This window comes from Pseudomonas fluorescens group sp. PF-1 (assembly GCF_054481335.1).
This window is the reverse complement of record NZ_JBTMNG010000002.1, coordinates 679,713-737,383: the sequence shown is the minus strand read 5'-3', so window position 1 is coordinate 737,383 and position 57,671 is coordinate 679,713. Positions and strand designations below refer to the sequence as shown.

The following is a 57,671-nucleotide window of genomic DNA, read 5'->3' as shown; positions in this document are numbered from 1 at the left end:
CGCGCCCGAAGACGCCCTGCGCACGGCTGCCATCAAGGGCAGGTACGGGAATACCTGCCTATCAGGAGCGCTAATGCGCTTACTTCGGAACGGGCTACTAAACCCGATCACTGACCATCAGTGACGCCGATCAAGTTAATGATGCCCCCCGAAGCGCACAAGCCGGCGGATTCTGGGGTAGTTGCAGGCAACGTCGCAAGGCGCTGTAGCCTATTCTGGGTAGTTCAGAAATGTCCCACGGGCAGCGGCGAAAAATCTGATCTGTAGGAGCGAGCTTGCTCGCGATGGTCCTTAACGATGACACGTGCTTCCTGGATGCACGCGGTGTTCTTTAGTCCATCGCGAGCAAGCTCGCTCCTACAGGGAATATTGTGTTCACACCGTCACGATTTCAACGGCTCAACCTTCCTCGTCAACAACTCCACAAACGCCCTCGCCATCGGCGATTTCTGATCCTTGCGCTGCACCAGCCACACCGCCGATACCGCCGCCGGGTCGAGCAACGGTCGATAGACCACGCCATCGATGCGCATTCGCTGGTAGGACGCCGGCAACACCGACACGCCCAAACCAGCCGCCACCAAGCCGATGATGGTCATCGCCTCGCCGGCCTCTTGGGCGAAGTGCGGGCTGAAGCCGGCGTCGCGGGCCAGGCTGAGAAGTTGTGCGTACAGGCCACTGCCGTAACTGCGCGGGAAAAATACGAAAGGCTCCAGAGCCAGGGCTGACAGGAACAAACCTTCTTCACTGTCCTTGACCAACGGGTGCTTGGCGCTGAGCACCGCCACCAGTGGCTCGCGCATCAACTCCACCACGCTGAGGGAGTCCGGCAGGCCCAATGGCCGCATGATGCCGACCTCGATCGATTCGTCCACCAGCGCATCGGCCACTTGGGTGCTGCTCATTTCCCGCAGGTTCAGGTGCACCGCTGGGAAACGCTGGCGAAACGAGAAAATCGCCTGGGGAATGGTCGAGTTGAACGGTGCCGACGAGGTGAAACCGATCTTCAATTCACCCAACTCACCCAACTGGGCCCGGCGGGCGACATCTGCCGCTTTGTCGACCTGGGCCAGCACCAGCCGCGCCTCTTCGAGAAACAGTCGACCGGCCTCGCTCAGCTCGACCCGACGATTGGTACGTTCGAATAGCCGCGCTCCGACCTCCTGTTCCAGCGCCTGAATCTGCTGGCTCAGCGGTGGCTGCGAGATGCCCAGCACTTGGGCGGCGCGGCCAAAATGCAGTTCTTCGGCGACGGCGATGAAGTAGCGTAGATGACGCAATTCCATGGGGTTTCCATTAGGTCGTAAAAGCTATCAAACAGGTCGAACAATATATTGGATTGAATCATTAGCCAGCTATATGCTTTTTTCATTGCCTGACCGGCTGCGCCCCTGCGAGGTCCAACGTGAAAACTGCTGTCGCCCCTCTTGCCCATGAGGTTCCACCTGCCGTACAGGACGATGTCGTCGCTGAACTCAAGGAGATCTACATCGAAAAAGGCACGCCGGCATTCATGCGCACGGTGCTGGCGCTGTTCTGCGGCGGCTTCGCGACCTTTGCCCTGCTGTACTGCGTGCAGCCGATGATGCCGCTGTTGTCCCACGAGTACTCGATCAACGCGGCGCAGAGCAGCCTGATCCTGTCGGTGGCCACTGGCATGCTCGCCATCGGCCTGCTGATCACCGGCCCCCTGTCAGACCGCGTCGGGCGTAAACCGGTAATGGTGGCGGCGTTGTTCGCCGCCGCGCTGTGCACCATTGCCAGTTCGATGATGCCGAGCTGGCACGGCGTGTTGCTGATGCGCGCGTTGATCGGCTTGTCGCTGAGTGGTTTGGCGGCGGTGGCCATGACCTACCTGAGCGAAGAAATTCACCCGCATCACATCGGCCTGGCGATGGGCCTGTACATCGGCGGCAACGCCATCGGCGGGATGAGCGGGCGACTGATTACCGGGGTGTTGATCGACTTCGTCAGTTGGCACACGGCCATGCTGGTGATCGGCGGCCTGGCACTGATTGCGGCGGCGGTGTTCTGGAAAATCCTCCCGGAATCGCGCAACTTCCGCGCCCGCTCGTTGCACCCGCGCAGCCTGCTCGATGGCTTCACCATGCACTTTCGCGACGCTGGCCTGCCGCTGCTGTTTCTCGAAGCCTTCGTGTTGATGGGCGCGTTCGTCACGCTGTTCAACTACATCGGCTATCGGCTGCTGGCCGAGCCGTACCACATGGAGCAAGCCTTCGTCGGGCTGCTGTCGGTGGTGTACCTGTCGGGTATCTACAGTTCGGCGAAAATCGGCTCGCTGGCCGACAAACTCGGCCGGCGCAAGGTGCTCTGGAGCACCATCGTGCTGATGCTCGCCGGTCTTGCCCTGACGATGTTCACCGCGCTGCCGCTGGTGATCTTCGGCATGCTGGTGTTCACTTTCGGTTTCTTCGCCGCCCACTCCGTGGCCAGCAGCTGGATCGGCCGCCGCGCCACCAAGGCCAAGGGCCAGGCATCGTCGTTGTACCTGTTCAGCTACTACGCCGGATCGAGCATTGCCGGCACGGCGGGCGGGGTGTTTTGGCACCTGGGCGGCTGGAACGGTATCGGTTTGTTCATCGGCGGGCTGCTGTTGGTGGCGCTGCTGGTCGCGCTGAAGCTGGCGAAGTTGCCGCCGTTGCCGGGCACCGGCGCGACTATCTGAGCACCATTCGCGCCTCCAGCACGGCGTCGCGCTTTTCCAGGGTCAGCGATTGCAGCGCAATACCGTCACGTTCGATGCGGTCCAGCCATGGCAGCAATGTCATGGCGTCGCCGCTGACGGTCAGGCGCAGCAGGTCGTTGTCGCTGTCCATCCGTTGCAACTCAAGCCCCGCCGTGGCCGCGCTTTCGCTGATGCGCAACGACAGGGGCTGATCGACCGGTGTTGGCCGATGGCTGGAAGGTCGCGCCTGTTGCAGTCGGGCCGCCAGCGCCAGCTGTTGTTGATACTGACGCTCGGCCGTCATCAGTCGTTGTTGCGTCGGCTGCCAGAGCAGACTGAACGCCGCGACACTCAGGACAAACACACCCAGCCCCCCAAGCAGCCGCTGCTCTCGAATGGACAGACGCGCCCAGCGTCGTAACGTCGCTGCTTTAAGCTCGTGTGGCTTCATGCCTCTTGCTCCACGGTCAGGGTTGCCTGGACACCGTTTTGGTTCTTGCTCGCGTTGTCGATGCGCACGGGCGTTCCCTGTTGCCGCCCACGCTCGCGCAGCAACTCCAGCTCGGCAAAGCTGTTGGCGGTCAGCTGGATTTTCCAGCCGTCACCCTGGCGAAACTCGATGCGCTGGACTTCGACCGGACTGGCGCCAATGACTTGCTCGACCAGATTGACCAGGCCGGCGATACGGCTGACCTGTGGCTTCGTGCCCTGGTTTTGCAGGGCACCGAGCTGGGCCGCCAGGTCGACGATGCGTGTCTGTTCCGGGTACAGCGCCTTGAACTGCTGTTCGTTGCGGCCGTGGAGCTCACGACCCTGGCTTTCGAGAAAGTGGATTCGCGCTTCGCTGGCGACCCAGTTCAGCGCCAACAGCAGCGCCAACGCCAACCCACCCAGGCGCCAAGGCAGACGTTTGCGCTGCCGGGCAAAATCACCGTGCAGCAGATTGATCGCCTGTGGCGATGCCTGGGTTAGCCATTGATCCGCATCGGCCATCTCCTGTCGCTCGTCACGCCACTGGATATCAAGGGGCAGCCCCGGTTTGAGCAGTGTCAGTCCATCCTCCGCCAACGTCAGACGAGCGGACAAACCGCCGCCGAGCATCCAGCGACCGAACCACCAGACGCCGAGCGCCTGGTCTTGCGGCAACCAGTCCGCATCGACGAAGACCGAACGCACTTCGATGCCCGCCTCCTTCAACAGCTGAAGCACGGCGGTGAAGCGTTCGCGGTTAATCACCATCACCGGATAACGCCCTTGCGGGTCGCGAGCGCCGATGCTCAGGTGCAGCTTTTCCAGGGATTCACCCAACTGCTCTTCAACGGCGAAGGCGATGGCTTGGGCGGCAGGTCGACGCCTGGAGGGCCAGGGCTCGCTGCGCACCCAGCTGCAGAGTTCCATGGGCAACAACAGGTCGACGGCTTGCCCCTTCAGTTCCGGCGCCGCCTGGTTCAGCGGCATGATCTGTCGTTGGCCGGTCGACGACCACACACAACTGGGCCAGTCGTGCGACGGCGCGGCCAGGCCTTCGGCCGTCAGGTAGAGCCAGGTTTTCATGGAATTCTCTCGTGGGGATTCGACGGCAGCACACGCCGTTGCAGGATCTTCAGTTGGCGTGTTTTAGGATCGCGTTCGACATCGGTGGCCAGGCGCAAACGGCTTTGCCCCTGGGTCACCTGGACCGTGATCCGGTACCAGCGGCTATCAATGCCCAGGCCATGGCTGCTCAAGCCCAAACCTTCAAGCATCGGGTCTTGGGTGAAGGCCTGAACGCTCGGCCAAGGCGTTATCGAGCGCTGGCGCAGCAACGCGGTTACCGTTGCCGCGTCGAGGCCGTCGATTGAACGCAAGACTACTTCCGGGGCCGTATTGATGTTCAGCGCGGCGTCTTTGGGCAACGTCGCGACCCAAGGTTCCAGCCGACGCAGCCGTTCACCGTCGACACCCGGCAACAGGCGCAGTTGACTCGTTTCTCGCAACGCGCCCACCTGCGCCAATGGCAGTGCGGGCAATTCGAGCAATTCCAGCAGGCGATGCCAGCGATTGAGCGTGACCTGATCAATCTGACCCTGAATCAACAGGGCATTGACGTTGAAACGCCCGGCCAGGTCCTCGACCGCTACCCGTACTTGCGTGTCTTCAACCTCGTAACCACGGACTGTTGCCCAATCCTGAGTCAGATCGACCGGGCTCCCTGCCGTTTGCCCGGCGTCCTGCAACCGCAGTAACGTCCAGGTTTCATTGGCCAGTGCGAGTTGCTTCAAGTGCATCTGCTGCAACTGCTGAGCGCTGCTTTGCAGCAACAGCCGATGGCTGCGCAGCACCCCGCCGATGATCAACAGGGCCAGGCTCATGACCAGCAAGACACTGATCAAGGCCATGCCACGCTGGCTCGTCTTCATGGCCAGGCCCCCGGCAACAACACCACCCGCCGAATCGACTCGAAACGACCTGTCGACAGTTGCACTTCCAGCGCCAGCGGGGTATCGGCCGCCTGGCCGGTCGGCCAATCGCTGCGCCAACCGGCCTGGCGATCGAACAGGCGCCAGCTCAAGTGCCGGACATCATCGAGCAGTTTTTGCCGCTGCTCGATCGGCGTGCCTTCGGCTCGACTGTCACGCCACAACACGCCGTTGTCGAGGCGATAGGTCAGCGTTTGTCGTTCGCTGCGCGCTTGATCCAGCGGGTTGCGCCAGTTGCCGCGCTGCCATTGCAGCTGTGTTTGCTCGAGCATGATCGGCTGTTCGGTGACGTGCAGCAGATCGCGCTCGATCACCGCCACGGCGCGTTGCAGACGCCTGAATTCACCTTCGTGGGTCATGGTGCTGCACTGAACACGCACCACTGCGTCGAACAGCGTCCAGCTGGCCAACCCCAACAGGGCGAAGATCGCCAAGGCGATCACCAACTCCAGCAAGGTGAACCCGGCCTGCCTATTCATGGCGATTGAGTATCCAGCCACTGGCGCGGTGCAGCACCTGCTCGCGACCGGCAAGGCTGACCTCGACATCGACTTCGAGCAGACGCGGGTCGCTGCCGTTGCGGGCGCGCTGACGCACGACCCAGTCACGCCGATCCATGTGCACAAGCCGCTGTTGCGGCCCTATGGCCGGCGTGGATTGCAGGTGCCATTCGGTCAACGCGTTGTCCGCCACCCACGCCGCGATCAGGCGCTCTTCCACCACTGCAGCCTGCTTCACGACGTATTGGCTCGCTGACAGAACGGCCGTCGCCAGGGTGGCGAATATCGCCAGGGCCACCATGATTTCCAGCAGGGTGAATCCTTCCATGCGAGGCAGGATCGACGGTCTAGCCATCGATCACCACCTCACTGATACCGTCGCTGGACAGGCTCAACCAGTCCCTGCCCCGGGTCTCGAACGTCAGGGTGAAGGTGCTGGTTTCATCGCTGCTGAGCATCAGCAATTGCGGAGGGCCTTCGTCGGCGCCGAGGCTCACGGAATAACCATCGTGTTTCAGGCGCAGGCGCAGATGGTCGGGCCATCGATGAAACGACGACACGGGTTCCCAGCCGCGCACACCGAGCCGCATCGCCCGGTAGCCGTCGGTACTCAGACGCACACCATGCTCCTGGCTTTCGAGCACCGCCTGCTGGCGTAGCTGTCCAATCATGCCCGCGAGCGCATCCGCTTCCTGCCTGGCCTGACGCGCCGGGTTCATGCCGGTGGCGAAACTCACCATGCCCACCAGCACGCCGATTAACACGATCACGATCATTAATTCCAGCAAGGTAAACCCCCTGCAGCGACGTGGCATGGTTCAACCACCCCAGTTGCCGATGTCTGCCCCATGCCCTTCGCCACCGACCACGCCGTCGGAACCCAGGGAGTACAAGTCATAGCCGCCATTGGCCGATTTCACGCCGGGGTTGAGGTACTGATAGGGCGTGTTCCACGGATCGACAGGCAGACTTTTCAAGTAGCCCTGAGGGTTCCAGTTGCGCGCCGCCGGGAGCCCGGACGGACGTTTGACCAAGGCCTCCAGGCCCTGCTGGGTCGAGGGATACTGGAAGTTGTCGAGGCGATACATTTCCAGGGCCGTGGCAATGGCCTGGATATCGACTTTGGCGGCGGTGACTTTGGCCTGGTCGGGGCGGCTCATGAACTGCGGCACCACGATGGCCCCGAGTATGCCGATGATGACCACCACCACCATGATTTCGATCAGGGTAAAACCGCGCTGGGATGTTCTGCGATGTAGGGCGTTCAAGGTCAATTCACCAATTGGTTGAGGCTGAGAATCGGGAGCAGGATGGCCAGCACAATGAGCAGCACGACGCCACCCATCAGCACGAGCATGGCCGGTTCGAACAGGCTCACCACCAGGGCGATGCGCGCTTCCAGGCTGCTTTCCTGTTGTTCGGCGGCGCGGGCCAGCATGCGGTCGAGTTCGCCGGCTCGTTCGCCACTGGCGATCATGTGCAGCATCATCGGCGGGATGTCACCGCTCAGTTCCAGGCCACGGGTCAGAGTCCCGCCTTCGCGGACCGAGCGGGCCACGTCGGCCATGCGTGCGCGGATGGTCAGGTTGCCGATGACGGCGGCGGCGATTTCCAGGGCGTCGACCAGCGGCACCGCACTTTTGCCGAGGATGGCCAGGGTGCTGGCGAACCGCGCGGCCTCCATCGCCCGCAGCACTTCGCCGATCACCGGCAGGTTCAGCATCAGGCGATGCCAGCGCAGCTGCCAGGTCGGCTGACGCAGGCTCCAGCGCCAGACACCCACCACCATCGCGATCACGCCGAGCAACATCAGGCCATGGCTGCGCAGCCCCTCGCTGGCACTGATCAGCGCTCGGGTCAGCCACGGCAGTGCCTGACCGCTGTCGACAAAAATCTTCACCACGTCCGGCACCACGTAACCGAGCAGAAAACCGACGATCACCACGCTGGCCAGCATCAGAATCGCCGGGTACACCAAGGCCATCTGGATCTTTTGCCGCGAGGCCTGACGCGCCTGGGTATAGGCGGCCAGTTGCTCCAGCACATGGCCCAAATGACCGGAGCGCTCCCCCGCGGCGACGGTGGCGCGGAACAGTTCGGGGAAGTCCTTGGGGAACCGGGCCAAGGCCATGGCCAGCGCATGGCCCTCCATCACTCGGCTCCGGACGGCCGACAACAGGCCGGCCACCCGACGTTTGGCACTCTGTTTGGCCACCGCATCGAGGGCTTCCTCCAGCGGCAGACCGGCCTGGACCAAGGTAGACAGTTGCAGTGTCAGCAACGCCAGGTCGGCGGCACTCAAACGACCGGTGCCAAACGAGGTCTTGGTGCCGGCAGTCACCCGGATCTCGCTCACGTCACGGGGCCACAAGCCGCGCTCGCGTAACAGCTGCCGGGCATGTCGAGGGCTGTCAGCCTCAAGCCGCCCCTTGCAGCGGCGGCCCTGGGCGTCGTCGGCGCGGTAGTCGAATGTCGGCATGCCTTAGTCCTCCCGAGTCACACGCAGTAACTCGTCGAGGCTGGTCAAGCCGTCGATCACCCGTTGCCGACCGTCCTGAAACAGGCTGTGCGATGCCTTGCGCGCCTCGCCGAGCAACGCCTGTTCGCTGCCCCCCTGATGAATCAGCGCAGAAATGGCCGGCGTCACACTGATCAATTCGTAGATGCCGATGCGCCCGCGATAACCGTGCTGGCACTGGTCACAACCCATGGCCCGGAACAGTTGTAAAGGCGCCGTCGCGTCATGCCCCAACCGCTGGCGGGTGGCTGTATCTGCGCTGTAAGGCGCCTTGCAATGTGGACACAGGGTGCGCAGCAGGCGTTGGGCCAGAATGCCCACCAGCGAAGAAGCCAGCAGGTAGGCGTCAACGCCCATGTCCACCAGCCGCGTGACCGCGCCGACCGCGCTGTTGGTGTGCAAGGTCGAGAGCACAAGATGACCGGTGAGCGAGGCCTGCACGGCGATTTCCGCCGTCTCGCGATCACGGATTTCGCCGACCATCACCACGTCCGGGTCCTGGCGCAGGATCGCCCGCAAACCACGGGCAAAGGTCATGTCCACCTTCGGATTGACCGGCATCTGGCCGACTCCCGGCAGGTGATATTCGATGGGGTCTTCGACGGTGAGGATGTTGCGCGTCTGGTCGTTCAGGCTGCTCAACGCGGCGTACAGACTGGTGGTCTTGCCGGAGCCCGTCGGCCCGGTGACCAGCAGGATGCCGTGGGGTTTGCCGAGCAGTTCGCGCAGGTCCGCCAGGGTCCCTTCCGGCATGCCCAGACGCTGCAATTCGAGGCGCCCGGCCTGCTTGTCGAGCAGGCGCAATACCACTCGTTCACCGTGCGCCGATGGCAGGGTCGAGACCCGCACGTCCACTTCATGCCCGGCCAGCCGCAGGGCCATGCGGCCATCCTGGGGTACGCGCTTTTCAGCGATATCCAGCCGCGCCATGACCTTGATCCGCGACACCAGCAGGGTCGCCAGTTCACGCCGTGGCCGGAGCATTTCGCGCAATTGCCCATCGACGCGCATGCGCACCGACAGGTACTGCTCGAAGGTTTCCAGGTGCACATCCGAGGCCTGTTCGCGTACCGCTTCGCTGAGCAGCGCGTTGATCAGGCGAATGATCGGCGCATCGCCCTGCTGTTCCAGCAAGTCGGCGGTTTGCGGCACCTGATCCACCAGACTGAGCAAGTCCAGGTCCTCATCCAGCCCTTGAGCGACCTGCTCTGCCGCGCTCTGACCTTCGCGGTACGCCGCTGCCAGACGTGCGGCAAATACCGGCGCTGGCAACAGCCGCAGCGGCAGTTCCCGACCGCATAGCCGCTGTGCTTCGGCCAGCGCGGTGAGCGGCGTATCGGCACGCAGCGCCAGCCCCCACTGGTCACCGTCACGCTCCAGCAAGACACCGAAACGCCGGGCGAACCCGAACGGCAGCAGCTCGCAGACATCGCTCACGCCGGTCATGGCGCACTCGTCGCTGGCTTGCGCAGATCGAACAGTGGCGCGTCGGAACCCGGCTCGAACAACTGACGCGCATCGGCCGGCAGCAGCAATGAGTTGTTGCCCTGCGCCCCTCGCTGACTCAAGTCATGCAGCGCGTTGTAACGCTGCTGGCTGACCTGGACCAGGTCCTCCTTGCTGCGCACGATGGTCGGTCGCAAAAACACCATCAGGTTGCTTTTGGTCTGGGTTTCCCGGTTCCAGCGGAACAGTGCGCCGAGATAGGGAATGTCGCGCAGCAGCGGCACACCGCTTTTCTGGGTGCGCACGCTGTCGCGGATCAGGCCGCCAATCACGATGATTTCGCCGTCGTCGGCGAGGATGGTGCTCTTGAGCGCTCGTTTGTTGGTGATCAGGTCCGAAGAGTCGATGCCCGATACCGAGGGCGCGATGTCCGAGACTTCCTGCTCGACCTCCAGGCGCAAGGTCGAGCCTTCATTGATGTACGGCTTGATCTTCAGGCTGATGCCCACATCCTTGCGTTCGACCGTGGTGAACGGGTTATCCGCGCCGCTGCTGTTGGTGGCGTAGGAACCGGTTTTGAACGGTACGTTCTGGCCGACGATGATTTCCGCTTCCTGGTTGTCCAGGGTCAACAGGCTCGGCGTGGACAAGAGGTTACTGCGGGTGTTGCTGGCCAGCGCCGAAATCAATGCGCCGAAACGGTCGCCTCCCAGACGCAACAGCGCACCTTCGGGTGCCGATTTTTTCTCGTCGAACGTCAGGCCGCCGACAATGGGAATGTCGGTGCCGGGGAAGTTGATGAAGCCTTTGGCGTCATCGGTGTTCAGGCCCCACTGCACACCCACGGCTTCGGCGATGTCGCCGGAAATTTCGACGATGGCCGCATGGATCAACACCTGCGCTCGCGGCTGATCCAACTGGCGCACGATGCTTTCGATGGTCCTGACCTGCGCCGGCTCGGCGATCAACACCAGCGCGTTCTGGCTTTCATCGGCCTTGATCATGAATGTCGCACTGGCGGCCGTTTCCTTGCTGCCGCTCAGGGTCGGTGCAGCTTTGCGGCCCTGGCCCATGGTTTCCAGAATCTCCGCCAATTGCCTGGCATCGCTGTGGCGCAGGCGGATCACCCGGGCGTTGTCAGGCAACTCGGTGGCAGGGATGTCGAGACGACGGGCCAGGCCCGCCAAGCGTTGGCGGACGGCAGCCGGGCCAATGAGAATCAGACGATTGGTTCGGGTATCCGCCAGCACCTGGATCGGCGTATCGGCAGTCCGTTTGCCCAGAGAGGCCTCCATCACCGGAGCCACGTCGCTGGCCTGGGCATGACGCAGTTGAACCACCGCATGCAGGCTGTTCTTTCCGGCATCCAGTTGCCGCACCACTTGGGTAATTCGTTGCACATTGGCGGTCGTGTCCGTGATCACCAGCGCATTGGCAGACGCCGAAGGCCCGACATAGCCGTTGGCCGACACCAAAGGCCGGACCAGACCGGCAATATCGTTGGCGCTGCTGGTGTTCAGCTCGATGACCCGGGTGACGAATTGCGAGGCCGTGGCATTTTTCGCCGAGCCGCTGGCGCGGGTCTTGGCGTCGGTCACTGGCGTGATCAGGATCCGGTCACCCTCGTCGATCACCGTGAAGTTGTGGGCGTCCAACACCGAGTAGAACAACCGGCGAACGCCCTCACGGTCGAGGGCCTGCCGGGACATCACGGTGATACGCCCGGAAACCCTGGGATCAAGCACCACGGTGGTGCCGAGAATGGAGGAGATCTCTTCGACAATGTCGCGCAGCTCGGCGTTGTTCATCGCCAGCTGCCACTTTTCTTCCGCGGCCGGAAGTGCGCCGGGAAGAGGCACGATCGCCAAAGCGACAAAGAGAAACATGGAGCGCAAGGCTTGCGCGCCAGTGAAACTGTTCATGGGTTTGATCACTCTGACGGCCCGATAATCGGGCGTAGATAACGCGTAGAAATAACGGGAGGTCGTGCATCGACAGGGGATTCGACTGGGCGCAGGAAATGCGCGACAGGTGGTTGCAGCGTCAATCGCTCCTCTCGTCCCTTGTTCCACAACACCACTTGATTGGCCTCGACGCGGCGCAGAACACTGCCACCGGGCAAGCGTTCGCCCACTTGATACATGCGTGGGCCTTGGGCATCGGTCAGCAAGGCACGGGATAAACCGCTGCTGACGACAAAGCTCGCTTGCAAGGTCAGCGGTTCGGCACTGGCAAGCAGCGCGGTTTGTGTCGTCAGGCCAAGCACGGTGGCCACTGCCGTGGCATCGAGAGTGTCACGCAGGGTGGCGGGGGCAGCCGTTACAGTGGTCACTGTCAGGGGGGGACGAACGAAGAATTCACGAAAGCGCCACTCCTGCCACGCCAGAAACACGCTGTAGCCCAGCGGCAAAATCAGCAGGCCAACGTTGCGCAGGCGTAAGCCGAAACGGGTAACCGTCATCAGTGAAAACGTCACGACTGGTTCACTTGATTATCCAACAGAAGAGTTCGCCTTCAGACGACCCTCAAGAGGTCGCCTGAAGTACTGCGGCGGGACTTAGAGCTTGTTCCACGCCATGTGCCAGTGCGCACCGACACCCGGCTCATAGCCGTTGGCGGTCGGGCTGTATTGCTTGCAGTAGCCCGATTCCGGGAACGGCTTGCATTCAAAGACTTCGTTGGTCTTTGGCTGCAGCACTTTGGTGCCGGCGGTGTAGTCGCTGATGCCTTCCGGGAACACGAAGTCATAGTCGGCACCGGCGCCATCACCGGTCAGTTGGGTGGCCTGGGTGTCCTGGCGAGTGGTGCGGCCATCCAGGGTGGTGCCGACCAGCGTCAGGGTGTGTTTGCCCGGGTTGCTGCGCACATCCAGGGTCAGCGATGTCGAGCCGCTGTCGACCTGTGCCGAGGTGGATCCGACCAGCTTGTTGTGCTCGTCGTGCAGGGTCGCCTCGACGTTCATCTTGCGGTTGGCAATCATGCTGAACTCGACCTTGGCCTGGCCTTTGTCCAGAACGTATTCCGGTTGCTGGGCCGCCACCGCCATGCGCGCGGCAGCGTCTTCCCTCATGTCCAGCTGCACTTCGTAGCGGATTACGCCACTTTCTTTCTGCGCATACAGGCTGTTGTTGCCCTTGACCGGCTCAATGGTTCCGTTTTCATCGCGAACGCCAGCCCGGACCAGGGTGTGAGCCTTGTTGATGGCTTCGGCCAGCTTGAACGACCAATTGTTTGGCGAACCTTCTTCGGCGTTATCGATGGAGATTTCAACGCTGTAGTTCGAGCTCTCGCCGTTGGCGGAGAAGGCACGGGCCTTGACCTTGTCACCCGCCAGCAACTGGGTCGAAGGCGCGATGCCGCCCACGGAAGACCAGCCGCCCGGCAACTCAGGCTCGGCAATGATGTTCACGTCCGCCGCGTTGTAAAACGCCGCATCGGTATCACCGACGGTCCAGATCGCCAGAATTACGTGGTGACCGTTTTTGTCCGCGGGGATGTTGCAGTTGTGCTTGGCGCCGGACTCCGGCTTCTGATTGCCGCCGTCGATGGTGCAGAACGGCGTGCTTTCGAAGGTGGCGCGTTTGAGCGCTTCGTTCGGGTTCCAGTTGTTGCGGGTAATGAAGTATTCATGCTTGGTGGCCGGGTGCACAGCCGTGTAGCGCCACTGGAAATCGATGTTGCGGTCCTTGATTTCCGTCAGGTGCCAACGCGTGGCGGACTGAGCGTCCAGGGCGGAGAACAGCGAGTGGCCACCACTCGGGATCTTGCCGTCGACCGGTCCTTGCAAAGGCGCACCACCGACACCGGCCGGAAAGCCCTTGAAGGTTTCGCCGACGCTTTGTGGTTCGTATTGCGCGCCGCCACAGTTGGTGTTCAAGCCTTTCTGGCAAGCCAGTGCGCGCGAAGGCGGTACTTCCAGATAACCGTGAGCGGAAGCACTTTGGGATGCCAACATTGCCGATAACAGGATCATTGAGGAGGTGCAGGCAGCGAACGCACTTCCCTTATAAGACGTATTTTTCATCAAATGAATTCCAGACTACTTATCGAAGATCAAGACGCGCAGAACGGGCGCCGATTTTTGCGACATTGCTCAGCGAGGGGCTGCGCAAGGGTCCGAAACCTTACTTGGATAAATTCGTTTTCTATGTAGGGAAAATCTCTGCTTACCGCAGGATCAGTCTCTATGCGCCTACATCCGACAAGAAATGAAAAACTTCTTACAAGAAGCTCCCCCTCGACTAAACACGAAGTTGAAAGACATAAAAAAAGCCTGTCCGGCACCAGGCCGGACAGGCTTCTGATCATTGCAGAATCAGTTACTCGTGATACTGCGCCGACAACTCATGCACCGCGCGCAGGAAGGCACCCGCGTGTTCCGGGTCGACTTCCGGCGTGATGCCGTGACCGAGGTTGAACACGTGACCACTGCCTTTGCCGTAGCTGGCGAGAATGCGCCCGACTTCAGTGCGGATCGCTTCTGGCTTGGCGTAAAGCACGGTCGGGTCCATGTTGCCCTGCAGCGCGACTTTGCTGCCGACACGCTCACGGGCGTTGCCGATGTCGCATGTCCAGTCCAGGCCCAGTGCATCAGCACCGGCGTCGGCGATGCTTTCCAGCCACAGGCCGCCGTTCTTGGTGAACAGGATCACCGGCACCTTGCGACCTTCGTGCTCGCGGATCAGTCCGCTGACGATTTTGCGCATGTAGGCCAGGGAGAACTCCTGATAGGCCGCCGCAGAGAGGTTGCCGCCCCAGGTGTCGAAGATCTGCACCGCTTGCGCACCGGCCATGATCTGGCCGTTGAGGTAGCTGGTGACCGACTGCGCGAGCTTGTCCAGCAGCAGGTGCATGGCTTGCGGGTTGTCGTAGAGCATGGCTTTGGTCTTGCGGAAGTCTTTCGACGAGCCGCCTTCGACCATGTAGGTGGCCAGGGTCCACGGGCTGCCGGAGAAGCCGATCAGCGGCACCCGGCCGTTCAGTTCGCGGCGGATGGTGCTGACCGCGTCCATTACGTAGCCAAGGTCTTTCTGCGGATCGGGAATCGGCAAGGCTTCGATGTCGGCCAGGGTGCTGACAACTTTTTTGAAACGTGGACCTTCGCCGGTTTCAAAGTACAGGCCTTGGCCCATGGCATCGGGGATGGTCAGGATGTCGGAAAAGAGGATCGCCGCATCCAGTTGTGGATAACGATCAAGCGGCTGCATCGTGACTTCACAAGCGAACGACGGGTTCATGCACAGGCTCATGAAATCGCCGGCCTTGGCTCGGCTGGCGCGGTATTCCGGCAGGTAGCGACCGGCCTGACGCATCATCCACACGGGAGTGACGTCTACGGGTTGCTTGAGCAGGGCGCGGAGGAAACGGTCGTTCTTCAGGGCAGTCATGTCGGCATCCGGAAAAAAAGTGCGGGCATTTTCTCAGAGCCGGGCGCAAAAGGCACGGATGCAGGTCAGCCTTTTGTCTATCGGGTCAATTTGTCGCGGTGAAATGCAGGTTTTGCAGCAGCACAAAACACTGTGGGAGCTGGCTTGCCGGCGATGCAGACACCTCGGTTTGTCAGGTAGACCGAGGTGCTGCTATCGCTGGCAAGCCAGCTCCCACAGGTATTGCGTTGCAGCCAGTTGGACGCGGGTTAGACGCCCAGGTAATCCAGGATCCCTTCAGCCGCATTACGGCCTTCGAAGATCGCCGTCACCACCAGGTCGGAACCGCGGACCATGTCGCCACCGGCGAAGATCTTCGGGTTGCTGGTCTGGTGCTTGTACTGACCCTGCTCAGGCGCGACAACGCGGCCCTGGCTGTCGGTCTGGATGCTGAACTGTTCGAACCACGGCGCCGGGCTCGGACGGAAACCGAAGGCGATGACCACGGCATCGGCCGGGATGATCTCTTCGGAACCCGGGATCGGCTCAGGGCTGCGACGGCCGCGGGCGTCCGGTTCGCCGAGACGGGTCTCGACCACTTTCACGCCTTCGACCTTGTCTTCGCCGACGATGGCGATCGGCTGGCGGTTGTAGAGGAATTTCACGCCTTCTTCCTTGGCGTTCTTCACCTCTTTGCGCGAGCCCGGCATGTTGGCTTCGTCGCGGCGATAAGCACAGGTCACCGACTTGGCGCCCTGGCGGATCGACGTACGGTTGCAGTCCATCGCCGTGTCACCACCACCCAGTACCACGACCTTCTTGCCTTTCATGTCGACGAAATCTTCCGGCGACTTTTCAAAGCCCAGGTTGCGGTTGACGTTGGCGATCAGGAAGTCCAGTGCGTCGTACACACCCGGCAGGTCCTCACCGGCAAAGCCGCCCTTCATGTAGGTGTAGGTGCCCATGCCCATGAAGACCGCATCGTATTCTTCGAGCAGTTGCTCCATGGTGATGTCCTTGCCCACCTCGGTGTTGAGGCGGAACTGGATACCCATGCCGGTGAAGACTTCGCGGCGATTGCTCAACACGGTCTTTTCCAGCTTGAACTCGGGGATGCCGAAGGTCAGCAGACCGCCGATTTCCGGGTTCTTGTCGAACACCACCGGGGTCACGCCACCGCGCACCAGCACGTCGGCACAACCCAGGCCCGCCGGGCCCGCACCGATGATCGCGACGCGCTTGCCGGTCGGCTTGACCTTGGACATGTCCGGACGCCAGCCCATGGCGAACGCGGTGTCGGTGATGTACTTCTCCACCGAACCGATGGTGACCGCGCCGAAACCGTCGTTAAGGGTGCAGGCACCCTCGCACAGACGATCCTGCGGGCACACCCGGCCGCAGACTTCCGGCAGGGTGTTGGTCTGGTGCGACAGCTCGGCGGCCTGGAGGATGTTGCCCTCGGCCACCAGTTTCAGCCAGTTGGGAATGAAGTTGTGCACCGGGCACTTCCATTCGCAATACGGGTTACCGCAACCCAGGCAGCGGTGGGCCTGGTCGGCCGACTGCTGGGGTTTGAACGGTTCGTAGATTTCCACGAACTCTTTCTTGCGTTGACGCAACAGTTTCTTCTTCGGATCCTTGCGCCCGACCTCGATGAACTGGAAGTCATTATTCAGACGTTCAGCCATTGTTAAAACCTCATCAAACTCTTCAGGCGCATATCACTGCGGGTTGGCACGGGTGCTGGAAAGCAACGATTTCAGGGAGGCAGCCTTGGGCTTGACCAGCCAGAAACGGCGCACGTAATCGTCGAGGTTTTCGGCGAGCTCACGACCCCACTCGCTGTCGGTTTCCTCGACGTACTCGTTCAGCACGCGCTGCAAGTGGCTACGGTAGGCTTCCATCGCCTCGCCGCTGATCCGCTGGATTTCCACCAGTTCGTGGTTGACCCGGTCAACGAAGGTGTTGTCCTGGTCGAGCACGTAGGCGAAACCACCGGTCATGCCTGAGCCGAAGTTGTAACCGGTCTTGCCCAGAACACAGACGAAACCACCGGTCATGTACTCGCAGCAGTGATCGCCAGTGCCTTCCACGACGGTGTGGGCACCGGAGTTACGCACGGCGAAACGCTCACCCGCGGTGCCGGCGGCGAACAGCTTGCCGCCCGTGGCGCCGTACAGGCAGGTGTTGCCGATGATGGCACTGTCCTGAGTCTTGTAGACGCTGCCCTTCGGCGGAACGATGACCAGCTTGCCACCGGTCATGCCCTTGCCGACGTAGTCGTTGGCATCGCCTTCCAGGTACATGTTCAGACCACCGGCGTTCCACACGCCGAAGCTCTGACCGGCAGTCCCTTTGAAACGGAACGTGATCGGCGCATTCGCCATGCCTTGGTTGCCGTGCTTGCGGGCGATTTCGCCGGAGATCCGCGCGCCGATGGAACGGTCGCAGTTGCAGATATCCAGGGCGAATTCGGCGCCGCTCAGGTCGTTGATCGCCGAGGTGGCCATGTCGACCATTTTCTCGGCCAGCAGGCCCTTGTCGAACGGCGGGTTACGGTCCACGCCGCAGAACTGTGGCTTGTCCGCCGGCACGTGATCGCTGCCCAGCAACGGGGTCAGGTCCAGGTGATGCTGCTTGGCGGTCTGTCCTTCGATGATTTCCAGCAGATCGGTACGGCCGATCAGCTCTTCGAGGGAGCGCACACCCAGCTTGGCCAGCCACTCACGGGTTTCTTCGGCGACGTAGGTGAAGAAGTTCACCACCATGTCGACGGTGCCGATGTAGTGATCCTTGCGCAGCTTCTCGTTCTGGGTCGCAACGCCGGTAGCGCAGTTGTTCAAGTGGCAGATGCGCAGGTATTTGCAGCCCAGGGCGATCATCGGCGCGGTGCCGAAGCCGAAGCTTTCAGCGCCGAGGATGGCAGCCTTGATCACGTCGAGGCCGGTTTTCAGGCCGCCGTCGGTCTGTACCCGAACTTTGCCGCGCAGATCGTTGCCACGCAGGGTCTGGTGGGTTTCGGCCAGGCCGAGTTCCCACGGGGCGCCCGCGTATTTGATCGAAGTCAGCGGCGACGCACCGGTCCCGCCGTCGTAGCCGGAGATGGTGATCAAGTCCGCGTAGGCCTTGGCCACACCGGCAGCGATGGTGCCGACGCCCGCTTCTGCTACCAGCTTCACCGAGACCAGCGCTTTCGGGTTGACTTGTTTCAGGTCGAAAATCAGCTGCGACAAGTCTTCGATCGAGTAGATGTCGTGGTGCGGCGGCGGCGAAATCAGGGTCACGCCCGGCACTGCATAACGCAGCTTGGCGATCAGACCGTTGACCTTGCCGCCTGGCAGTTGACCGCCCTCGCCCGGCTTGGCGCCCTGGGCGACCTTGATCTGCAGCACTTCGGCATTGACCAGGTATTCCGGGGTCACGCCAAAACGGCCAGTGGCAACCTGCTTGATTTTCGAGCTCTTGATGGTGCCGTAGCGCGCCGGGTCTTCGCCGCCTTCACCGGAGTTGGAACGCGCACCGAGGCGGTTCATGGCTTCGGCCAGGGCTTCGTGAGCTTCCGGCGACAGGGCGCCCAGGGAGATACCGGCGGAGTCAAAGCGCTTGAGCACCGATTCCAGCGGTTCGATCTCGCTGATGTCCAGCGGCGTGTCGAGGGTTTTGACTTTCAGCAGGTCGCGGATCATCGACACCGGGCGGTTGTCCACCAGCGACGTGTATTCCTTGAACTTGCTGTAGTCACCCTGTTGCACGGCGGCTTGCAGGGTGTTGACCACGTCCGGGTTGTACGCGTGATATTCGCCACCGTGGACGAACTTCAGCAGGCCGCCTTGCTGGATCGGCTTGCGCGGGCTCCAGGCTTCGGTGGCCAGGGCTTTCTGCTCGGCTTCGATGTCGACGAAACGCGCACCCTTGATGCGGCTTGGCACGCCACGGAAGCTCAGGTTGCAGACTTCCTCGGACAGGCCGATGGCTTCGAACAACTGCGCGCCACGGTACGACGTGATGGTCGAGATACCCATCTTCGAGAGGATCTTGAGCAAGCCCTTGGTGATGCCTTTACGGTAGTTCTTGAACACCTCGTAGAGGTCGCCCAGCACTTCACCGGTACGGATCAGGTCACCCAGCACTTCGTAAGCCAGGAACGGATAAACGGCAGAGGCACCGAAACCGATCAACACGGCGAAGTGATGCGGGTCACGCGCTGTCGCGGTTTCCACCAGGATGTTGGAGTCGCAACGCAGGCCTTTTTCGGTCAGGCGATGGTGCACCGCGCCGGTGGCCAGGGAAGCGTGGATCGGCAGTTTGCCCGGGGCGATGTGACGGTCACTCAGCACGACCTGGGTACGACCGGCGCGCACGGCTTCTTCAGCCTGATCGGCAACGTTGCGGATCGCCGCTTCGAGGCCGACGCTTTCGTCGTAGTTCAGATCGATGATCGCGCGCTCGAAGCCCGGACGATCGAGGTTCATCAGCGAACGCCACTTGGCCGGGGAAATGACCGGCGAGCTGAGGATCACGCGCGAGGCGTGTTCCGGCGACTCCTGGAAAATGTTGCGCTCGGCACCGAGGCAGATTTCCAGCGACATGACGATGGCTTCACGCAACGGGTCGATCGGCGGGTTGGTCACCTGCGCGAACTGCTGGCGGAAATAGTCGTACGGCGTGCGCACGCGCTGGGACAGCACGGCCATCGGCGTATCGTCGCCCATGGAGCCCACGGCTTCGTAGCCTTGCTCGCCGAGCGGACGCAGCACCTGGTCGCGCTCTTCGAACGTGACCTGGTACATCTTCATGTATTGCTTGAGCTGGTCGACGTCGTAGAACGCCGAACCGTGGTCGTTGTCTTCCATGGTCGCCTGGATGCGCAGGGCGTTCTTGCGCAGCCATTGCTTGTACGGATGACGAGACTTCAGGCGGTTGTCGATGGCATCGGTGTCGAGGATCTGACCGGTTTCGGTGTCCACGGCAAAGATCTGGCCAGGGCCCACACGGCCCTTGGCGATCACGTCTTCAGGCTGGTAGTTCCAGACGCCGATTTCCGAAGCCAGGGTGATGAAGCCGTTCTTGGTGGTGACCCAACGCGCCGGACGCAGACCGTTACGGTCGAGCAGGCACACCGCGTAGCGACCATCGGTCATGACCACGCCGGCCGGGCCGTCCCACGGCTCCATGTGCATCGAGTTGTACTCATAGAACGCACGCAGATCCGGGTCCATGGTCTCGACGTTCTGCCACGCAGGCGGAATGATCATCCGCACGCCACGGAACAGGTCGATGCCACCGGTGACCATCAGCTCGAGCATGTTGTCCATGCTGGAGGAGTCGGAACCGACGCGGTTGACCAGCGGGCCGAGCTCTTCCAGGTCCATCAAATCGTTGGTGAACTTGGTGCGACGGGCCACGGCCCAGTTGCGGTTGCCGGTGATGGTGTTGATCTCGCCGTTGTGCGCCAGGAAGCGGAACGGTTGAGCCAGCGGCCATTTCGGCAGGGTGTTGGTGGAGAAGCGCTGGTGGAACACGCAAATCGAGGTTTGCAGGCGCTCATCGCTCAGGTCTGGATAGAAGGCGGTCAAGTCCGCCGGCATCATCAGGCCTTTATAAATGATGGTCTTGTGGGAAAAGCTGCAGACGTAGTGATCGACGTCGGCGGCGTTGGCCACGGACGAGCGACGACGGGAAGTGAACAGCTTGACGGCCATGTCCTGGTCGCTCAGGCCTTCACCGCCGATGTACACCTGCTCGATCTGCGGCAGGCGCTCAAGGGCCAGGCGGCCGAGGACGCTGGTATCAATCGGCACTTTGCGCCAGCCGACCAACTGCAGGCCGGCGGCCAGGATCTCGCGGTTCATGTTCTCGCGAGCGGCTTCGGCTTTGACCGGGTCCTGGTTGAAGAAGACCATGCCCACGGCATATTGCTTGGGCAGTTCGACGCCGAACGTTTCCTGGGCGATGGCTCGCAGGAACACGTCCGGCTTTTGAATCAGCAGACCGCAACCGTCACCGGTCTTGCCGTCGGCATTAATCCCACCGCGGTGGGTCATGCAGGTCAGGGCCTCGATGGCCGTTTGCAAAAGGGTATGACTGGGCTCGCCCTGCATATGAGCTATCAGGCCGAAACCGCAGTTATCCTTGAATTCATCTGGTTGGTACAGACCTGCTTTCATAGACACTTTCTCACCAGGCTGCCTCTTATCGAGGCAAATTTCTTTTTAATTCAACCACTTACCATCCACGCCGAACGTACGCCGGCTTTGCGGGGGCAAAAGGGAGGTCATTGTACACACCGTCACTTGGCCTCACAAATTTGACGACGAAATGTCGCAAATTCATGTCGCATTTGTGAAAGGTTTAAAGCGATCTGCTGTGCTAGTCAAAACTTTTTTTAATCTTGACCGCAACGACTCAAAGACTACTGTGACGCAGACACCACAAGGCACGCGGTCTGTAGAGACGGCGCGCTTGTAGAAATTTTGAGGTGCTTGGAGAGGCGGCCTGGGTAAGGCCGCCGAATCTTCAGCGAGTTGTTGCCAGTTCCTGTTGGACGCTGGCGACAGTGCGAGGCCAAGGTTTACCAGCCTGAACCTTCGCTGGCAAGGCCTTGATGGCGGAAACGGCTGCATCACGATTGGCGAAACTGCCGTAGGTGATCACATAGAGTGGCTTGCCGTTGAGGACTTTCTTGAAGTAGCGGTACTCGCCGCCCTGCTCCTTGACGAAGTTTTGCGCGGCCGCTTCAGAGCTGGTGCCGAGGATCTGTACCACGTAGTTGCCCGGAGCCTGACCTGCGTACCAGGTGCCGCCCGCGGCCTTGGCCACGGCGGCTGGTTTCTCGACTGGCTTCTCGACCGGTTTGGCCGCTGGTGCGGCTTTAGCCACGGGCGCGGGTGCAGGCTTGGCCGCTGGAACCGGCGCTGGCTTGGCGGTAGCGACTTGAGTCGGAGCAGGCGTCGGCTTGGCTGCGGGTGTCGGCGCAGGACCGGCAGGCACGCCCACAGGCGGCGCAGTCGTGGTCACGGTCGGCGGCGTGGCGCTGGAGCCTTCGACCGGCACGCCATCATCTCCCTCGGAAATGCCACCCGCAGCTTCAGCCAGCGGACCACGCATGACCGGTTGCGAATTACCGACCAACGGCAATGGCATCGGCTGCGTATTGCCGGCGAATTCGACAGACGGCGCACCACCATTGGCTTGCGGTTTGCCCTGGCCAAGCGGCAGTTGCGCCTGTTCGTTGGCAGGCGCACCCGTGGTCGGCGCTTTGTTGCGACCCGGCATCAACCAGGCGGCGGCCACCGCGACCACGACGACGGCGGAAATCGCCAATACGTGTTTCTTCGGCATATTGAACCCCATACTTGGACGCTTGACCGCTGTGCGGCTGGCAATCATGGCTTCGATCATGGCATCGCGGGCGACCTGATTGATGTTGCCAGGCCAACCGTCGGAGCTTTCATGAATATCAGAGATCTGATCCGCGGTAAAAAGTTCGATACCCCGGCCAGCGCCTTCGAGACGCTGGTCCAGGTATTCGCGAGTTTCCTCTACGGTATAAGGCTGCAGCTCGATGACGTGGAAACGCTCTTCCTCCAGGCTCAACTGCTCCAGCTGAGCGATCAGCGAGGACTCACCGAACAGGAACACGTGCGGACGGCCTTCCGGCGCACCGGCGGCCAGGGCCATCAAGGCTTCGAGCGCGGACTCGTCGAGTTGCTCGGCGTCATCCACCAGCAGATAGACTTCCTGACCGGTCAGCGCCAGTTGCACCACCTGCGCCAGAATCGCGCCGATCTCGGCCTGGGCAACGTCCAGCGCCTGGGCAACCTGCCGCAGGATGCCCGCCGAATCGCCTGCGCCACGGGCGGAAACCACCACGCTCTGCACGGACTGTTTGTTGGTGCTGGCCACCAGGGCCTGGCGCAACAGCGTCTTGCCGCTGCCTTGGGGCCCTGTGACGACCAACAGCAACTGGCTGTAACGCGCCAGGTGGTGCAGCTGTCCCAGCACCGGTTTGCGCTGGGCCGGGAAAAACTTGAAGCCAGGCACCCGTGGAGCAAAAGGGTCATGACTCAACTGGTAATGGCCGAGGAAAGCCTCGTCCGCATGCAAACTAGTCATCGCGATCTTATTAACCTTTAAGCTGAGCCAGGGCGCGGTAATCCGCTCCCAGCGTGGCCTGTAAAACCTCTTTCGGATAATCGTCGGTCACCACTGCCTCACCCATTTGGCGCAGCAGCACCAGGCGCAAACGACCGTCGATCACTTTTTTATCAATTGCCATATGTTCGAGAAAATCGGCTTCCGTCATCTCCTCGGGCGGAATGACCGGCAGTCCGGCGCGCTGGAACAGACGAATGCCGCGATCACGGTCCTGTTCGCTGATCCAGCCCAGGCGGGCGGACATTTCCAGCGCCATTACGGTGCCAGCAGCGACGGCCTCACCATGAAGCCAGACACCATACCCCATGTGGGTTTCGATGGCGTGACCGAAGGTGTGGCCCAGGTTCAAGGTGGCACGAACACCGGTTTCCTTTTCGTCGGCGCCGACCACCGCTGCCTTGGCCGCGCAGGAGCGTTCGATGGCGTAGGTCAGGGCTTGCTGATCCAGATTACGCAGGCGATCGACGTTGTCTTCGAGCCAGGTCAGGAACGGCTCATCGCAAATCAGCCCGTATTTGATGACCTCAGCCAGACCGGCGGACAGTTCGCGGGCCGGCAGGGTATTGAGGGAGGCCGTGTCGATCAGCACCACATTCGGCTGATAGAAGGCACCCACCATGTTCTTGCCCAGCGGGTGGTTGATCCCGGTCTTGCCGCCCACCGAGGAGTCGACTTGCGACAGCAGTGTGGTCGGAACCTGAATGAAATCGACGCCGCGCTGATAGCAGGCGGCAGCAAAACCGGCCATGTCACCGATCACACCGCCACCCAGGGCGATCACCGTGGTACGGCGGTCGTGCCGTGCGGTCAGCAGGCCATCGAAGATCAGTTGCAGGGTTTCCCAGGTCTTGAAGGCTTCGCCGTCGGGCAACACGACGGAAATCACCGAGAACTGCGCGAGGCTGCGAGTCAGACGTTCAAGATAGAGCGGCGCGACCGTTTCATTGGAGATGATTGCCACTTGCCGTCCGCGAATATGCGGGGCCAGCAGCTCAGGCTGATCCAACAAACCTTCGCCAATATGAATCGGGTAGCTGCGCTCGCCTAGATCGACCTTGAGTGTCTGCATGTGTCCCCACAGTGAAGATGGAATCAGGCGTTCCGCCTTGAGTTAACGAATGTCCACGGCCTTTGCTGTTATTGACGCCGCTGGGTCGCCGTTCGCCACAACCTTGAGCGGTTGCGGCAGGACGCCGAGGATAGCGCATTTCGCGCCGCGCATTAACGGGGAGGCAGCTGCTGCAAGCGTTCCAGGATATCGAGCACGACCATGCGTGGCGGCCGCTCATCGGTTTCCACCACCAGATCAGCGATTTCCCGATACAGCGGATCGCGGATCGCCAGCAGATCCCGAAGGGTCTTGGCCGGATCGGCGGTGCGCAACAAGGGCCGATTGCGGTCGCGGGACGTGCGGCCGACCTGCTGCTCGACAGAGGCATGCAGATAAACCACCCGCCCACCGGCGTGCAGGGCTCGACGATTGGCTTCGCGCATTACTGCACCGCCGCCGGTCGCCAGCACCACGCCATCGTAATCGCACAGCTCGGCAATCATTGCCTCCTCGCGGTCACGAAAGCCCGGTTCGCCTTCTTTATCGAAGATCCATGGGATATTGGCGCCCGTGCGTAATTCAATTTCCTTATCGGAATCTTTGAATGGCAAGCGCAGCTCTTTGGCCAGCAACCGGCCGATGGTGCTTTTTCCAGCGCCCATCGGTCCTACAAGAATCAAATTTCGCACAGAATCAACGACTCACAGCAATCGCCTGGTTATTCATGATACGCGGAGTGAGAAACACCAACAGCTCGGATTTTTTCTCCGAAACCACGTCACGCCGGAAAAGGCGGCCAAGATACGGCACATCGCCAAGAAATGGCACCTTATCTACAACCTTGCTTTGAGTATTTGAGAAAACACCGCCAATGACGATGGTCTCTCCATCGTTGACCAGGACCTTGGCATTGACCTCGTTTTTCTTGATGGGCGGCACATCCTGGACCTTGTTCAGGTAGTCCGGTTCGTCCTTGGTGACCTTGACCTCCATGATGATCCGGTTGTCCGGAGTGATCTGTGGCGTCACTTCCAGCGACAGCGATGCTTCCTTGAAGGACACCGAAGTCGCGCCGCTGGAACTGGCTTCCTGATAGGGAATTTCGGTGCCCTTGAGGATTTTGGCGGTTTCCTTGTCGGACGTGACAACCTTGGGTTGCGAGACAATTTCCCCGTTTCCGGTCTTCTCCATGGCTGTCAGCTCAAGGTCCAGCAAGACGTTATCGGTGATGAACGCAATGCCGATCCCCGAGGTGTTGTTCGCCGCCCCTAAATCGACGAACGGTGAATTGGTGCTGGTGCTGCCCGGCGTGCCAATGGTCGAGGAGCCGTTGGCGCCGTTGCTGACCCCGGAGGTATTCCAGTTGCCCCTGTTCTGGACGGAACCGCCCCAGCGCACACCCAGGCTTTTGTCGTAATCGACGTTGGCTTCGACGATTCGCGCTTCGATCATGACCTGGCGCACCGGAATATCCAGTTGGGCAACGATTCGCCGCAGTTCATCGAGTCGGTCCTGGGTCTGGTAGGCAATGATGTTGTTGGTACGCTCATCGACGGTAATAGAGCCCCGTTCGTCGACTTTCGCCTCGGCACTGGTCACCGACTGGAACAGTTTGGCGATATCCGTCGCCTTGGCGTAATTGACCTGCAACAGTTCCCGCCGTAGCGGTGCCAGATCGGCGATCTGTTTTTGCGATTCCAGCTCCTGACGTTCCCGGGCGGCAATTTCGTCGGCCGGCGCCACCAGCAGGACGTTACCGATCTTGCGCTTGTCCAGCCCCTTGGTTTTCAGCACCAGATCCAGCGCCTGATCCCAAGGTACGTTCTGCAGGCGCAGGGTAATGCCGCCCTGCACGGTGTCGCTGGCGACCAGATTGAGATTGGTGAAATCAGCGATCAGTTGCAGCACCGAGCGCACGTCGATGTCCTGAAAATTCAAAGAAAGTTTTTCGCCGCTGTAGGCATGGCGGTCGGCATCACGCTTTTGCAGGTCGTCGGCGGTCACCGGACGGACGCTGACGGTCAGTTTGTTTTCGGTCTGATAGGTCGAGTAATCGAAGGCGCCGCCACCGGGCTCTATCGTGATGGTGGCCCGATCACCTGTAGCGCTGGCGTTGACGAACTGTACCGGCGTGGCGAAATCCTTCACATCCAGACGCACGCGCAAGGGGTCGGGCAATTGGGTCCTGGCAAACCCGACGATGATCTTGCCGTCGCGCTCCTGAATGTCCGGCGCAATCGACGGATCCGACAGATCGATCAGCACATTGCCTTCGCCCTGGGTACCCCGCTGGAAATCCACACCGCGAATAGCCTTGTTCAATGGCATTGGGGGGCGCGCCGGGGCCGGCGCTGCGAGGGTGGCAGATGTGGTCGGCGCGACTTTGCCGCCCTGCCCGACCACCACGAACAGGTTGTTGCCCTCGACGCGCGTGCTGTAGGGGGCTACCTGGGTCAAATTGATGATCAGACGCGTACGATCCTTGACCTCCACCACTGTCGCGCTTCGGGCATTGCCAGCGCCCAGGTCACGGGTTTTGTTCGCCAATTGACTGACGACACCCGGCAGATCCAGTGCGATCCGTGCCGGTGATGCCGTGGTGTAGCCCTGAGGGGCCGGTGGCGGCTCGTCGAATGCCAGCTTCAGTTCGACGCGGTCTCCCGACAGCGCCGCAACATCCAGGGCCTTGAGGCTGGCCGCTTGTGCCATCGGCGACAACAACGCTATCCATAGCGTCATTCCGAGGGCTGAGAAAGTCCTGTTCATTTTTCCAGTTCCACTATGAGTGCTCTTTCAGAGGGAGGGTCCGCGGCCGTTCCAGCCAGGCACCTTCGCCGTCGGGGACGATTTCGACCACATCCACTTGTGAGCCGCTGATGGCGACGATCCGCCCGTCATTACGCCCCAGGTAATCACCGACTTTCAGCCTGTGCACCCCGCCAGCCCCGCGCAGCAATGCGAAGGAGCCCGCTGCATTGGAGATCGTGCCGACCATTTCAAACTGCTCGATGTTGAACCCCTCAAGGTATTGTTTGATTCGGTCGGGATCGGGCTTGACGTTGCTTGAGCCGTGTTTCTGACCGGACAGGTCGATTCTGACCTGGGGTGAAAACGGGCTGCGCAGGTTGGCTGCGTTGTAAGTGAATGTCGGGTAAGACCGGATTGTGGGCGTTGGTTCAATCTTGCCCGGCGCGCGCAGGCGCATTTCGTTCAGGTAGGCATCCAGGTCGCCGAAGTCATCGCCACCGCCACAGCCGGCAAGGACGACGAGCGACACGACCATCGATAAACAACGAATCAGGCTCATTGATGCGCCCCCTGATCGTTGTAGCGATAGGTCTTGGCAAGGATGCTCATGCGCAGTTTCGGGCCGCCGTCGGGTTTGGCCGGTGCCAGGTCGAAATCATGCAGGGTAACGATGCGCGGCAACCCGGCCACACCACTGACGAACGTGGCCAGGTCGTGATAGGTACCGGTAACGGTGATCTGGATCGGCAGTTCGATGTAGAACGGCCGGGTCACCTCCGGCAGCAGCTTGATCTCTTCAAACTCCAGCCCGCTACCCAGACCTGTGCGAGTGATGTCCTCCAGCAGGCCGGGCACTTCGGTATCACTGGGCAGTTGCCGCAGCAGCACACCAAAAGAGTTTTCCATCTCTTTCAGTTGCTGGGTATAGCGCTCCAGATTCGCCGCCATATGCGCCTTGGTGGCGAACTGCTCCTTGAGGGCCGTCTCTTCTTCGCGCTTGAGGTCGAGCTGGCTCTGAACCTCACTTGTGGAAAAGCTGTAACCGAGCGCCAGGACCAGAATCATGACCAACACGCCCAGCAGAACCTTGACCGCAGGCGGCCATGAACCGATGTTGTGGGTGCCCAATTCGTGAATATCGACACTGCGCAGCTCTTCCAGCCATCCGGAAGGACTCATTGTTCATCCTCCACGGCGGCCGGTTGAGTCTGACGAACGGTCAACTGGAAGACATTGGCCTGATCCAACTGACCCGCAGTGGTCGCTTTGACTTCAGTCAGGCTCGGTGCATCGAACCAGTCCGAAGCGTTCAAGTTGCGCATCAGGTCGGAAACACGATTGTTGGATTCAGCGGCGCCAGAAATCGACAAGGTTTTGCCCACCCTTTTGACTTCGGTGAAATACACCCCGTCGGGCAGGGTCCGCGCCAGCTGATCAAAAATTCGCCCACTGATCGGCCGATTGCCTTGCAGGTCCTGGATGATGCGCATGCGCTCGAGTAATTGCTGGCGACGTGCCTTGAGATCGCTGATCTGTTTGATCCGCTCGTCGACCACGACAATCTGCTGATTGATGTAATTGTTACGGGCGACTTGCCGTTCAATGGCGCCGTTGATGGCTTGATTCGCGACCAGCACCGCACCCGCCGATCCCACCAGCACGCCTGCCAAAATCAATAAAAAACGTTTTCGACGCTCCTCGCGCCGCTCTTCGCGCCAGGGCAAAAGATTGATCCGCGCCATCAGTCGAAGCTCCTGAGGGCCAGCCCGCAGGCAATCATCATGGCCGGCGCGTCGCTGGCCAGGGCGGCGGCGTTGACCTTGGCGCTCAACGTCATTCCGGCAAATGGGTTGGCCACCTGGGTCGGTGTGCCCAAACGCTCCTCGATCAACCGTTCCAGCCCATAGATTGACGCGGTGCCGCCGACCAGCAGGATGTGATCGATAGCGTCGTATTGGCCGCCAGCGAAGAAAAACTGCAATGAACGCGATACCTGTTGCACCAGCGCCTCGCGAAACGGCTGCAACACTGCACTGACGTAATCATCCGGCAAACCACCCTGCTTCTTTGCCAACCCCGCCTGTTCGAGGGTCAGGCCGTAGCGGCGCTGAATGTCCTCCGTCAGCTGCCGGCCACCGAACAATTGTTCGCGGGTGTAGATGATGCGCCCGTGGTGCAATACGCTCAGGGTGGTCATGGTCGCCCCGATGTCGACCACTGCCACCAGGCGGTCCTTGGGCAGCACCGATTGATTGGCCAGCAACCCGAATGATCGTTCGAGGGCATGAGCCTCGACGTCGACCACGCGAGCGGTGAGGCCGGCAAGAGCCAGGGCTGCCTCACGGACCTCGACGTTTTCCTTGCGGCAGGCCGCAAGCAGCACATCGACCCGCTCGGGATTGCGCGCTGAAGCGCCCTGTACTTCAAAGTCGATGGCGACTTCGTCCAGCGGAAAGGGAATGTACTGATCGGCCTCGATCTTCAGCTGGTTTTCCATGTCGTCGTCGCAAAGTCCGGCGTCCATCTCGATGGTCTTGGTGATCACCGCCGAGCCAGCCACCGCCACAGCCACTTTCCTGAGGCGGGTCCTGGCCTTGATCAACACGCGAGAGAGCGCCTGGCCCACAGCATCGAGCTCGGCAATATTTTTTTCGATGACGGCGTTGGCGGGCAGCGGTTCGACCGCATAGGCCTCGACCCGATAACGGGCGCCCTGGCGGCTCAGCGCCAGAAGCTTCACCGAAGTGGAGCTGATGTCGATACCCAAAAGCGTATCGGCCTTTTTGTTGAAGAGTCCTGGCACTGGCAATTCCCTATGACTATCCGTGAGTTACGGACTCTGCTTTGTGTTTTGCGTTCCATCCGCCCGTCTTGACATCAGCGCAAATGACGCTTCTGGCGGAAAAATGCTTATAATGCCCAGCGTTTTTTTCCGCTTTTCTCAAGCGCGGGTCGTTCGCCTTTAGCCTGAACCCTGATGCCTAATTCATTCTTTGCCCTGGATATCCAAAAGCCTTGATTCGTCTGCTGAAATTTTTCGGTTGGTCCATCGTCGCGGTTTTCTGCGGACTGCTTCTGGGTCTGAGCGGGGCGTTTCTCTACCTTAGCCCCGGATTGCCGTCCGTAGAGGCGTTGCGAAGCATCCAGTTGCAGATCCCTTTGCGGGTCTACAGCAGCGACAACAAGTTGATCGCAGAATTTGGCGAAATGCGCCGTACACCGATCCGTTTCGCCGACATTCCCCCCAACTTCATTAATGCGTTACTAAGTGCTGAAGACGATAACTTCGCCAATCACTACGGCGTCGACCCCAGCAGCCTGATGCGTGCCGCGACCCAATTGGTCAAAAGCGGGCACATCCAGTCCGGCGGCAGCACCATCACCATGCAGGTGGCGAAGAACTTCTTCCTGACCAGCGAACGCAGCTTCTCGCGCAAGACCACCGAAATCCTCCTGGCCTTGCAGATCGAACGACAACTGACCAAGGACGAGATCCTCGAGCTTTACGTCAACAAGATCTATCTGGGCAACCGCGCCTACGGCATCGAGGCGGCGGCGCAGGTCTATTACGGCAAGTCGATTCGTGACGTCAGCCTCGCGCAGATGGCGATGATCGCCGGCCTGCCCAAAGCCCCGTCGCGCTTCAACCCGCTGGCCAACCCGGCCCGCAGCAAAGAGCGTCGCGACTGGATCCTGGGGCGCATGTACAAGCTCGGCAAAATCAGCGAGGCCGACTACACCACCGCGATCAACGAACCGCTGAACGCCAGCTATCACGTCCCGACACCGGAAGTGAATGCGCCGTACATTGCCGAGATGGCCCGTGCCGAAATGGTCGGCCGCTATGGCAGCGACGCCTACACCGAAGGTTTCCGCGTGACGACCACGGTGCCGAGCAATCTGCAGGAAATGGCCAACACCGCCGTCCACGAAGGCCTGATGACCTATGACCAGCGCCACGGCTATCGCGGCCCTGAGTCGCGCCTGCCGGGCAAGACCCGCAAGGCCTGGGCGACCGAGCTGACCAAGCAGCGCACCATCAGCAGCCTTGAACCGGCCATCGTCACTCAGGTCGAGAAAAACGGCCTGCAGGTGCTGACCCGCAATGGCGACGAGCACGTCAGCTGGGACAGCATGAAATGGGCGCGTCCGTTCCTGAACACCAACAGCATGGGCGCTAATCCGAAGCAGCCGTCCGACGTGGCCCAGGTCGGGGACCTGATTCGCGTGCAACGTCAGGCGGACAATTCGTTGAAGTTCAGCCAGATCCCGCAGGCCCAGGGCGCGCTGGTTTCACTTGATCCGCAAAACGGCGCGATCCGCGCGCTGGTCGGTGGCTTCGCCTTCGAGCAGAGCAACTACAACCGAGCCTTGCAGGCCAAACGCCAGCCGGGCTCGAGCTTCAAGCCTTTCGTCTACGCCGCTGCGCTGGATAACGGCTATACCGCCGCCAGCCTGGTGAACGACGCACCGATCGTGTTCGTCGATGAGTACCTGGACAAGGTCTGGCGTCCGAAAAACGACACCAACACTTTCCTCGGCCCGATCCGCTTGCGCGAAGCGCTGTACAAGTCGCGTAACCTGGTGTCGATCCGCCTGCTGCAGGCGATGGGCGTTGGCAAAACCATCGACTACATCACCCGCTTTGGCTTCAACAAGCAGGATCTGCCGCCCAACCTGTCCCTGGCCCTGGGCACCGCGACCCTGACGCCAATGGAGATCGCCACCGGCTGGAGCACCTTCGCCAACGGCGGCTACAAGATCACCCCTTACATCATCGACAAGATTGAAAGCCGCAACGGCGACACGCTGTTCGTCGCCAACCCGGCAAGCGTGCCGAAAGGCGGCGGCGCCAACGACGGCATCGCCGCACCGTCCGCCCAGGCCTTCACGGTCAACGCCATGCCGGGTGAAGCGCCAACTACCCAACCGGCGCCACAGGCACCGGCCGTGGCTGAGCGCATCGTCGATGGCCGTACCACTTACATCCTCAACAGCATGCTTGAAGATGTGATCAAACTCGGCACCGGCCGCCGTGCACTGGCCTTGGGTCGCCCTGACATCGCCGGCAAGACCGGGACCACCAACGAGTCCAAGGACGCCTGGTTCTCCGGTTACAACGCCGATTACGTGACCACCGTCTGGACCGGCTTCGATCAGCCGGAAAGCCTGGGGCGCAAGGAGTTCGGCGGCACCGTCGCGCTGCCGATCTGGATGAACTACATGGGCGCCGCGCTCAAAGGCCTGCCGCCACATACACAACCGGAGCCGGAAGGCATCCTGAGCCTGCGCGTCGACCCGGTCAGTGGCCGTGCGGCAAGCCCAGGCACGCCTGGAGCCTACTTCGAACTGTTCAAGGCCGAAGACACGCCACCGTCGGCAAGCGAACTGGGCAACGGCAATGCGCCAGGCAGCCCGCTGCCAGCGGATGAAGCGGCGCCGATCGATTTGTTCTAGAGAAGCCGCCTGTAGGAGCGAGCCTGCTCGCGATGGTCGTCAACGATGACGCGGGTTGTCTGAATACCCGCGTTGCCTGACTATTTTTCGCGAGCAGGCTCGCTCCTACAGGGTTTGGCAGCGCACACAACTGCGCCATCGACTCTCCAGACAACAAAAAAGCCCCGACTCTCACGAGCCGGGGCTTTCTTTTGAAGCGCTACAACGGCTTAGCCGTTGAACACGTCATCCACGCTTTTGAGCGGGTAGTTCTTCGGATACGGCAGGGTCGCCACACCGGTCTCGATTGCGGCCTTGGCCACAGCGTCGGAGATCAGGGTGATCAGGCGCTTGTCCATTGGCTTCGGAATGATGTACTCACGACCGAATTCCAGCGGCGCACCACCGTAGGCATCACACACGTCCTGAGGCACTGGCAGCTTGGCCAGTTCACGCAGGGCGTTGGCCGCAGCCACTTTCATTTCTTCGTTGATGCGCTTGGCGCGAACGTCCAGGGCACCACGGAAGATGAACGGGAAGCCCAGTACGTTGTTGACCTGGTTCGGGTAGTCGGAACGACCGGTGGCCATGATCACGTCGTTACGGGTCGCGTGTGCCAGTTCCGGGGAGATTTCCGGATCAGGGTTCGAGCAAGCGAACACGATCGGGTTGGCCGCCATGGATTTCAGGCCTTCAGCGCTCAGCAGGTTCGGACCGGACAAGCCGACGAACACGTCCGCACCTTCCAGAGCGTCTGCCAGGGTACGTTTGTCGGTCGCGTGGGCGAAGACAGCCTTGTACTGGTTCAGGTCGTCACGGCCGGAGTGGATCACGCCGGTACGGTCAACCATGAAGATGTTTTCGATGTTCGCGCCCATGCTGACCAGCAGCTTCATGCAGGAGATCGCGGCAGCGCCGGCGCCCAGGCAAACGATCTTGGCTTCCGGCAGGGTTTTACCGGCGATTTCCAGGGCGTTGATCATGCCAGCGGCGGTCACGATAGCGGTACCGTGCTGGTCATCGTGGAATACCGGGATGTCGCACTGCTCGATCAGAGCACGTTCGATCTCAAAGCACTCAGGCGCCTTGATGTCTTCCAGGTTGATGCCACCGAAGGTGATGGAGATGCGCTTGACGGTGTCGATGAAGGCTTGCGGGCTTTCGGAGTCGACTTCGATGTCGAAAACGTCGATGCCTGCAAAGCGCTTGAACAGCACGCCCTTGCCTTCCATGACTGGCTTGGAGGCCAATGGGCCGAGGTTACCCAGACCCAGAATCGCGGTGCCATCGGAAATGACTGCAACCAGGTTGCCTTTGCCGGTGTATTTGTAGGCCAGTTCAGGGTCGCGAGCGATTTCGCGTACTGGTTCGGCTACGCCGGGGCTGTAGGCCAGCGACAGGTCGCGGGCGGTAGCGGTGGCCTTGGTGAGCTCGACGCTCAGCTTCCCTGGACGAGGATTGGCATGATATTCGAGAGCGGCAGTTTTCAAATCAGACATGGGGGCATTCCGCTTTTACTGTTGGACAGACTGGTCAGCGAGGATACGCGCCTCGCAAAATCCCCACAAGACTGACCAGTCACCCCTGTCAAGCGCCCTGACCTACGACTTTGGGCCAAGAGCCGCGGAACACAAGGGATAGACTGTTCACAATCGACAGAAAAAATGTCTACAATTTTTTATCAGTGCGCGACCTGAAGCATCGCTGGATCGGTCAGCGGCAACATCCAGCGCGCCTGCCCCTCCTTGAGACCGCCCTTGCGCGAACGATCCAGCACCCAGCCGCGAGCCTCGACTTGCTTGCCTTTGAGGCCATCAAGCGTGGCAGCGGGGAATCTGTCCAGCACATTGGGTGCAACGCGCAATACAACCGAATCCTGCAACTCGATCCAAACCCCGCCGCGATTGCGCTGAACCTTGCTCACACGACCGCTGAGCACGGCAAACCCGGAGGTATTGATCTGCTCCGCCTTTAGTACAGGTGACTGTCGCCACACACCAAGACCGGCCTGTCGGGCGCTGCGTTCTGCCGCTTGCTGACAGTCGACCAAATCGACATTGGGTGCGACTGCCACTTGAAAGCCGAGTCCTTCGGCGAGCATCTGCGCTTCGAGGTTGGCACCCTCGGCACCGTAGACATGGGCCAGGGTACGGCCGTAGTGATCCTTGCCTTCCTTGCCGGGAAGCAATCCGACCCGTCCGCCGCTCGCGGCCACCAAGGCTTCGAGACGCTTTCGCGCCGCCACGGCAAATGGTTCGTCGGACCGGCCTTTCTTGCCCAGCTCCGGCGTATTCAAGCCGATCATGCGCACACTGCGACCATCCGCGAGGCGCAGCGTGTCACCGTCCACTACCCGCTGCACCGCGACCGATGCCAGACCACTCGGTGCCGGGCAGAAGGCCTGGGCGCCGGAGAGCCAAATCGCGGACACAAAAAAGGCGCCCGCAAGGGACGCCTTTTTCATCAGCATGGAAAAACCGAAACGGCCTCCCAAGTTGATCGGCCTTAGGCCTTTTTCGCGCCGAAAGCACCGAAACGGTCTGCGAAACGCTGAACGCGGCCGCCAGTGTCCAGAGTCTTTTGCTTACCGGTGTAGAACGGGTGGCATTCGTTGCAAACGTCGATCGCCAGGGCTTTGCCGTAGGTCGAACGGGTTTCGAACTTGTTGCCGCAGCTGCAGGTAACAGCAACTGCTGGGTATTCTGGATGGATATCAGCTTTCATGATGTCTTCCTCGGGCTAGCGTGCCGCCACCCAACACTATTGTTGAATACCGCACGTAATTAGGCCGCGGATTCTACCAGACAATGCCAATCACGCAAGCTGTCCCTGAGACCGACCGTCTGCTAGGCTCCCGAGCCAATACGCGATCCCCGGTGGGAGCGAGTCTGCTCGCGATAGCGGTGTACCAGTCGCGATGAATGCTGACTGACACGCCGTCATCGCGAGCAGGCTCGCTCCCACACGTTATGCGCCTAGCCCTTTTGTTGCCTGTCTATCGAGACTCCCCGCGTGCCCGACGCCATCCTGCGCCTCGCTTTGCCCTCGCCGCTGCGCCGCCTGTTCGACTACCGAGCTCCGGCCGGGGTCCTGCGCGCCCAGTTTCATCCCGGTATGCGCCTGCGAGTGCCGTTCGGCCGGCGGGAGATGATCGGGATTCTGGTGGAGGTCACCGACTCCAGCGAAGTCCCGGCGGAAAAACTCAAGCCCGCACTGGCATTGCTCGATGCCACGCCGCCGCTGCCACCCGCCCTGTTCAAGCTATGCCTGTGGACTTCCCAGTATTACCAGCACAGTCTCGGCGACACCTTGAGCTGGGCGTTGCCCGTGCTGCTGCGCCAGGGCGAACTGGCCGAGGCACGCCAGGAGCGTTTCTGGTCCGCCGCCCCCGGCGCCAGCCTCGATGACCCGCGCATCGCCCGCGCCCCGCGCCAACGTGAAGCGCTGGCGACGCTGGCCCAGCACCCCCACGGCGTCGCTCATCCGCTGCTGAGCAAACTGATGCTGAGCAAAGACAGCCTCGATCTGTTGCTGGCCAAGGACCTGGTGCAGGTCGAAATCCGCAAACATGCCCCTGGCGCACGCCACGAACACTGGCTGGCACAGCCTGAACTGCCGCTCAATCCGGAGCAGCGCGCCGCTTATGAAGCGATTCGCGCCGGATTCGACAGTTATCACGCGTTCCTGCTGGCCGGCGTCACCGGCAGTGGCAAGACCGAAGTCTATTTGCAACTGATCCGCGAAACCCTGGAGGCCGGTAAACAAGCGCTGGTGCTGATCCCGGAAATCAACCTCGGCCCGCAGACCCTGGCGCGCTTCGAACAGCGCTTCAATGCGCGCATCGCCCTGATCCACTCGGCAGTCAACGATCGTGAACGCCTCGATGCCTGGCTCGCCGCCCGCGACGGCGAAGCCGATATCATTATTGGCACCCGCTCGGCACTGTTCACGCCGATGAAGAATCCCGGCCTGATCATCATCGATGAAGAACACGACGGCTCGTATAAACAGCAGGAAGGCCTGCGCTACCACGCCCGCGACCTGGCCCTGGTGCGCGCCCGCCAGGAAAACATCCCGATCGTGCTCGGCTCCGCCACACCCTCGCTGGAAAGCCTGCACAACGCCTACACCGGACGCTACGGCCTCCTGCGCCTGAATGAGCGCGCCGGTGGCGCCAAGCAGCCACGCTTCCTGCGCCTTGACGTAAAAAGTCGCCCACTGGACAGCGGCATTTCCGGGCCGATGCAACAAGCCATCGGTCAGACGCTGGCTGCTGGCCAGCAAGTATTGGTGTTCCTCAATCGCCGCGGCTTCGCACCGACCCTGCTCTGTCACGATTGCGGCTGGATGTCCGAATGCCAGCGCTGCGATGCGCGGATGACCGTGCACCAGCGCCACGGCGAGTTGCGCTGCCACCATTGCGGCTACGTCGAGCGAGTGCCGCGCCAGTGCCCGAAATGCAACAAGGTCGATTTGCGTCCGGTGGGGGCAGGTACCGAACGGGCCGAAGAGCGACTGGGCATTTTGTTCCCCGACTACCCGGTTTTGCGGGTCGACCGCGACAGCACTTCGCGCAAGGACGCCATGAATCAGTTGTTCGCGACCATCCAGAAAGGCCAGCCCTGCATCCTGGTGGGCACGCAAATGCTTGCCAAAGGGCATCACTTTCCACGGGTGACCCTGGTGTCGATTCTCGACGCCGACGGCGGGCTTTTTTCCGGTGACTTCCGTGCCAGCGAGCGCATGGCACAGCTGATTGTCCAGGTCGCCGGGCGTGCCGGGCGTGCCGAAGAGCCGGGCAAGGTGATCATCCAGACGCATTTGGCCGATCACCCGCTGCTGGTGCAATTGACCGAGCAAGGTTATTTCGCTTTTGCCGAGCAAGCCTTGAGTGAACGCCGCGCGGCAGGCCTGCCGCCCTTTGCGCACCTGGCACTGCTGCGAGCCGAAGCGCACAAGCCGGGACAGGCCGAAGGATTTCTCGACGAGGCGTGCAGCGAGGCCGAACGCCTGCTGGCCGAACAGGGTTTGACCGGCATCGAATTGCTGGGGCCGGTACCGGCGCCGATGGAACGCCGCGCCGGACGCTATCGAGCACAGCTATTGTTACAGGCCACCGCGCGGGCGCCGCTGCATCGCTTGCTGGCCAGTTGGTTGTTGGTGCTGGAGCAGATGCCGAGCGGGCGGGCGGTGCGCTGGTCGCTGGATGTGGACCCGGTCGATTTGTATTGATTTGGGTACCGCCATCGCGAGCGAGCTTGCTCGCGATGGGGCCTTAATTGTCACCACACATCCACATCCTGCCTGCTAAGGTTGGCAAGCCCGTCTTCGCCACGGATAATGCCCAGTTTTTCCACCAGCGCACGATGCGCCGCCGCGCCAGCGGTCGAAAGAGAAGACCATGAAAGACACCATTCGCCAGCTGATCCAACAAGCCATCACCCAACTCGTCAACGAAGGTGTGTTGCCTGAAGGCCTGACGCCAGCGATCCAGGTGGAAAACTCTCGCGATAAGAAGAACGGCGACTTCGCCAGCAACATCGCCATGATGCTGGCCAAGCCTGCCGGCATGAAGCCGCGTGATCTGGCCGAGAAAATCATCGCCGCGCTGCCGGCTGACGAAAATGTCGCCAAGGCCGAAATCGCCGGCCCCGGCTTCCTCAACTTCTTCCAGAACACCGATGCCCTGGCGACCCGCCTGGACGCCGCCCTGGCCGACAAGCACATCGGCGTTCGCAAGGCCGGCCCGGTGCAACGCACGGTGGTTGACCTGTCGGCCCCGAACCTGGCCAAGGAAATGCACGTCGGCCACCTGCGCTCGACCATCATCGGCGACGGCGTGGCACGGGTGCTCGAGTTCCTCGGCGACGAAGTGATCCGTCAGAACCACGTTGGCGACTGGGGCACCCAGTTCGGCATGTTGATGGCTTATCTGCAGGAAAACCCGATCACCAGCGACGAACTGTCGGACCTGGAAAACTTCTACCGCGCCGCCAAGCAGCGCTTCGACGAATCCGAAGAGTTCGCCGATCGCGCCCGTGGCCTGGTGGTCAAGTTGCAGGCCGGTGACCCGGACTGCCTGGCGCTGTGGACCAAGTTCAAGGACATCTCGTTGTCCCACTGCCAGAAGATCTACGAACTGTTGAACGTCAAGCTGACCATGGCTGACGTGATGGGCGAAAGCGCCTACAACGACGACTTGATCAACGTGGTCAACGACCTCAAGGCCGCCGGCATGCTGGTCGAGAGCAATGGCGCCCAGTGCGTGTTCCTCGATGAATTCAAGAACGCCGACGGCGATCCGCTGCCGGTGATCATCGTCAAGGCCGATGGTGGCTACCTCTACGCCACCACCGACCTGGCCGCCGTGCGCTACCGCAGCGGCAAGCTCAAGGCCGACCGCGCGTTGTACTTCGTCGACCAGCGTCAGGCCCTGCACTTCCAGCAAGTCTTCGCCGTGGCGCGCAAGGCCGGCTTCGTGACCCACCCGATGGACATGGAGCACATGGGCTTCGGCACCATGAACGGCGCTGATGGCCGTCCGTTCAAGACCCGCGACGGCGGCACCGTGAAGCTGATCGATCTGCTGACCGAAGCCCAGGAACGCGCCTACACCCTGGTCAAGGACAAGAACCCGGAACTGGCCGAAGACGAGCTGCGCAACATCGCCAGGGTCGTGGGCATTGGCGCGGTGAAATACGCCGACCTGTCCAAGCACCGCACCAGCGACTACAGCTTCAACTTCGACCTGATGCTCAACTTCGAAGGCAACACCGCGCCGTACCTGCTGTACGCCTATACCCGTGTGGCCGGCGTGTTCCGCAAGCTCGGCAAGGATTTCAGCGAAGTCGACGGCCAGATCGTCCTCGAAGCGCCCCACGAACACGAACTGGCGGCAAAACTCGCGCAATTCGGCGAAGTGCTGAATAACGTGGCTGAAAAAGGCACGCCGCACATTCTCTGCACTTATCTGTATGACGTCGCCGGCCTGTTCTCCAGCTTCTACGAGAACTGCCCGATCCTCGCCGCCGATACCCCGGCGCAAATGCAGAGCCGCCTTCGCCTCGCCGCGCTGACCGGACGCACCCTCAAGCAAGGCCTGGAACTCTTGGGCCTGGAAACTCTGGAGCGTATGTAAGTTGGCTGCCAAGAAAAAACCTGCACCCAAGCGTGGCGCCAGCCGTTACCAAGCTCCAGCGAAGCAGCCGATTCCGGGTTGGTTGTGGATGGCCATCGGCCTGACGGTCGGCGCATTCATCGTATTCCTGATGAAGCTGGAGCCGGGCAAGGGCAGCGATACGGTCAAACGCGAGAAGGTGGAGCAACAACAGCAGAAAGCCACCAAGATCGCCGAGGCCAACAAGACCCCGCCGAGCCCGACGCAACCGGTGAAGCCGAAGTACGACTTCTACACCTTGCTGCCGGAATCGGAAGTCATCGTGCCGCCGGATGCCGTGCCGGAAAAAACCCTGCCGACGCCGCAAGTGCCGGCCGTTCCGACGACGCCGGTTACACCGGCGGAAGCGGCGAAGATCGACACCGCCCGCGCTCAGGCGGCGCTGTCCGGTATCACGCCGCCACCCGCGCCACCCGTCACCAAAGCCGCGCCGGTGACGAAGTTCTTCCTCCAGGCGGGTTCGTTCCGCAAGCAAACTGACGCCGACAAGGTTCGTGCGCAGATCATCCTGCTCGGCCAGGCGGTGGCGGTCGAATCCGGCACAGTGAAAGACGAGACCTGGTATCGGGTTCTGGTCGGACCGTTCAGCAACCGCGAACAACTGACCACCGCCCAGAAACAACTGGCCGGCGCCGGCTTCAGCAACCTGTTGTTACAACAGCGCCAGAGCCGATAACGCCCCTTGCGGCGAGGGAGCTTGCTCCGCTGGAGTGCGGAGCACTCCCAAAACCAGCGTTTGCGGTCCATGAGGCAGACCGCAGGAACCGGGTTTGTGGCTGCTTCGCAGCCAAGCGGGAGCAAGCTCCCTCGCCACAACGGTGACAGCGGCACTCCATCACCATCGCAATGCACCACTCGTCCCCTCTCCCGTCCTACAGTTGAAATCCACTTCACCACCCCCATATGAGTGGGCATAAGGCATTTTCGCCCCGCTGCGTGGAGACTCTTCCCTTGACCACCATCGTTTCAGTTCGCCGCCACGGCAAAGTCGTCATGGGCGGCGACGGCCAGGTATCCCTTGGCAATACCGTGATGAAAGGCAACGCGAAAAAAGTTCGCCGCCTGTACCACGGGCAGGTCCTCGCCGGTTTTGCCGGTGCCACCGCTGACGCCTTTACCCTCTTCGAACGTTTCGAAGGCCAGCTTGAAAAGCATCAGGGCCACTTGGTTCGTGCTGCCGTAGAACTCGCCAAAGAATGGCGAACCGACCGCTCCCTGAGCCGCCTCGAAGCCATGCTCGCGGTCGCCAACAAAGACGCCTCTCTGATCATCACCGGCAACGGCGACGTAGTTGAGCCCGAGCAAGGCTTGATCGCCATGGGTTCCGGTGGCGGTTACGCCCAGGCTGCCGCCAGCGCACTGCTGAAGAAAACCGATCTGTCGGCCCGGGAAATCGTCGAGACCGCCCTGGGCATTGCCGGCGACATCTGTGTATTCACCAACCACACCCAGACCATTGAGGAGCAGGACTGCGCCGAATAAGTCCGCTCCGGCCATCGCGCCACGGCTCATTCTTGCTTGAGGTCCGCCAAATACTATGTCCATGACTCCCCGTGAAATCGTCCACGAACTCAATCGCCATATCATCGGCCAGGACGATGCCAAGCGCGCCGTCGCCATTGCCCTGCGCAATCGCTGGCGCCGGATGCAGCTGCCCGAAGAGCTGCGCGTTGAAGTCACCCCGAAAAACATTCTGATGATCGGCCCGACCGGTGTCGGTAAAACCGAAATCGCCCGTCGCCTGGCCAAACTGGCCAACGCACCGTTCATCAAGGTCGAAGCCACCAAGTTCACTGAAGTCGGCTACGTCGGCCGCGACGTCGAATCGATCATTCGTGACCTGGCCGATGCGGCGATCAAGCTGCTGCGCGAACAGGAAATCATCAAGGTTCGCCACCGCGCCGAAGACGCCGCTGAAGAGCGCATCCTCGACGCGCTGCTGCCGCCGCCGCGCATGGGCTTCAGCAACGACGATGCCCCAACCTCGGATTCCAACACCCGTCAGCTGTTCCGCAAGCGCCTGCGCGAAGGTCAGCTGGATGACAAGGAGATTGAAATCGAAGTCGCCGAAATCGCCGGCGTCGATATCTCCGCGCCACCGGGCATGGAAGAAATGACCAACCAATTGCAGAGCCTGTTCGCCAACATGGGCAAAGGCAAACGCAAGAGCCGCAAGCTCAAGGTCAAGGAAGCGCTGAAACTGGTGCGCGACGAAGAAGCCAGTCGCCTGGTCAACGATGAAGAATTGAAGGCCAAGGCACTGGAAGCGGTCGAGCAGCACGGTATCGTGTTCATCGACGAAATCGACAAGGTCGCCAAGCGCGGCAATGTCGGCGGCGCCGATGTGTCCCGCGAGGGTGTGCAACGCGACTTGCTGCCGCTGATCGAAGGTTGCACCGTCAACACCAAACTGGGCATGGTCAAGACCGACCACATTCTGTTCATCGCCTCGGGCGCTTTCCACCTGAGCAAGCCGAGCGATCTGGTACCCGAGCTGCAAGGTCGCCTGCCGATTCGTGTCGAACTGAAGGCGCTGTCGCCGGAAGACTTCGAACGCATCCTCAGCGAACCGCACGCTTCGCTCACCGAGCAATACTGTGCACTGCTGAAAACCGAAGGCCTGACCATCGAGTTCCAGCCAAGCGGCATCAAACGCATTGCGGAAATCGCCTGGCAGGTCAACGAGAAAACCGAAAACATCGGTGCCCGTCGTCTGCACACGCTGCTTGAGCGCCTGCTTGAAGAAGTGTCGTTCAACGCCGGCGACCTGGCCAGCGCCCATGACGACAAGGCGATCCAGATCGACGCTGACTACGTCAACAGCCACCTCGGCGAATTGGCGCAGAACGAAGACCTGTCCCGTTATATCCTGTAAGCAACACTTGTAGGAGCGAGCCTGCTCGCGATGAACCTGATAGCGACGCGTTTGTTCAGACACCACGCGCTATCGTTAACGTCCATCGCGAGCAAGCTCGCTCCTACAGGGTTCCATCCCTAACGGAACTCAGGTCATGACCCAACTCCCCACCGACATCAAACTGCACAAAGCCTCGAAAACCCTGACGCTCAAATACGCGACCGGCGAGGAATTCACCCTGCCCGCCGAATTCCTTCGCGTGCACTCTCCTTCCGCCGAAGTCCAGGGCCACGGCAAACCCATCCTGCAATTTGGCAAGATCAACGTAGGCCTGAGCAAGATAGAACCGGCTGGTCAGTACGCACTGAAATTGACCTTCGACGACGGCCACGACAGCGGCCTGTTCACCTGGGAATACCTCTATGAACTGGGGCGACGTCATGACGCACTCTGGGAGGATTATCTTGCCGAGCTCAAAGCCGCCGGAAAAACCCGCGACCCGAACGAATCCGTCGTCAAGCTGATGCTCTAGCCTGAGCCTCTTGCTCTTTAGAGGGCATTTTCTAATTTCATCTGTTTGAATGCTTGGCCGTAAGGTCAGTCATTGGCCTGCTTGCGAAAAAAATTAAACTCGGGTAACCAATGGAGCTGGCAAGTTCCCTGCAGTGTTCTCTGCGAAACAAAAGCAGCGATGCAGCACTAACGGTCACCCGAGCAGTAGTACCTGGCATTGGCTGTGTAACTGCACAGCAGGCCCCGGGTACTCGTCTCAGGACAATGGAGCGTCGTAGATGAGTAACAAGAATAACGATGACTTGAAGTATCAGGCCTCGGAAAACACCTTGGGACTGAATCCTGTCGTTGGACTGCGTGGAAAGGATCTACTGGCTTCTGCTCGAATGGTGCTCAGGCAGGCCATCAAACAACCGGTGCACAGCGCCAGGCATGTTGCGCACTTCGGCCTTGAACTCAAGAACGTGCTGTTCGGCAAATCCACCCTGCAACCGGGCAGCGATGACCGTCGCTTCGCCGATCCGGCCTGGAGCCAGAACCCCCTTTATAAACGCTATCTGCAAACCTACCTGGCGTGGCGCAAGGAACTCCACGACTGGATCGATGACAGCAAACTCTCGGCCAGTGACGCCGCTCGCGGGCACTTCGTGATCAACCTCATGACCGAAGCCATGGCCCCGACCAACACGGCGGCCAACCCGGCGGCCGTCAAACGCTTCTTCGAAACCGGCGGCAAGAGCCTGCTCGATGGTCTTTCGCATATGGCCAAGGACCTTGTGCACAACGGCGGCATGCCGAGCCAGGTCAACATGGGCGCGTTCGAGGTCGGCAAGAGCCTCGGCGTGACCGACGGTGCAGTGGTCTTTCGCAACGATGTGCTGGAGCTGATCCAGTACAAGCCGATTACCGAGCAAGTCCACGAGCGTCCATTGCTGGTGGTGCCGCCACAGATCAACAAGTTCTACGTTTTCGACCTGAGCCCGGACAAGAGCCTGGCGCGGTTTTGCCTGCGCAATAATGTGCAGACCTTCATCGTCAGCTGGCGCAACCCGACCAAGGAACAGCGCGAGTGGGGTCTGTCGACCTACATCGAGGCGCTCAAGGAAGCGGTCGACGTGGTCACCGCCATCACCGGCAGCAAAGATGTGAACATGCTCGGCGCCTGCTCCGGTGGTATCACCTGCACCGCCCTGCTGGGCCACTACGCTGCGATCGGCGAGAACAAGGTCAACGCCCTCACCCTGCTGGTCAGCGTGCTCGATACCACGCTGGACAGCGATGTCGCCCTGTTCGTCGACGAGCAGACCCTCGAAGCCGCCAAGCGCCACTCCTACCAGGCCGGCGTTCTGGAAGGCCGCGACATGGCGAAAGTCTTTGCGTGGATGCGTCCCAATGACCTGATCTGGAACTACTGGGTCAACAACTACCTGCTCGGCAACGAACCGCCGGTGTTCGACATCCTGTTCTGGAACAACGACACCACCCGATTGCCCGCCGCGTTCCATGGCGACCTGATCGAGATGTTCAAAAACAACCCGCTGATTCGCCCCAATGCACTGGAAGTGTGCGGCACGCCCATCGACCTGAAGCAGGTCACGGCCGACATCTTTTCCCTGGCCGGCACCAACGACCACATCACCCCGTGGAAGTCCTGCTACAAGTCGGCGCAACTGTTCGGCGGCAATGTCGAGTTCGTGCTGTCCAGCAGCGGGCATATCCAGAGCATCCTGAACCCGCCGGGCAATCCGAAATCCCGTTACATGACCAGCATCGAAATGGCCGCCAATGCCGAGGAGTGGCAAGAGAATTCCACCAAGCACACCGACTCCTGGTGGTTGCACTGGCAGGCCTGGCAGGCCCAGCGTTCGGGCGAACTGAAAAAGGCCCCGGCGAAACTGGGCAACAAGGCTTATCCGGCAGGCGAGACTGCGCCAGGCACTTACGTACACGAGCGGTAACTGACACACCCCGCTCCCCTGTAGGAGCAAGCTCGCTCGCGACGGACGTTAACGATGACGCGGGGCACCTGAACGACCGCGTTGCCCGGACATTCTTCGCGAGCAGGCTCGCTCCTGCAGGGGGGCGGGGATGAATTCATAAACAGGGCCAGAAGCATGCCGCAACCGTTCATATTTCGTACCGTCGACCTGGATGGCCAGACCCTCCGCACGGCGGTACGCCCCGGCAAGCCTCACTTGACGCCCTTGCTGATTTTCAACGGCATCGGCGCCAACCTGGAGCTGGTGTTCCCGTTCGTCGCGGCATTGGACCCGGACCTGGAAGTCATCGCTTTCGACGTGCCCGGTGTCGGTGGCTCTTCGACGCCGAATCGACCGTATCGCTTTCCGGGCCTGGCCAAACTGACGGCACGCATGCTCGACTACCTCGACTACGGGCAGGTCAACGTCATCGGCGTGTCCTGGGGCGGCGCCCTTGCCCAGCAGTTCGCCTACGACTATCCGGAGCGCTGCAAGAAACTGGTGCTGGCCGCCACTGCGGCCGGCGCGGTGATGGTGCCGGGCAAGCCGAAAGTGCTGTGGATGATGGCCAGTCCGAGGCGCTACATCCAGCCGTCGCACGTGATTCGCATTGCGCCGATGATCTACGGCGGCTCATTTCGCCGCGACCCGACACTGGCCGCGAGCCACGCGGCAAAAGTGCGTTCGGCAGGCAAGCTCGGTTACTACTGGCAACTGTTTGCCGGCCTCGGCTGGACCAGCATCCACTGGCTGCACAAGATCCATCAGCCGACCCTGGTACTGGCGGGCGATGACGATCCGTTGATCCCGCTGATCAACATGCGCTTGCTGGCCTGGCGGATTCCCAATGCCCAGCTGCACATCATCGATGACGGCCATCTGTTTTTGATCACGCGAGCCGAAGCGGTGGCGCCGATCATCATGAAATTCCTCGAAGAAGAACGACAACGCGCCGTGATGCATCCGCACCCGGCGCCATTGGGCGGTTAGCGGCTCATTGACGGGCGGCAGGACGCCGCGCCGCGCAACAACCCGAAACAGCGTCTATGGTGTTCAGGTTCGGTTGTGTGTTTTTGGCCTGAAGACGAAGGAGTGTTGACTCATGCGTGACAAACCAGCGCGGGACACTTTGCCCACTCCCGCCGCGTTCATCAACGCACAGAGTGCGATTACCGGCCTGCGCGGCCGGGATCTGATTTCGACCCTGCGCAGCGTTGCCGCCCATGGCCTGCGCAACCCGGTGCACAGCGCCCGGCACGCCCTGAAACTGGGCGGGCAGCTGGGCCGTGTGCTGCTCGGTGAGACCCTGCACCCGACCAATCCACAGGACAGCCGTTTCGCCGACCCGGCCTGGAGCCTCAACCCGTTTTACCGTCGCAGCTTGCAGGCCTACCTGGCCTGGCAAAAGCAGGTCAAGAGCTGGATCGACGAGAGCAACATGACCCCGGACGATCGTGCCCGCGCGCATTTCGCCTTCGCCCTGCTCAACGATGCCGTGTCACCGTCCAACAGCCTGCTCAATCCACTGGCAATCAAGGAACTCTTCAACTCCGGCGGCAACAGCCTGGTGCGCGGGATCGGTCACCTGGTGGATGACTTGCTGCACAACGACGGCCTGCCCCGGCAAGTCACCAAACAGGCTTTCGAAGTCGGCAAGACTGTCGCCACCACCACCGGCGCCGTGGTGTTTCGCAACGAGTTGCTGGAACTGATCCAGTACAAGCCGATGAGCGAAAAGCAGTATTCCAAGCCGCTGCTGGTGGTTCCGCCGCAAATCAACAAGTACTACATTTTCGACCTGAGCCCGCACAACAGCTTTGTCCAGTTCGCCCTCAAGAACAGCCTGCAAACCTTCGTGATCAGCTGGCGCAACCCGGATGTGCGTCACCGCGAATGGGGCCTGTCGACCTACGTCGAGGCGGTTGAGGAAGCCATGAATGTGTGCCGGGCGATCACCGGTGCCCGCGAGGTCAACCTGATGGGCGCCTGCGCCGGCGGGCTGACCATTGCTGCGTTGCAAGGTCACTTGCAAGCCAAACGGCAACTGCGCCGGGTCTCCAGCGCGACGTATCTGGTGAGCCTGCTCGACAGTCAGCTGGATTCGCCAGCGACCCTCTTCGCCGACGAACAGACCCTGGAAGCCGCCAAGCGTCGTTCCTACCAGAAAGGCGTGCTCGACGGTCGCGACATGGCCAAGGTGTTCGCCTGGATGCGCCCCAACGACTTGATCTGGAGCTATTTCGTCAACAACTACCTGTTGGGCAAAGAACCCCCGGCGTTCGACATCCTCTACTGGAACAACGACAACACGCGCTTGCCGGCGGCCCTGCATGGCGACCTGCTGGATTTTTTCAAGCACAACCCGCTCACCCACCCGGGCGGCCTGGAAGTGTGTGGCACGCCGATCGACTTGCAGAAGGTCACCGTCGACAGCTTCAGCGTGGCCGGTATCAATGACCACATCACACCGTGGGACGCGGTGTATCGCTCGACGCTGCTGCTCGGGGGTGATCGCCGCTTCGTGCTGTCCAACAGCGGACACGTGCAGAGCATTCTCAACCCGCCGAACAACCCGAAAGCCAACTACGTCGAGAACGGCAAACTGAGCAGTGACCCACGGGCCTGGTACTACGATGCCAAGCACGTCGATGGCAGCTGGTGGACCCCGTGGCTGAGCTGGATTCAGGAACGTTCGGGGGCGCTAAAGGAAACCCAGATGGCCCTCGGCAACCAGAACTATCCACCCATGGAGGCGGCGCCCGGTACTTACGTGCGCGTGCGCTGACACTCAACGACCCACGGCCGCGACCGGCCGTGGCATCACCCGATCAATAAGAAGACTGGATGAAAACCCGCGACCGCATCCTCGAATGTGCCCTGCAGTTGTTCAATCAGAAGGGCGAACCAAACGTCTCCACCATGGAAGTTGCCAACGAAATGGGCATCAGCCCCGGCAACCTCTACTACCACTTCCACGGCAAGGAGCCGCTGATTCTCGGGTTGTTCGAACGCTTCCAGAATGAGCTGGCCCCGCTGCTCGACCCGCCATCGGACGTTGAACTGGCACCGGAAGATTACTGGCTGTTCCTGCACCTGATCGTCGAACGCCTGGCCCACTACCGGTTTCTGTTCCAGGACCTGTCGAACCTGGCCGGCCGCCTGCCGAAGCTGGCCAAGGGCATCCGTAACCTGCTCAATGCACTCAAGCGCACGCTGGCGTCGTTACTGGCGCGATTGAAAGCCCAGGGGCAATTGGTCAGCGACACCCAGGCGCTGGGGCAACTGGTGGAGCAGATCACCATGACGCTGCTGTTCTCGCTGGACTATCAACGGATTCTCGATCGCGAAGGTGAAGTGCGATTGGTGGTCTACCAGATCATGATGCTGGTGGCGCCTCATCTGCTGCCGCCGATCAAGGTGGCGACGGAGCGACTCGCGATGCAGTACCTGGAAGAGCACGATTAATGCTGATCACACCTATCCCTGTGGGAGCGAGCCTGCTCGCGATGGCGGTGTGTCAGTAGGCAATGTTTTTGAATGCGATGGCCTCATCGCGAGCAGGGCTCTCCCACATCAGGTTTGTGGTGCTTTCAAAATGCTGCAAAAAAAACGCCCGACCTTGGCAGGCCGGGCGTTTTCTTGAGCCCTGAAAAAATCAGGACTGACTGGTTGGCGTCGAAGGTGCCGGCGCGGCAGTCGGGGTTACAGCAGGGGTCGGCGCGGTCGCGGAGTTCGACGAACTGACCGGTGCTGCCGGCGTTGCGGCAGCCACTGCTGGTTTTGGTGCGGCAGCTTTTGGAGCGGCCGGTTTTTTCACCGCTGGCTTCTTCGCAGCGGCAGGTTTTGCTGCTGGTTTGGCCGCTGCGGTTTTCGCTGCAGGCTTGGCGGCGGCAGGCTTGGCAGCAGGTTTAGCGGCGGCTTTTGCGGCAACCGGTTTAGCCGCTGGTTTGGCTGCAGCGGGTTTGGCAGCGGCCGTTTTCGCCGCTGGCTTGGCAGCAGGTTTAGCCGCCGCTTTAGCCAGTGGCTTGGCAGCGGTTTTGGCGGCTGGTTTAGCCGCTGGTTTGGCGGCCGCGGTTTTCGCCGCGACAGGCGCAACCTTGGCACCGGTGAGCTTTTCGATCTGCTTGGTCAGGGTATCGACCTTGCTGTGCAGTGCCTTGACTTCGTTGCGGCTCGGTACGCCCAGGCGCGAAATAGCGCTGTTCAGACGCTTGTCGAAAGCGCCTTCCAGCTCGTCCCACTTGCCCAGTGCACGATCTTTCACGCCGCTGATGCGCGACTTGGCCGAAGAAGCGGAGTCCTTGGCGGCGTCGACAGTTTTGCCAACCGCGCTCTTGGTCAACTTCTCGGCTTTTTCGCCGTCCTTAACCAATGCATCGAAGAGTTTGCTGCCGTCAGTGTCGATCTTCGAGTACACGCCTAAACCCGCCAGCCAGATTTTTCGGGAGTAGTCTTCGACTTTCCCGATCCACGAGCTGCCTTCTTTTTCAGTATTCTTTTTGCCAGCCATCCCGTTCTCCTTAAGATTTACGCGCGACGCGTTCGAGCAATGCCGTCAGCTCATCGAGCTTGGCAGAGAGTGTCTCAACGTCATGTTTAGACGGAATGCCGATACGATTCAAGGCACTTGCGACACGCGTGTCGAACGCCTTCTCCACTTTGTCGAGTTGAACTTCGACCTTGCCTTTGAAAGTGCGCACTTCGCCTTTTGCTTCATCGATCTCGGCATTCGCCGCTTCAAGCTTTTCAGTGACCGCTTTTTTGCCTTTCTTTTCAACAGTTTGACCAGCCTTGATCAACTCTTGAAAGTAGTCGCTGCCCTCTTGGCCAACCTTGGTGTAGGCACCCAGGCCTGCCAGCCAGATCTTGCGGGCATAGGATTTGACGTCGCTCAGGGCGGTGGTCGATGCGTCGATTTTTTTCTTCAAAATAACTTTGGCCATGGTGCACCTCACGCGCAAAAGGTTTGAGGAACTGCCCGTGAAAGTGTCGGGCTCTGGCACAAAGTAGGGAGAAAAATTAGAAACGGCACCCTAACAACTGACATAAACAGCAAGCAGAGCAAACACGAAACCTGTGGGAGCGGGCTTGCCCGCGATGGCGGTGGGTCATCCAATAAAGATGCTGGATGTGCCGGCCTCATCGCGGGCAAGCCCGCTCCCACAGAGACTTCATTTCATGGAAAGCACCTGATCAGGCCAAAGCTTTATCCAGCGCCTTTTCGATTTCCGATTTGATCATGCCGCTCATGGCCGACATCATCAGGCCCAGTTCCACATCGACCTTGATCGAATCGTCACTGACATGCACCGCGCCTTTCACACCCGAGCGCTTGAGGTTCAAGGTGTCGCCAGACCACTGCGGCTCCAGGCCATATTGATCGGACAGTTTCTGCGCCAGCTTGTTGGCCTTCTCGCGAGCCGCTTCCTTACCCAGGCCGTGGGCACGCTCAACACTAATATGGGCCATCGAATGACTCCTGCTTTATGAATGCTTGTTCGGTGAATCTTGACCACTGATGCGGCAAAACGTCCCGAGGGTGATCCATCTTACCTTCAGCCTTGCCAAGACAAAGCATCCCTTGGGGATTAGAATGTCGCGCATTCTATTTTGGTGACAGCGATATGACTGATCAGCGCAAAGGCAGCGATGCCGAACCCACCACTCACTTCGGCTTCAAAAACGTTCCGGAAAGCCAGAAAGCGGAAAAAGTCGCTGAGGTTTTCCATTCGGTAGCCGCCAAGTACGACTTGATGAACGACCTCCTGTCGGGCGGCATGCACCGCCTGTGGAAGCGTTTTGCGATCGAATTGTCGGGTGTACGCACAGGCAATCGCGTGCTGGACATCGCCGGCGGTACCGGCGACCTGACCCGCAAGTTCTCGCACCTCGTCGGCCCGACCGGCCAGGTCGTGTTGGCCGACATCAATGAGTCCATGCTCAAGGTCGGTCGTGACCGCCTGCTGGACCTCGGTGTGGCCGGCAACGTCGAATTCGTCCAGGCCGACGCGGAAAAACTGCCGTTCCCGGACAACCACTTCGACTGCGTGACCATCGCCTTCGGCCTGCGCAACGTCACGCACAAGGAAGACGCCCTGCGCTCGATGCTCCGCGTACTCAAGCCAGGCGGCCGCCTGCTGGTGCTGGAGTTCTCCAAGCCGACCAACGCGCTGATGTCCAAAGCCTACGACGCCTACTCGTTCGCCTTCATGCCGCTGATGGGCAAGCTGATCACCAACGATTCGGAAAGCTATCGCTACCTGGCCGAATCGATCCGCATGCACCCGAATCAGGAAACCCTGAAGTCGATGATGGTCGAGGCCGGTTTCGACCGCGTGACCTATCACAACATGACCGCGGGCATCGTCGCCCTGCACCGCGGCATCAAGCCCTGATGCTGCTCGCCGGCCTGCTCGCCAGCGTTGAACTCGGTCTGAACCGGGTGCTGCGCCTCGACAGCACGGCGCTGCCGCGGCTGGCGCATTTGAGCGGCAGGGTGATTGCCGTCGATTGCCGCAGCCCGGCGTTTCAAGTGTTCATCCTGCCCAGCGACGAAGGCCTGATGCTGGCTTCCCAGTGGGAAACCGGTGCCGACTGCACCTTGCGGGCCCCGGCCTCGAGCCTGCTGAAACTGGCGATGAGCAAGGACAAGACGTCGGTGCTGCATGGGCCCGAGGTCGAGCTGGAGGGTGACAGCGGCGTGCTGCTGGAGCTGGCGGCCATCCTTCAGGACCTGGAGCTGGACTGGGAGTACGAACTCTCACGCTGGCTCGGCCCTGTCGCCACACAACTGGTCGGTGGTCACCTGCGCAGCCGCGCCCGCTGGTATCAGCAAGGGTTCGCCAGCCTGGGCCAGAACCTTGGCGAATACCTGGCCGAAGAATCGCGCACCCTCGTCGGTCAGCGCGAAGCCGAAGCCCGATTCAGTGAACTGGACCAGATCAAGCTCGATCTGGAACGTCTCGAGGCGCGTTTCGAGCGCCTTTCCCGATCCCTCGACCCAAGCGATAACGCATGAAGCTGCTTGCCGTCCGCCGTTTGTTGCGCATCCAGCGCGTCGTGATCCGCTACCGCCTCGATGACCTGCTGTTCGCCCTGCCACTGCCCTGGTTCCTGCGGGCGCTGCGCTACGCCCTGCCGTGGCGCTGGTTTCCGCGCAAGACGCTGGACCTGAGCCGGGGCGCGCGACTGCGCCTGGCGATGCAGGACCTGGGGCCGATTTTCATCAAGTTCGGACAGATCCTGTCCACCCGCCGCGACTTGCTGCCCGAAGACATCGCCGATGAGCTGATGAAGCTGCAGGACCGCGTCCCGCCGTTCGATTCGCAGCTGTCGGTCAAGCTGATCGAAGAGCAGCTGGGCAAGAAAATCAGCGAAGTCTTCAGCCGTTTCGACGTCGAACCGCTGGCCTCGGCCTCAGTGGCGCAGGTGCACGCCGCGCAACTGAAAACCGGCGAAGAAGTCGTGGTCAAAGTGATTCGTCCAGGGCTGAAACCGGTGATCGCCCAGGATCTGGCGTGGCTGTTCATCCTCGCCCGCGCCGCCGAAAAACTCTCGGCCGACGCACGCCTGCTGCACCCGGTGGACGTGGTCAGCGACTACGAAAAAACCATCTACGACGAACTCGACCTGCTGCGCGAAGCCGCCAACGCCAGCCAGCTGAAGCGCAACTTCGACGGTTCGCCGTTGCTGTACGTGCCGCAGGTCTATTGGGACTGGTGCCGGCCGAAAGTGCTGGTGATGGAGCGCATCTATGGCATCCAGGTCACCGATCTGGCGACCCTGGCCGACCAGCGCACCGACATGAAGATGCTGGCCGAACGCGGCGTGGAGATTTTCTTCACCCAGGTGTTCCGCGACAGCTTCTTCCACGCCGACATGCACCCCGGCAACATCTTCGTCAGCACCGTGAACCCATGGAGTCCGCAGTACATTGCGATCGACTGCGGCATCGTCGGCAGCCTGACCCCGCAAGACCAGGATTACCTGGCCCGCAACCTGTTCGCGTTCTTCAAGCGTGATTACCGTCGCGTGGCGCAATTGCACATCGATTCGGGTTGGGTGCCGGCGGAAACCAAGCTCAACGAATTCGAAGCGGCGATCCGTACCGTGTGCGAGCCGATTTTCGAAAAACCGTTAAAAGATATTTCATTCGGCCAGGTGCTGATGCGCCTGTTCCAGACCGCACGGCGCTTCAACATGGAAGTGCAGCCGCAACTCGTACTGCTGCAAAAAACCCTGCTGAACATCGAAGGCCTGGGCCGTCAGCTGTATCCGGACCTCGACCTGTGGAACACCGCCCAGCCGTTCCTGGAGCGCTGGATGCGCGAGCGGGTCAGCCCCAAAGCCTTGCTCGGCAATGTACAGAGCCAGTTCGAGCAGATCCCGCACCTGGCCAACATGGCCCGCGACCTGCTTGAACGCATGTCCCAGCCCCACGCCAACGACCCGCCACCACCGTGGCACCGGCGCCGGGACGACTGGTTCCTGCGCCTGCTCGGTACCGCGCACCTGGCCGGTGGCGCCCTTCTCGCCGCCGGTGGGCCGTTGAACCAGTTGGCGTATTGGCCGGCCGGCATCATGATGGCCGTCGGCTTGTATCTGGTCGTTCGTCGATAGCCGGATTGAGCTGCAAGCGATAAGCTTCAAGCTTCAAGCGATTCGTTAGCACGACGCAGATTGTTTTTTACTTGCAGCTTGCAGCTTAAAGCTCGCCGCTGCTCCGGGACGGAACATGAAAAACTGGCTGGACGAGATCAAATGGGACGCTGATGGCCTGGTGCCGGCGATTGCGCAGGATCACAAGACCGGGCGCGTCCTGATGATGGCCTGGATGAACCGTGAAGCACTGGCGTTGACCGCCGCCGAGAACCGCGCCATTTACTGGTCGCGCTCCCGTGGCAAGCTGTGGCGCAAGGGCGAAGAGTCCGGCCACGTGCAGACGCTGCACGAAATGCGTCTGGACTGCGACGCCGACGTGATCATCCTGATGGTCGAACAGATCGGCGACATTGCCTGCCATACCGGCCGCCAGAGCTGCTTCTATCGCGTCTTCGAGAACGGCGACTGGACAACCGTCGACCCGGTCCTGAAAGATCCCAATGCCATCTATTCCGCAGGACACAAACATGAGTGACACTCTGACCCGTCTGGCCGCTGTGCTGGAAGAGCGCAAAGGCGCCGCCGCCGATAGCTCGTATGTCGCCAGTCTGTACCACAAGGGCTTGAACAAGATTCTGGAAAAAGTCGGCGAAGAGTCGGTCGAAACCATCATTGCCGCCAAGGATGCCGCCATCAGCGGCGACTGCAGCGATGTGATCTATGAAACCGCCGATTTGTGGTTCCACAGCATGGTCATGCTCGCCCAATTGGGGCAGCATCCACAGGCTGTACTCGATGAACTGGACCGTCGCTTCGGTCTGTCCGGACACGCCGAGAAAGCCTCGCGCCCGTCCGCCTGAATAACGATTAGAGAGGAGCAGCAGCATGGGCATTTTTGACTGGAAACACTGGATCGTCATCCTGGTTGTCGTGGTACTGGTGTTCGGCACCAAGAAACTGAAAAACCTCGGCACCGACGTCGGCGAATCGATCAAAGGCTTCCGCAAAGCCATGAACGACGACGAAAAACCGGCCGATCCGACCGCGACGCCGGCCCAACCTGTTCCGCCCGCTCAACCACAGGCCTCTGTCAACCAGCCGCACACCATCGACGTGCAGGCGCAAAAAGTCGAAGAGCCGATCCGCAAAGACGTGTGAGCACTGACTAATGTTTGGTATCAGCTTCTCTGAACTGCTGCTCGTCGGCCTCGTCGCCCTGCTGGTGCTGGGCCCCGAGCGTCTGCCGGGCGCTGCGCGCACCGCTGGCCTGTGGGTCGGGCGCCTGAAGCGCAGCTTCAACGCGATCAAACAGGAAGTTGAACGTGAAATCGGTGCCGACGAAATTCGTCGGCAACTGCACAACGAGCATATCCTGTCGCTTGAGCAGGAGGCGCGGAAGATCTTCACGCCGACCCAGCAGGAGCCAACGCCGGTGGAGCATGTGGGCGAGCAGTCGATCCACACACCCTCGGCACCCACGCCAACGCCCGTTGTCGCGACAACCGAAGCGGCGCCCGTTGTGGCGGCACCTGCGGTTGAACCCGCTGCTCCAGCCGCCGCGCCTGTCGCGCCGGCTCCTCATGACCCCACACTGCCGCCGCGAGCCCCATGAGCGATCTTCCTGAAAACGACCAGCACATGCCGCTGGTTTCGCACCTCACCGAGTTGCGTACCCGCCTGCTGCGCTGCGTAGCGGCGATCTTCATCATCTTCGCCGGGTTGTTCGCCTTCACCCAGCAGATCTATACCTTCGTCTCGACGCCGCTGCGCGCCTATTTGCCAGCAGGCGCGACGATGATCGCCACCGATGTGTCGTCGCCGTTCCTGACGCCGCTGAAACTGACGATGATGGTGTCACTGTTCCTGGCGATCCCGGTGATCCTGCACCAGATATGGGGCTTCATCGCGCCGGGCCTGTACAAGCACGAGAAGCGCATCGCCGTGCCCTTGCTGATCTCCAGCATCATGCTGTTCTACACCGGCATGGCGTTCGCCTATTACCTGGTGTTCCCGCTGATCTTCAAATTCTTCGCCGCCGCCACGCCGGCCGGCGTGGAAATGATGACCGACATCACCAGCTACCTCGACTTCGTCATGACGCTGTTCTTCGCCTTCGGTGTCGCGTTCGAGATTCCGGTGGCCGTGGTGCTGCTGGTCTGGATCGGCGTGGTCGACGTCAAATACCTGAAGAAAATCCGCCCGTACGTGATCATCGGCTGCTTCGTGGTCGGCATGATCCTGACGCCGCCGGACATCTTCTCGCAGACCCTGCTGGCCGTACCGATGTGGCTGCTGTTCGAGATCGGCATCCTGTTTGGCAGCCTGGTCAGCAAGCGCGGCGAACATCCGGACGATCAGCCGGCTGACGATCACAACGACCAGCCGCCAGCGACCCAAGCGTGAACCTCCTGCTCCTTGAATCGGCCGACTTCATCGCGGCCGACCGGGTGATCTTGCGTGATCGCCGGTTGACCCACATGCAGGAAGTCCACCGCTGCGAAGTCGGCGACAGCATGCGTGTCGGGCGTATCGACGGGCTGATGGGTTCGGCCGAGGTGCTGCGCCTGGATGCCGATGAAGCGGAATTGCGCGTCACCCTCGACCAGCCACCGCCGGCCAAGCTGCCATTGACCCTGGTGCTGGCCCTGCCACGGCCCAAGATGCTGCGCAGGGTGTTCCAGACCGTGGCAGCCATGGGTGTGCCACGAATCGTGCTGGTCAACAGCTATCGCGTCGAGAAGAGCTTCTGGCAGACCCCGTTCCTGGAGCCTGAAGCGATTCGCGAGCAGTTGATCCTCGGCCTCGAACAGGCCCGGGACAGCGTGCTGCCGCAAGTCGTCATCGAGAAACGCTTCAAGCCGTTCGTCGAAGATCGCCTGCCGGCCATCGTCGAAGGCACCCTTGGCCTCGTCGGCCATCCGGGCAATTACCCGCCCTGCCCGCGCGCGCTGAGCGAACCGGTGACCCTGGCCATCGGTCCGGAGGGTGGCTGGATTCCTTACGAAATCGACTTGTTCGGCAAAGCCGGTTTGCAGCCGGTGCAATTGGGCGAGCGCATCCTGCGGGTTGAGACCGCCGTCACCGCCCTGCTGGCACGACTCTTCTAAACCAGACACTTCCCCCCTGAGCAGGCTCGCCCACAGGCCTTTCATCTGCCACCCGTCTGGCGACGCCTACAGAACCCGGCTCGCCCGCCGATATACCCTCAAAATCAATATGTTGTTTGAGGGAGTTGCAGCATGTACCCATGGTTGGCCGATAAGCTGGGAAACGTAGGCGTTAATCGCAAATTGGGCATTGGCTTCGGTCTTGTCTTGATGCTGACGCTGCTGACCACTGTCACCGGCTGGACCGGCCTGAGCGACGTGACGAGCCGCGGCGATAAGCTGGCATTCATTTCCGAAATCAACGACCTGACCAAAGACCTGCGCGTTGCGCGCCTTAACTATGAAATGCAGCATGGCGAACAAGGCACGGGCGCCGTCAACGAGCAGTTGGTCAAGCTCGACACCAGCCTGCAATCCGCCCGCAAGATGATCGATCAGCCTGCCGACGCGGCCATGATCGAACAGCAACTGGCCGCCGTCGGCCAGTACAAGCAAGCCTTCGCCGCCATGATCCAGGCCGGTACCAGTCGTGAAGACGCCCGCAGCAAACTCGGCGCCACGGCAGACAACGCGGCGGCTCGCGTGGCCGAAGTGGAAAAATCGATGCTGCAGGGCGACAGCCTCAGCGCCTTCAACAGCGTGATCAACCTGAGCAAACTGCTTCAGCAAGCACGCTTCCAGGTTCGCGGCTACACCTACAGCGGCAAGACCGAGGCCGAGCAGCCCGCACTGGATGCCATTGACAACACGCTGAAGTACCTCGAAAACCTGCCATCCACACTGCCGGAACAACACACCGCCAATCTGCAGCAGGCCGCCGAATCCCTCAAAGCCTACCGCGCGGCGGTCAGCCAGTTCCGTGATGCCCAGGTCGCCAGCGTCGACGCGCTCCAACGCATGGCGGCGCAAGGTCAGATCCTGATCGACGTCAGCAAGAAGCTCACGATTTCGCAAACGATCGTGCGTGACACCGATGTCGCCCACGCCAAGAACACGTTGCTGTTGGCCACCGCCCTGGCGCTCGCCTTTGGCCTGTTTGCCGCGTGGTCGATCACCCGGCAGATCGTGAT

51 protein-coding genes and 1 pseudogene (1 of these 52 only partly in view) are annotated in these 57,671 nt (G+C 61.1%); 22 read left to right on the top strand and 30 right to left on the bottom strand.

The features are described from left to right. Positions 1 to 383: 383 nt before the first annotated feature. Complete coding sequence (locus ACX3YD_RS18100; protein ID WP_103404494.1) at positions 384 to 1,286, bottom strand: LysR family transcriptional regulator; 903 nt, start codon at positions 1,284 to 1,286, stop codon at positions 384 to 386. Between the two features lie 119 nt (positions 1,287 to 1,405). On the opposite strand from ACX3YD_RS18100, the gene ACX3YD_RS18095 reads away from it, so the two are divergent. Then, positions 1,406 to 2,686, top strand: coding sequence for an MFS transporter (locus tag ACX3YD_RS18095; protein ID WP_047536509.1), 1,281 nt, complete (start codon positions 1,406 to 1,408; stop codon positions 2,684 to 2,686). Here ACX3YD_RS18095 and gspM read toward each other — a convergent pair. The 23 genes from gspM to ACX3YD_RS17980 all read right to left on the bottom strand — a co-directional run bounded on the left by gspM (position 2,679) and on the right by ACX3YD_RS17980 (position 29,734). Beyond that, a complete protein-coding gene (gspM, locus tag ACX3YD_RS18090) occupies positions 2,679 to 3,137 on the bottom strand; it encodes a type II secretion system protein GspM (RefSeq protein WP_458960656.1) in 459 nt (152 codons plus the stop codon). The genes ACX3YD_RS18095 and gspM overlap by 8 nt on opposite strands. Further along, positions 3,134 to 4,240: a type II secretion system protein GspL gene (gene gspL, locus ACX3YD_RS18085; RefSeq protein WP_458960655.1), complete on the bottom strand. Its 1,107-nt coding sequence runs from the start codon at positions 4,238 to 4,240 to the stop codon at positions 3,134 to 3,136. The genes gspM and gspL overlap by 4 nt, the downstream gene beginning before the upstream one ends. Next, positions 4,237 to 5,085 carry a type II secretion system protein GspK gene (locus tag ACX3YD_RS18080; RefSeq protein WP_458960654.1) on the bottom strand — a complete coding sequence of 283 codons (849 nt, stop codon included), beginning with the start codon at positions 5,083 to 5,085 and terminating at the stop codon, positions 4,237 to 4,239. The genes gspL and ACX3YD_RS18080 overlap by 4 nt, the downstream gene beginning before the upstream one ends. After that, positions 5,082 to 5,624, bottom strand: coding sequence for a type II secretion system minor pseudopilin GspJ (gene gspJ, locus ACX3YD_RS18075; protein ID WP_458960653.1), 543 nt, complete (start codon positions 5,622 to 5,624; stop codon positions 5,082 to 5,084). Before gspJ ends, ACX3YD_RS18080 begins: the two co-directional genes overlap by 4 nt. Then, a complete protein-coding gene (gene gspI / locus ACX3YD_RS18070; protein WP_458960652.1) occupies positions 5,617 to 6,000 on the bottom strand; it encodes a type II secretion system minor pseudopilin GspI in 384 nt (127 codons plus the stop codon). The genes gspJ and gspI overlap by 8 nt, the downstream gene beginning before the upstream one ends. After that, positions 5,993 to 6,460 (bottom strand): type II secretion system minor pseudopilin GspH, encoded by a 468-nt coding sequence (gspH, locus tag ACX3YD_RS18065; protein WP_047536498.1) that lies wholly within the window; start codon positions 6,458 to 6,460, stop codon positions 5,993 to 5,995. The genes gspI and gspH overlap by 8 nt, the downstream gene beginning before the upstream one ends. Before the next feature lie 3 nt (positions 6,461 to 6,463). Then, positions 6,464 to 6,913, bottom strand: a complete 450-nt coding sequence (gene gspG / locus ACX3YD_RS18060; RefSeq protein ID WP_103404488.1) for a type II secretion system major pseudopilin GspG — start codon at positions 6,911 to 6,913, stop codon at positions 6,464 to 6,466. A gap of 2 nt (positions 6,914 to 6,915) precedes the next feature. Next, positions 6,916 to 8,124, bottom strand: coding sequence for a type II secretion system inner membrane protein GspF (gene gspF, locus ACX3YD_RS18055; protein WP_458960651.1), 1,209 nt, complete (start codon positions 8,122 to 8,124; stop codon positions 6,916 to 6,918). A 3-nt stretch (positions 8,125 to 8,127) separates the two neighbouring features. Further along, a complete protein-coding gene (gene gspE, locus ACX3YD_RS18050) occupies positions 8,128 to 9,609 on the bottom strand; it encodes a type II secretion system ATPase GspE (RefSeq protein ID WP_458960650.1) in 1,482 nt (493 codons plus the stop codon). After that, complete coding sequence (gspD, locus tag ACX3YD_RS18045; RefSeq protein ID WP_458960649.1) at positions 9,606 to 11,531, bottom strand: type II secretion system secretin GspD; 1,926 nt, start codon at positions 11,529 to 11,531, stop codon at positions 9,606 to 9,608. The genes gspE and gspD overlap by 4 nt, the downstream gene beginning before the upstream one ends. A gap of 8 nt (positions 11,532 to 11,539) precedes the next feature. Next, entirely contained in the window at positions 11,540 to 12,070 is a 531-nt protein-coding gene (locus tag ACX3YD_RS18040; RefSeq protein WP_458962059.1) for a type II secretion system protein N, read from the bottom strand. 96 nt (positions 12,071 to 12,166) lie between these two features. Beyond that, positions 12,167 to 13,633, bottom strand: coding sequence for an N-acetylglucosamine-binding protein GbpA (gene gbpA, locus ACX3YD_RS18035; RefSeq protein WP_458960648.1), 1,467 nt, complete (start codon positions 13,631 to 13,633; stop codon positions 12,167 to 12,169). A 295-nt stretch (positions 13,634 to 13,928) separates the two neighbouring features. Continuing rightward, positions 13,929 to 14,996 (bottom strand): uroporphyrinogen decarboxylase, encoded by a 1,068-nt coding sequence (hemE, locus tag ACX3YD_RS18030; protein WP_047536484.1) that lies wholly within the window; start codon positions 14,994 to 14,996, stop codon positions 13,929 to 13,931. Positions 14,997 to 15,244: 248 nt separating this feature from the next. Further along, positions 15,245 to 16,663, bottom strand: a complete 1,419-nt coding sequence (locus tag ACX3YD_RS18025; protein WP_103404481.1) for an FAD-dependent oxidoreductase — start codon at positions 16,661 to 16,663, stop codon at positions 15,245 to 15,247. A 33-nt stretch (positions 16,664 to 16,696) separates the two neighbouring features. Next, positions 16,697 to 21,142: a glutamate synthase large subunit gene (gltB, locus tag ACX3YD_RS18020; protein ID WP_103404480.1), complete on the bottom strand. Its 4,446-nt coding sequence runs from the start codon at positions 21,140 to 21,142 to the stop codon at positions 16,697 to 16,699. 349 nt (positions 21,143 to 21,491) lie between these two features. Further along, complete coding sequence (locus ACX3YD_RS18015) at positions 21,492 to 23,090, bottom strand: AAA family ATPase (RefSeq protein WP_458960647.1); 1,599 nt, start codon at positions 23,088 to 23,090, stop codon at positions 21,492 to 21,494. Positions 23,091 to 23,100: 10 nt separating this feature from the next. Then, on the bottom strand, positions 23,101 to 24,201 hold the full coding sequence (gene aroB, locus ACX3YD_RS18010; RefSeq protein WP_047536476.1) for a 3-dehydroquinate synthase: 1,101 nt from the start codon (positions 24,199 to 24,201) through the stop codon (positions 23,101 to 23,103). A 152-nt stretch (positions 24,202 to 24,353) separates the two neighbouring features. Next, positions 24,354 to 24,872 (bottom strand): shikimate kinase AroK, encoded by a 519-nt coding sequence (gene aroK / locus ACX3YD_RS18005; RefSeq protein ID WP_047536474.1) that lies wholly within the window; start codon positions 24,870 to 24,872, stop codon positions 24,354 to 24,356. Positions 24,873 to 24,876: 4 nt separating this feature from the next. After that, on the bottom strand, positions 24,877 to 26,949 hold the full coding sequence (pilQ, locus tag ACX3YD_RS18000; RefSeq protein WP_458960646.1) for a type IV pilus secretin PilQ: 2,073 nt from the start codon (positions 26,947 to 26,949) through the stop codon (positions 24,877 to 24,879). Positions 26,950 to 26,962: 13 nt separating this feature from the next. Beyond that, positions 26,963 to 27,490, bottom strand: coding sequence for a pilus assembly protein PilP (locus ACX3YD_RS17995; RefSeq protein WP_458960645.1), 528 nt, complete (start codon positions 27,488 to 27,490; stop codon positions 26,963 to 26,965). Continuing rightward, positions 27,487 to 28,110: a type 4a pilus biogenesis protein PilO gene (gene pilO / locus ACX3YD_RS17990; protein WP_458960644.1), complete on the bottom strand. Its 624-nt coding sequence runs from the start codon at positions 28,108 to 28,110 to the stop codon at positions 27,487 to 27,489. Before pilO ends, ACX3YD_RS17995 begins: the two co-directional genes overlap by 4 nt. Beyond that, positions 28,107 to 28,673, bottom strand: a complete 567-nt coding sequence (locus tag ACX3YD_RS17985) for a PilN domain-containing protein (RefSeq protein WP_047536464.1) — start codon at positions 28,671 to 28,673, stop codon at positions 28,107 to 28,109. Before ACX3YD_RS17985 ends, pilO begins: the two co-directional genes overlap by 4 nt. Next, positions 28,673 to 29,734: a pilus assembly protein PilM gene (locus tag ACX3YD_RS17980; protein WP_458960643.1), complete on the bottom strand. Its 1,062-nt coding sequence runs from the start codon at positions 29,732 to 29,734 to the stop codon at positions 28,673 to 28,675. Before ACX3YD_RS17980 ends, ACX3YD_RS17985 begins: the two co-directional genes overlap by 1 nt. Before the next feature lie 215 nt (positions 29,735 to 29,949). Here ACX3YD_RS17980 and ACX3YD_RS17975 point away from each other — a divergent pair, with 215 nt between their 5' ends. Next, complete coding sequence (locus ACX3YD_RS17975; protein ID WP_458962058.1) at positions 29,950 to 32,388, top strand: penicillin-binding protein 1A; 2,439 nt, start codon at positions 29,950 to 29,952, stop codon at positions 32,386 to 32,388. A 209-nt stretch (positions 32,389 to 32,597) separates the two neighbouring features. Here the strand turns inward: ACX3YD_RS17975 and ACX3YD_RS17970 are convergent, their stop codons facing one another. The 3 genes from ACX3YD_RS17970 to rpmE form a co-directional block, all read right to left on the bottom strand. Further along, complete coding sequence (locus ACX3YD_RS17970; RefSeq protein ID WP_047536459.1) at positions 32,598 to 33,866, bottom strand: malic enzyme-like NAD(P)-binding protein; 1,269 nt, start codon at positions 33,864 to 33,866, stop codon at positions 32,598 to 32,600. Positions 33,867 to 34,048: 182 nt separating this feature from the next. After that, positions 34,049 to 34,837, bottom strand: coding sequence for a thermonuclease family protein (locus tag ACX3YD_RS17965; protein ID WP_458960642.1), 789 nt, complete (start codon positions 34,835 to 34,837; stop codon positions 34,049 to 34,051). Positions 34,838 to 34,872: 35 nt separating this feature from the next. Further along, positions 34,873 to 35,091, bottom strand: coding sequence for a 50S ribosomal protein L31 (gene rpmE, locus ACX3YD_RS17960; protein WP_018929146.1), 219 nt, complete (start codon positions 35,089 to 35,091; stop codon positions 34,873 to 34,875). 288 nt (positions 35,092 to 35,379) lie between these two features. Between rpmE and ACX3YD_RS17955 the strand changes: the two genes are divergently transcribed. The 10 genes from ACX3YD_RS17955 to ACX3YD_RS17910 all read left to right on the top strand — a co-directional run bounded on the left by ACX3YD_RS17955 (position 35,380) and on the right by ACX3YD_RS17910 (position 48,358). Then, positions 35,380 to 37,599, top strand: a complete 2,220-nt coding sequence (locus ACX3YD_RS17955) for a primosomal protein N' (RefSeq protein WP_458960641.1) — start codon at positions 35,380 to 35,382, stop codon at positions 37,597 to 37,599. Between the two features lie 169 nt (positions 37,600 to 37,768). Next, on the top strand, positions 37,769 to 39,505 hold the full coding sequence (gene argS, locus ACX3YD_RS17950) for an arginine--tRNA ligase (RefSeq protein WP_103404470.1): 1,737 nt from the start codon (positions 37,769 to 37,771) through the stop codon (positions 39,503 to 39,505). 1 nt (position 39,506) lies between these two features. Continuing rightward, positions 39,507 to 40,220, top strand: a complete 714-nt coding sequence (locus ACX3YD_RS17945; RefSeq protein ID WP_090465652.1) for an SPOR domain-containing protein — start codon at positions 39,507 to 39,509, stop codon at positions 40,218 to 40,220. Positions 40,221 to 40,495: 275 nt separating this feature from the next. Next, positions 40,496 to 41,026, top strand: a complete 531-nt coding sequence (hslV, locus tag ACX3YD_RS17940) for an ATP-dependent protease subunit HslV (protein ID WP_103404469.1) — start codon at positions 40,496 to 40,498, stop codon at positions 41,024 to 41,026. 55 nt (positions 41,027 to 41,081) lie between these two features. Then, the gene (gene hslU / locus ACX3YD_RS17935) at positions 41,082 to 42,419 is read left to right on the top strand and encodes an ATP-dependent protease ATPase subunit HslU (protein WP_458960640.1); all 1,338 of its coding nucleotides are present in this window, start codon (positions 41,082 to 41,084) and stop codon (positions 42,417 to 42,419) included. 136 nt (positions 42,420 to 42,555) lie between these two features. Beyond that, positions 42,556 to 42,933 (top strand): gamma-butyrobetaine hydroxylase family protein, encoded by a 378-nt coding sequence (locus tag ACX3YD_RS17930; RefSeq protein ID WP_103404468.1) that lies wholly within the window; start codon positions 42,556 to 42,558, stop codon positions 42,931 to 42,933. A gap of 259 nt (positions 42,934 to 43,192) precedes the next feature. After that, on the top strand, positions 43,193 to 44,872 hold the full coding sequence (gene phaC, locus ACX3YD_RS17925; protein ID WP_458960639.1) for a class II poly(R)-hydroxyalkanoic acid synthase: 1,680 nt from the start codon (positions 43,193 to 43,195) through the stop codon (positions 44,870 to 44,872). Between the two features lie 156 nt (positions 44,873 to 45,028). Next, complete coding sequence (gene phaZ / locus ACX3YD_RS17920) at positions 45,029 to 45,883, top strand: poly(3-hydroxyalkanoate) depolymerase (RefSeq protein ID WP_047536441.1); 855 nt, start codon at positions 45,029 to 45,031, stop codon at positions 45,881 to 45,883. A gap of 112 nt (positions 45,884 to 45,995) precedes the next feature. Next, complete coding sequence (gene phaC, locus ACX3YD_RS17915; protein ID WP_103404466.1) at positions 45,996 to 47,678, top strand: class II poly(R)-hydroxyalkanoic acid synthase; 1,683 nt, start codon at positions 45,996 to 45,998, stop codon at positions 47,676 to 47,678. A gap of 59 nt (positions 47,679 to 47,737) precedes the next feature. Beyond that, entirely contained in the window at positions 47,738 to 48,358 is a 621-nt protein-coding gene (locus tag ACX3YD_RS17910; RefSeq protein WP_103404465.1) for a TetR/AcrR family transcriptional regulator, read from the top strand. 190 nt (positions 48,359 to 48,548) lie between these two features. On the opposite strand, the gene ACX3YD_RS17905 is transcribed toward ACX3YD_RS17910, so the two are convergent. From ACX3YD_RS17905 to ACX3YD_RS17895, 3 genes are all read right to left on the bottom strand, one after another. Further along, complete coding sequence (locus tag ACX3YD_RS17905; RefSeq protein WP_103404464.1) at positions 48,549 to 49,403, bottom strand: phasin family protein; 855 nt, start codon at positions 49,401 to 49,403, stop codon at positions 48,549 to 48,551. Positions 49,404 to 49,413: 10 nt separating this feature from the next. Next, a complete protein-coding gene (locus tag ACX3YD_RS17900; RefSeq protein ID WP_047536435.1) occupies positions 49,414 to 49,836 on the bottom strand; it encodes a phasin family protein in 423 nt (140 codons plus the stop codon). 250 nt (positions 49,837 to 50,086) lie between these two features. Next, a complete protein-coding gene (locus ACX3YD_RS17895) occupies positions 50,087 to 50,362 on the bottom strand; it encodes a polyhydroxyalkanoic acid system family protein (protein ID WP_047536433.1) in 276 nt (91 codons plus the stop codon). Between the two features lie 155 nt (positions 50,363 to 50,517). Between ACX3YD_RS17895 and ubiE the strand changes: the two genes are divergently transcribed. The 10 genes and pseudogenes from ubiE to ACX3YD_RS17845 all read left to right on the top strand — a co-directional run. After that, entirely contained in the window at positions 50,518 to 51,288 is a 771-nt protein-coding gene (gene ubiE, locus ACX3YD_RS17890) for a bifunctional demethylmenaquinone methyltransferase/2-methoxy-6-polyprenyl-1,4-benzoquinol methylase UbiE (RefSeq protein WP_007989286.1), read from the top strand. Next, complete coding sequence (locus ACX3YD_RS17885; RefSeq protein ID WP_047536431.1) at positions 51,288 to 51,911, top strand: ubiquinone biosynthesis accessory factor UbiJ; 624 nt, start codon at positions 51,288 to 51,290, stop codon at positions 51,909 to 51,911. The genes ubiE and ACX3YD_RS17885 overlap by 1 nt, the downstream gene beginning before the upstream one ends. Then, positions 51,908 to 53,512: a ubiquinone biosynthesis regulatory protein kinase UbiB gene (gene ubiB / locus ACX3YD_RS17880; protein ID WP_103404463.1), complete on the top strand. Its 1,605-nt coding sequence runs from the start codon at positions 51,908 to 51,910 to the stop codon at positions 53,510 to 53,512. Before ACX3YD_RS17885 ends, ubiB begins: the two co-directional genes overlap by 4 nt. 115 nt (positions 53,513 to 53,627) lie before the next feature. After that, positions 53,628 to 54,029, top strand: coding sequence for a phosphoribosyl-AMP cyclohydrolase (gene hisI, locus ACX3YD_RS17875; RefSeq protein ID WP_103404462.1), 402 nt, complete (start codon positions 53,628 to 53,630; stop codon positions 54,027 to 54,029). Further along, positions 54,022 to 54,354, top strand: coding sequence for a phosphoribosyl-ATP diphosphatase (locus tag ACX3YD_RS17870; protein ID WP_027922119.1), 333 nt, complete (start codon positions 54,022 to 54,024; stop codon positions 54,352 to 54,354). Before hisI ends, ACX3YD_RS17870 begins: the two co-directional genes overlap by 8 nt. 25 nt (positions 54,355 to 54,379) lie before the next feature. Further along, on the top strand, positions 54,380 to 54,652 hold the full coding sequence (locus tag ACX3YD_RS17865; RefSeq protein WP_103404461.1) for a twin-arginine translocase TatA/TatE family subunit: 273 nt from the start codon (positions 54,380 to 54,382) through the stop codon (positions 54,650 to 54,652). A gap of 10 nt (positions 54,653 to 54,662) precedes the next feature. After that, a complete protein-coding gene (tatB, locus tag ACX3YD_RS17860) occupies positions 54,663 to 55,106 on the top strand; it encodes a Sec-independent protein translocase protein TatB (protein ID WP_103404460.1) in 444 nt (147 codons plus the stop codon). Beyond that, positions 55,103 to 55,897 carry a twin-arginine translocase subunit TatC gene (gene tatC / locus ACX3YD_RS17855; RefSeq protein WP_103404459.1) on the top strand — a complete coding sequence of 265 codons (795 nt, stop codon included), beginning with the start codon at positions 55,103 to 55,105 and terminating at the stop codon, positions 55,895 to 55,897. The genes tatB and tatC overlap by 4 nt, the downstream gene beginning before the upstream one ends. After that, on the top strand, positions 55,894 to 56,601 hold the full coding sequence (locus tag ACX3YD_RS17850; RefSeq protein WP_288100953.1) for a 16S rRNA (uracil(1498)-N(3))-methyltransferase: 708 nt from the start codon (positions 55,894 to 55,896) through the stop codon (positions 56,599 to 56,601). Before tatC ends, ACX3YD_RS17850 begins: the two co-directional genes overlap by 4 nt. A 132-nt stretch (positions 56,602 to 56,733) precedes the next feature. Beyond that, positions 56,734 to 57,671, top strand: a pseudogene (locus ACX3YD_RS17845) (methyl-accepting chemotaxis protein); its annotated part runs 124 nt beyond the window's last position; the annotation flags it as partial.

Excerpts from the sequence above, each read along its gene's own strand:
- ACX3YD_RS18015 (WP_458960647.1), bottom strand. The coding sequence starts at position 23,090 with ATGACTAGTTTGCATGCGGACGAGGCTTTCCTCGGCCATTACCAGTTG.
- argS (WP_103404470.1), top strand. The coding sequence starts at position 37,769 with ATGAAAGACACCATTCGCCAGCTGATCCAACAAGCCATCACCCAACTC.
- ACX3YD_RS18040 (WP_458962059.1), bottom strand. The coding sequence starts at position 12,070 with ATGACGGTTACCCGTTTCGGCTTACGCCTGCGCAACGTTGGCCTGCTG.
- phaC (WP_458960639.1), top strand. The coding sequence starts at position 43,193 with ATGAGTAACAAGAATAACGATGACTTGAAGTATCAGGCCTCGGAAAAC.
- ubiB (WP_103404463.1), top strand. The coding sequence starts at position 51,908 with ATGAAGCTGCTTGCCGTCCGCCGTTTGTTGCGCATCCAGCGCGTCGTG.
- ACX3YD_RS18080 (WP_458960654.1), bottom strand. The coding sequence starts at position 5,085 with ATGAAGACGAGCCAGCGTGGCATGGCCTTGATCAGTGTCTTGCTGGTC.
- ACX3YD_RS17995 (WP_458960645.1), bottom strand. The coding sequence starts at position 27,490 with ATGAGCCTGATTCGTTGTTTATCGATGGTCGTGTCGCTCGTCGTCCTT.
- ubiE (WP_007989286.1), top strand. The coding sequence starts at position 50,518 with ATGACTGATCAGCGCAAAGGCAGCGATGCCGAACCCACCACTCACTTC.
- ACX3YD_RS17900 (WP_047536435.1), bottom strand. The coding sequence starts at position 49,836 with ATGGCCAAAGTTATTTTGAAGAAAAAAATCGACGCATCGACCACCGCC.
- ACX3YD_RS17965 (WP_458960642.1), bottom strand. The coding sequence starts at position 34,837 with ATGCTGATGAAAAAGGCGTCCCTTGCGGGCGCCTTTTTTGTGTCCGCG.
- pilQ (WP_458960646.1), bottom strand. The coding sequence starts at position 26,949 with ATGAACAGGACTTTCTCAGCCCTCGGAATGACGCTATGGATAGCGTTG.
- gspF (WP_458960651.1), bottom strand. The coding sequence starts at position 8,124 with ATGCCGACATTCGACTACCGCGCCGACGACGCCCAGGGCCGCCGCTGC.
- tatB (WP_103404460.1), top strand. The coding sequence starts at position 54,663 with ATGTTTGGTATCAGCTTCTCTGAACTGCTGCTCGTCGGCCTCGTCGCC.
- ACX3YD_RS17895 (WP_047536433.1), bottom strand. The coding sequence starts at position 50,362 with ATGGCCCATATTAGTGTTGAGCGTGCCCACGGCCTGGGTAAGGAAGCG.
- gspH (WP_047536498.1), bottom strand. The coding sequence starts at position 6,460 with ATGCCACGTCGCTGCAGGGGGTTTACCTTGCTGGAATTAATGATCGTG.
- gspI (WP_458960652.1), bottom strand. The coding sequence starts at position 6,000 with ATGGCTAGACCGTCGATCCTGCCTCGCATGGAAGGATTCACCCTGCTG.
- aroB (WP_047536476.1), bottom strand. The coding sequence starts at position 24,201 with ATGCAGACACTCAAGGTCGATCTAGGCGAGCGCAGCTACCCGATTCAT.
- ACX3YD_RS17885 (WP_047536431.1), top strand. The coding sequence starts at position 51,288 with ATGCTGCTCGCCGGCCTGCTCGCCAGCGTTGAACTCGGTCTGAACCGG.
- gspM (WP_458960656.1), bottom strand. The coding sequence starts at position 3,137 with ATGAAGCCACACGAGCTTAAAGCAGCGACGTTACGACGCTGGGCGCGT.
- gltB (WP_103404480.1), bottom strand. The coding sequence starts at position 21,142 with ATGAAAGCAGGTCTGTACCAACCAGATGAATTCAAGGATAACTGCGGT.
- ACX3YD_RS18025 (WP_103404481.1), bottom strand. The coding sequence starts at position 16,663 with ATGGCTGAACGTCTGAATAATGACTTCCAGTTCATCGAGGTCGGGCGC.
- hisI (WP_103404462.1), top strand. The coding sequence starts at position 53,628 with ATGAAAAACTGGCTGGACGAGATCAAATGGGACGCTGATGGCCTGGTG.
- gspL (WP_458960655.1), bottom strand. The coding sequence starts at position 4,240 with ATGAAAACCTGGCTCTACCTGACGGCCGAAGGCCTGGCCGCGCCGTCG.
- phaC (WP_103404466.1), top strand. The coding sequence starts at position 45,996 with ATGCGTGACAAACCAGCGCGGGACACTTTGCCCACTCCCGCCGCGTTC.
- ACX3YD_RS18100 (WP_103404494.1), bottom strand. The coding sequence starts at position 1,286 with ATGGAATTGCGTCATCTACGCTACTTCATCGCCGTCGCCGAAGAACTG.
- ACX3YD_RS17970 (WP_047536459.1), bottom strand. The coding sequence starts at position 33,866 with ATGTCTGATTTGAAAACTGCCGCTCTCGAATATCATGCCAATCCTCGT.
- tatC (WP_103404459.1), top strand. The coding sequence starts at position 55,103 with ATGAGCGATCTTCCTGAAAACGACCAGCACATGCCGCTGGTTTCGCAC.
- gspE (WP_458960650.1), bottom strand. The coding sequence starts at position 9,609 with ATGACCGGCGTGAGCGATGTCTGCGAGCTGCTGCCGTTCGGGTTCGCC.
- rpmE (WP_018929146.1), bottom strand. The coding sequence starts at position 35,091 with ATGAAAGCTGATATCCATCCAGAATACCCAGCAGTTGCTGTTACCTGC.
- gspJ (WP_458960653.1), bottom strand. The coding sequence starts at position 5,624 with ATGAATAGGCAGGCCGGGTTCACCTTGCTGGAGTTGGTGATCGCCTTG.
- gspD (WP_458960649.1), bottom strand. The coding sequence starts at position 11,531 with ATGAACAGTTTCACTGGCGCGCAAGCCTTGCGCTCCATGTTTCTCTTT.
- pilO (WP_458960644.1), bottom strand. The coding sequence starts at position 28,110 with ATGAGTCCTTCCGGATGGCTGGAAGAGCTGCGCAGTGTCGATATTCAC.
- gbpA (WP_458960648.1), bottom strand. The coding sequence starts at position 13,633 with ATGAAAAATACGTCTTATAAGGGAAGTGCGTTCGCTGCCTGCACCTCC.
- ACX3YD_RS17870 (WP_027922119.1), top strand. The coding sequence starts at position 54,022 with ATGAGTGACACTCTGACCCGTCTGGCCGCTGTGCTGGAAGAGCGCAAA.
- ACX3YD_RS17910 (WP_103404465.1), top strand. The coding sequence starts at position 47,738 with ATGAAAACCCGCGACCGCATCCTCGAATGTGCCCTGCAGTTGTTCAAT.
- hslU (WP_458960640.1), top strand. The coding sequence starts at position 41,082 with ATGTCCATGACTCCCCGTGAAATCGTCCACGAACTCAATCGCCATATC.
- hemE (WP_047536484.1), bottom strand. The coding sequence starts at position 14,996 with ATGACTGCCCTGAAGAACGACCGTTTCCTCCGCGCCCTGCTCAAGCAA.
- phaZ (WP_047536441.1), top strand. The coding sequence starts at position 45,029 with ATGCCGCAACCGTTCATATTTCGTACCGTCGACCTGGATGGCCAGACC.
- ACX3YD_RS17905 (WP_103404464.1), bottom strand. The coding sequence starts at position 49,403 with ATGGCTGGCAAAAAGAATACTGAAAAAGAAGGCAGCTCGTGGATCGGG.
- ACX3YD_RS17985 (WP_047536464.1), bottom strand. The coding sequence starts at position 28,673 with ATGGCGCGGATCAATCTTTTGCCCTGGCGCGAAGAGCGGCGCGAGGAG.
- ACX3YD_RS17930 (WP_103404468.1), top strand. The coding sequence starts at position 42,556 with ATGACCCAACTCCCCACCGACATCAAACTGCACAAAGCCTCGAAAACC.
- ACX3YD_RS17865 (WP_103404461.1), top strand. The coding sequence starts at position 54,380 with ATGGGCATTTTTGACTGGAAACACTGGATCGTCATCCTGGTTGTCGTG.